This window comes from Nocardioides sp., from assembly GCF_035576065.1.
GTDB lineage: Bacteria > Actinomycetota > Actinomycetes > Propionibacteriales > Nocardioidaceae > Nocardioides.
Genome location: NZ_DATLWX010000040.1, coordinates 53,190 through 110,286, shown reverse-complemented (window position 1 = coordinate 110,286; position 57,097 = coordinate 53,190). Strand labels below are relative to the sequence as shown.

The window sequence follows — 57,097 nt, the reverse complement described above, 5'->3', positions numbered from 1 at the left end:
GTGGCCCAGGTCTCCTCCTGCACGATCACGATCTCGTCGCCGACGAACTTCCTCGCGAACGACGGCAGGGAGTCGGACGACCAGACCTGCTCGATGGTGATCCGGGAGCCGTCGACCGTGACCGATCCCCGGATCACGCGGAGGGCCTCAAGGACGTTCTCGCGGAACGCGGCATCGTTGAGCATCGCCCTGACCTCCTCGACGCTCGCGTCGTAGGTGAGCTCCTTGTGCAGCTGGGTTGCCATGGGCGATCTCCTTGCAGCAGGTCCGGTTGATCAGGTCCAGACATCATGGCCGAGCGTCGCCGAGCGTGGACATGGCGACCCCCGGGCCGTTCACTACTCCCGGGTACCTCCCCCGTGTTGTCCGCGTCACTCCGGGGCCCATAGTGTCGGCTTCGTGGTGAAGCTCGCGAACGACAAGGCCGACCTGCTCGAGCGTGCTGCCGAGGTGGCACGCTCCGCCGGAGACTCCGACGGACCGCCGCCGAAGCGGGTCCGGGAGCTGCTCGAGGCCTACCTGCGACACACCCCTCCCGAGGACCTCCACGGGCGCAGCCCCGAGGACGTGTACGGCGCACTCGCCTCCCACTACGCGAGCGCCGCCTCCCGTCCCCAGGGCACCTCGACGGTTCGGGTGGTGACCCCCATCCCGAGCGACGACGGCTGGTCGGCCCTGGGCCGCTCGGTGGTAGAGGTCGTCACCGATGACATGCCCTTCCTGGTCGACTCCGTGACGATGGAGCTGACCCGCCTCGAGCACAACGTGCACGTCGTCATCCACCCGCGCTTCCAGCTCGCCCGCGACATCACCGGCCAGCTGCAGGAGGTCAACACCCTCGATGACGGTGTCGTCGGGGAGTCCACCCGCGGGGCGATCCACGAGTCGTGGATGCACGTGGAGATCGACCGCGTCGTCGACGAGGACGAGCTGGTCCAGATCGTCGACGGCCTGCAGAGCGTGCTCCGTGACGTCCGCGAGTCCGTCGAGGACTGGAAGAAGATGTCCGAGCGGGCGCTGTCGGTCGTCGGGGAGATCGAGCACAACCCGCCGCCCATCAGCGACAGCGAGGTCAAGCAGAGCTGCGACTTCATCCGGTGGCTGGCCGACGACCACTTCACGTTCCTCGGCTACCGCGAATACCGTCTCGAGGCCGTCGGCGGAGACACGGAGGAATGGGCACTGCGCGCCGTACCCGGCTCCGGCCTCGGCATCCTGCGCGCCGACCAGGACATGTCGACGTCGTTCGCCAAGCTCCCGCCCCTGGTCCAGGACAAGGCTCGGGAGAAGACGCTCCTGGTGCTCGCCAAGGCCAACTCCCGCGCCACCGTCCACCGTCCTGCCTACCTCGACTACGTGGGCGTCAAGACGTTCGACGAGAACGGCGAGGTCGTCGGCGAGCGCCGGTTCCTGGGTCTCTACTCCAGCGCCGCCTACACCGAGTCGGTCAACCGGATCCCGCTGTTGCGTGAGAAGACGAACGACATCATGCGCCGGGTGGGCTTCGACCCCCGCAGCCATGCCGGCAAGGCCCTGATGGACACGCTGGAGAACTACCCGCGCGACGAGCTCTTCCACACCTCGGCCGAGGAGCTGGCCCCCACCGTCGAGGCGGTGATGTTCGCGCGCGAGCGTCGCCAGCCCCGGCTCTTCGCCCGCCGCGACACCTACGGCCGCTACGTCTCGGTGCTGGTCTACCTTCCCCGCGACCGCTACAACACCACGGTCCGAGAGCGGTTCGCGCAGATCCTCAAGGAGCAGCTGAACGGCAAGCACGTCGAGTTCACCGCGCGGGTCAACGAGGCGATGACGGCGCGGGTGCACTTTGTGGTCCATCCCGTGAAGGGCGAGACGATCCCGGAGTTCGACGTCGTCGACCTCGAGCGCCGCATGGTGGAGGCGGCCCGCTCGTGGCGCGACGACTTCGTTGCAGCCGTCACGGCGGAGTACGGCGAGGAGCGCGGCTCGCGCCTCGCCCGCACGTGGTCTGCCGCTTTCCCCGAGGCGTACAAGGAGGACTTCAAGCCCCACACGGGCGCGGCCGACCTCGGTCGGTTGATGGCGATCGAGGGGGACGAGGGCATGGACCTCGACCTCTTCGAGCAGCGTCACGCCGGTCGGGGAGAGGGCCGGCTGAAGGTGTTCCGGGTCGGGTCACCCCTGTCCCTGAGTGGCGTGCTGCCGATGTTGTCGTCGATGGGCGTGGAGGTCGTCGACGAGCGGCCGTACGAGCTCACCGGCATGGACCGCGAGTCCTACATCTACGAGTTCGGCCTGCGCTACGGCCGACCCCTGCCCGAGGCGGCTCGCACCCTCTTCGTCGACGCCCTGCGCGCCGTGTGGGACGGCTACAACGAGATCGACGGCTTCAACGCCCTGGTGCTCGGAGCGGGCCTGACGTGGCGGCAGGCGACGGTCCTGCGCGCCTACGCGAAGTACATGAAGCAGGGGAACTCGCCGTTCGCCCTCGACTACATCGAGGGCGCGCTGCGCAGCAACGTCGACATCACCAGGCTGCTGGTGGACCTCTTCGAGGCGCGCTTCGACCCCGGCAAGGGAGACCTCCCGGCCGACGCCGAGGCGCGCACCGCCCGGATCGAGGTGGTGGAGGACAAGCTCGTCAAGGCCCTCGACGACGTGGTCAGCCTCGACCACGACCGCATCCTGCGGTCCTACCGCACCCACATCCGCAGCACCCTGCGCACCAACTACTTCCAGACGATCGACGGGTCGCTGCACCCCTACATGTCCTTCAAGCTCGAGCCGTCGGCCATCCCCGACCTGCCCGAGCCGCGCCCGAAGTTCGAGATCTTCGTCTACTCGCCACGCGTCGAGGGCGTGCACCTGAGGTTCGGCTCGGTCGCCCGCGGTGGTCTGCGCTGGTCGGATCGCCGAGACGACTTCCGGACCGAGGTCCTCGGTCTGGTCAAGGCGCAGATGGTCAAGAACACCGTGATCGTGCCGGTGGGCGCCAAGGGTGGGTTCTTCTGCAAGCAGCTCCCCGACCCGTCCAACCGCGATGAGTGGCTGGCCGAGGGCATCGCCTGCTACACGACGTTCATCTCAGGGCTCCTCGACATCACCGACAACCTCGACGGTGACAAGACCGTTCCGCCGTCGCGCGTGGTCCGCCACGACGGCGACGACACCTACCTCGTGGTGGCGGCCGACAAGGGCACCGCGACCTTCTCCGACATCGCCAACGGCATCGCCAAGGACTACGGCTTCTGGCTCGGCGACGCGTTCGCCTCGGGCGGCTCCGTGGGCTACGACCACAAGGCGATGGGCATCACCGCCCGGGGGGCCTGGGTCTCGGTGCAGCGCCACTTCCGCGAGCGCGGGATCGACTGCCAGGTCGAGGACTTCACCGCCGTCGGCGTGGGCGACATGTCCGGCGACGTCTTCGGCAACGGCATGCTCTGCTCGGAGCACACCCGTCTGGTGGCGGCCTTCGACCACCGCGACATCTTCATCGACCCCGAGCCCGACGCCGCGACCTCCTTCGCCGAGCGCCGCCGGCTCTTCGAGCTGCCCGGCTCCTCCTGGCAGGACTACGACAAGAGCCTGATCTCCAGGGGCGGTGGCGTCTGGTCGCGCTCGCTCAAGTCCATCCCCGTCAGCCCCGAAGTACGCCGCGCGCTCGGCCTGGACGATGACGTCACCCAGCTCACGCCTGCCGAGCTGATGCGCGCCATCCTCCTGGCGCCGGTGGACCTGCTCTGGAACGGCGGCATCGGCACCTACGTCAAGTCGTCCGAGGAAGCGCATGCGGACGCCGGCGACAAGGCCAACGACGCCATCCGGGTCAACGGCGAGGACCTGCGTGCCCAGTGTGTGGGCGAGGGAGGCAACCTCGGCCTGACCCAGCTCGGCCGGGTCGAATACGCCCGCAGCGGCTGCGGCGGCACGGGTGGACGCATCAACACCGACTTCATCGACAACTCCGCCGGTGTGGACACCTCGGACCACGAGGTCAACATCAAGGTGCTGCTCGACAAGGTGGTGACCCGCGGCGAGATGACCGAGGAGCAGCGCAACACGCTCCTGGCCGAGATGACCGACGAGGTCGCCGACCTGGTGCTGCGCGACAACTACGAGCAGAACCTCGCGCTCGCCAACGCCGCGGCCCACGCGCCGGCCCTCCTGCACGTGCACGAGGACTGGATGAAGGACCTCCAGCGCCGAGGGGTGCTCAACCGCGAGCTCGAGGCACTGCCGACGTCGAGGCAAGTACGCCGACGCCTCGACCGCGGCGAGGGCCTGTCGATGCCTGAGCTGTGCGTGCTGCTGTCGTGGACCAAGATCGTGCTGGCCGATGAGCTGCTGTCGTCCGACCTGCCCGACGATCCCTACCTGCGAGAAGACCTGCTCAGCTACTTCCCCTCGCGGATGCGCGCCGACCACGTGCCGTCGATGGAGGACCACCCGCTGCGGCGCGAGATCATCGTCACCCAGGTGGTCAACGACCTGGTCAACGGCGCCGGCATGACCTTCATCCCGCGGCTGGCAGGGGAGACGGGCGCCACCGTCGCTGACCTGACCCGGGCCAACTTCGTGGCGCGCGAGATCTTCGGGTCCTTGGCGTTGCGCGACGAGATCGCCTCGCACGACAACGCGGTGCCTGCCGAGCGGCAGACGAGGATGCGGATCGAGATGCGCACGCTGGTGGAGCGGGCCTCGCGCTGGCTCGTCAACAATCGGCGGCCCCCGCTCGACTCCGTTGCGACGGTGGCGTTCTTCCAGGAACGTGTCCAGTCCGTGCTGGCGGTCCTCCCGACCCTGATCAGCGGCCAGGAGCTCGAGGACTTCGTGGCGCGCCGCGACCGGCTCACCAATGCGGGCGTCCCCGAGGACCTCGCGTCCCGGGTGGCGGTGCTCTCCCCGGCTTACACCTTGCTGGGCATCGTCGAGACCGCCGACAGCCTCGATCTCGACCCGGTCGAGGTCGCCCGCGTGCATTTCGCCCTGGGCGAGCGCCTGGGGCTGCCCGCACTGGTGGAGCGGATCTTCGCGCTGCCGCGGGACGACCGCTGGTCGACCATGGCCCGTGCCGCGGTGCGCGACGACCTCTATGCCGTGCACCAGCAGCTGACGGCCGCGGTGTTGTCGACGACGCCGCAGGACGAGTCGGCCCCGGCTCGGGTGGCCACGTGGGAGGACGCCGACGCCCAGCTCGTCTCCCGGGCCTCGGCCACGCTCGTGGAGATCTGCCGCGACGACGCCGCCGACCTGGCGCGGCTCTCGGTGGGACTGCGCGTGGTGCGCAGCCTGCTCTCCTAGACTTGGCCGGTGAACCCGCTCTTCCAGACCCCCGCAGCCGCGCTGTCCCGACTCCGTCGGACACTGCGTCCCGGCACACCGAGCCCGCTGCTGGGAGCCACGGTCCTGATCACCGGCGCCTCGTCGGGGATCGGCGAGGCCACCGCGCGTGCCGCAGCGCAGCGCGGCGCGCACGTGCTGCTGGTCGCGCGCCGAGGCGATGAGCTGGCGCGTGTCTCGAGCGAGATCGTCGCCCGCGGGGGTCGCGCCTCGACGTACCCGCTCGACCTGACCGACGGCGAGGCGGTCGACGCCCTCGTCGAGAGGCTGCTCTCGGAGCACAGCGCCGTGGACTACCTCGTCAACAACGCCGGCCGGTCCATCCGACGGTCCCTCGACCTGAGCTATGACCGCTTCCATGACTTCGAGCGGATGATGGCGGTCAACTTCTTCGGACCGGTCCGGCTGACGATGGGACTGCTGCCCGCCATGCGCGAGCAGAAGTTCGGCCACGTCGTCAACATCGTCACCTGGGGCAACCAGATCAAGGCGCCGAAGTTCGCCGCCTACATCGCCGCCAAGAGCGCGCTCGACGTCTTCGGCCGGATCATGGGGCGGGAGGCCTTCTTCGACAACGTCACCTGCACCAACGTGCGGGTCGCGCTGGTGGCCACCGACATGATCGGGCCCACGGACGCCTACGCCGGCCGTCGGGCGGAGAGCCCCGAGCACTGTGCCGAGCGGATCGTCCGCGCCCTGGAGGACCGGCCGATCACCGTCAACGGGTTCATCGGCTCCTTCAGCGAGGTGTTCAACCTGGTGAGTCCGCGGCTCGCCGACTTCGTCTTCGCCGAGATGTCGCGTCGGGTGCCCGACTCCGCCGCGGCCAAGGGCGAGGTTGTTGCCCGCGAGCGGGCAGGGGCCGGGGGCTAGCTCGCCTTCTTGGCGGCTGCCTTCTTCGCCGGCGTCTTCTTGGCCGTCTTCTTCGCCGGCGTCTTCTTGGCCGCGGACTTCTTGGCGGGCTTCTCGCCCTCGTCCTCGGTCTCGTCGGCGTCAGCGGTCGAGGCCGCCTCGCCGCGGGCCGACTTGGCGGCCGCCACGGACTTCTGCAGGGCCGCCAGCAGGTCGACGACCTCTCCGGAGGACTTGGTGGAGGTCGCGGTCTTCTTCACCTCGCCGCCCTCGATCTTGGTCTTGACCAGCGCCTCGACGGCTCCGGCGTAGTCGTCCTCGAACTCGGAGGCGTCGAAGTCGCCGGCGAGCGTCTCGACGAGCATGTGCGCCATCTTGACCTCGGAGTCCTTGACGTCGCCGGCCTCGATCTTGAAGTCGGGCTTGCGGACCTCGTCGGGCCACATCATGGTCTGGAGCACGATCACGTCGCCACTGTCCGTCTCCCGGACCCGCAGGACGGCCACCGACGTCCGCTGCCGCAGCGCGACCGTCACCACGGCCATCCGGTCCGCGTCCTTGAGTGCCTGGCGGAGCAGGGCGTAGGGCTTGGCGCCGGACTTCTCCGGCTCCAGGTAGTAGGACTTCTCGAACATCATCGGGTCGATCTGCTCGCTCGGCACGAACTTCTCCACCGCGATCTCCCGCGACGAGGTCGAGGGCAGGGCGCTGAGGTCGTCATCGCTGAGGATGACCATCTCGCCGTCCTCGGTCTCGTAGCCCTTGGCGATGTCGGAGTAGGGCACCTCCTCGCCGTCGATGGAGCAGACACGTTGGTACTTGATCCGGCCGCCGTCCTTGGCATGCACCTGGCGGAAGGACACGTCGTGGGACTCGGTGGCGGCGTACAGCTTGACCGGCACGCTCACCAGGCCGAAGGACACAGCGCCTTTCCAGATCGCTCGCATGACCAAACCGTAGACCCAAATCCCCACCTGTTGGAGTCTGGGGGCGCGGGTCGCCTCCTGACAGACTGCGACCATGCGTCCGATGCTGGCCTCCAAGGGCACCCATGTCCCCACGGGGCCGGAGTGGTCGCACGAGGTGAAGTGGGACGGCGTGCGGATCCTGGGCGACGTCGTCCCGGGCAACGACGGCCGGGCCAGGCTCTTCACCCGCAACGGCAACGACGCCTCCGTCGCGTGGCCGGACGTCCACCCGAGCCCGCTCGGTGACCGCGACGTCCTGGTCGACGGCGAGATCATCGGCCTCAACGAGGCGGGCCTGCCTGACTTCGGCGTCCTGCAGGAACGCATGCACGTGCGCTCGGCCTCCAGTGCCGCGCGCCTCACCCGACGGATCCCGGCGACCTACATGGTCTTCGACCTGATGCGTCTCGACGGCGAGGACCTCACCGGCCGGCCGCTGAGCGAGCGGCGGGAGGTGCTGGCGGAGCTCGAGCTCGATGGTGCGTGGCAGGTGCCTGCGGCGTACGACGACGGCCTCATGCTCTTCGACGCGACCCTGCAGCAGGGACTCGAGGGGATCGTCAGCAAGCGGCTCGCGTCCCGCTACACCTTCGAGGCCCGGAGCCCGCACTGGGTCAAGCTGGCGCATCGACACCGCTACTCCTTCGTGGTCGCCGGCTGGCGCCCGCAGGAGGGGACGAGTGACCGGCTGGCGTCGGTGCTGGTGGGGGAGCCCACCCCGGACGGACTGATCTATCGCGGCCGCGTGGGCAGCGGGATCGGCGGCGCTGCAAGTCGCCTGCTGTCCGGGCTCGTCAAGCCACTGGAGGTGGCGGAGTCGCCCTTCGCCGACCTGGTGCCGGCTGTTGACGCGAAGGGCACGCACTGGGTCGAGCCACGGGTGGTGGTCGACGTCGACAGCCTCAGCCGCAGCCCGGTCACCCGGCTGCGTCAGCCGTCGTTCCGGGGCGTGCGCACCGACATCGGACCGGAGGACCTGCTGTGAGCCCTGCTGCCAACCCTGCAGGCAACGAGGTGCACGTCGACGTCGAGGGCCGGACCCTGCGGATCACCAGTCTCGACAAGGTGCTCTATCCACGCACCGGCACCACCAAGGGCGAGGTGCTCAACTACTACGCCAGCGTGTCGGGGGTGTTGCTGCCGCACCTGCGCGACCGCGCCGTCACTCGGATCCGTTGGCCCCATGGCGTGGAGGGCAACAGCTTCTTCGAGAAGAACGCCCCGTCCGGGACGCCGTCCTGGGTGCGGACCGCCACGGTCCCGACGACCGGGAGTCGCTCGTGGCGGGGCGGGGGAGAACCCGCCGGCGACACGATCCGCTTCCCCATCTGTGACGACCTCGCCACCTTGACCTGGTTGGTCAACCTGGCGGCGCTCGAGCTGCACGTCCACCAGTGGCAGGTCACCAAGGCGGGCAAGCCCCGCCACCCCGACCGCCTGGTCATCGACCTCGACCCGGGCGAGCCCGCCGGACTGCACGAGTGCTGCCAAGTGGCGCTCAAGGTCCGCGACTCCCTCACGGAGCACGGGCTCACCTGCAGCCCGGTGACCAGTGGGAGCAAGGGCCTGCACCTGTATGCCGCACTGCCCCGCAAGCGCGACAGCGACGGCACCACCGCGCTGGCCAAGGAGATCGCCGAGGACCTCCAGAAGGCCGACCCTGGGGCCATCACCGCCGCCATGACGAAGGCGAAGCGGTCGGGGAAGGTGTTCCTGGACTGGTCGCAGAACTCGGGTTCGAAGACCACGATCTCGCCCTACTCGCTGCGCGGCCGCGAACGCCCGACGGTGGCAACTCCGATCACCTGGGACGAGGTCGAGCAGGGGGCGGAGGATCCCCTGGGGCTCGAGCAGTTCCGCTTCGAAGAGGTCATCGAGCGCATCCAGGACCACGGCGACCTGTTCGACTCCCGAGTGTGAGCGCAGGATCACACCCGCGACAACCTATGCTCGGTCGCATGCCGTCAGTTGTGGTCGTCGAGGACGAAGAAGACATCGCGTTCCCGTTGGTGCGCACGCTCGAACGTGAGGGCTACGAGGTCACGTGGCTGGAGTCCGGCAAGGCGGCGCTCGCGCACCTGTCGACGAAGTCGGCCGACATCATGATCCTCGACCTCGGACTGCCCGACATGGACGGTCTCGATGTGTGTCGCGCAGCGCGCGACGCCGGCTTCGACGGCGGGATCCTGATCGTCACGGCGCGCGCCGGTGAGCTCGACCGGGTGGTCGGCCTCGACTACGGAGCAGACGACTACCTCTCCAAGCCCTTCGGACTGGCTGAGCTCCAGGCGCGCGTGCGCGCGCTGCTGCGGCGCAGCCAGGCCCCCGGCAGCCCCCACGTCCTGGAGGCCGACGAGCCGGGTGGCCTCCGCATCGACACCGACGCGCGACGGGTCACGCTCAACGACGCCGAGGTGGCGCTGACGGTCAAGGAGTTCGACGTCCTGGCGTTGCTGGCTGCCTCCCGCGACAAGGTGGTCTCCCGCGAGCACCTCATGAGCGAGGTGTGGGACGAGAACTGGTTCGGTTCGACCAAGACGCTCGACGTGACCATCGGACGTCTGCGCAGCAAGCTCGAGGAGGCCGGCGCCACCGACCGGGTCGTCGCGATTCGTGGAGTGGGGTTCCGGCTCGAGAGCGGCACCTGACATGAGGGCGAGGCTCACACTCGCCTTCGTGTGCCTCGCCCTGGTCATCGCCTCGGTGGTCGGCTTCACGCGGTCGGCCGCCATCAACGACCTGGTCAGGGCCGCCCAGCTCGACCAGCTCGCCTCGACGGCACGGGTGCTCGCCACCCTCATCGAGGACCTCGAGGACAGCGGGTCGCCGATCACCTCGGACAGGCTCGCTGCCTACGTCCCGGAGGGCGTGGAGCTCACCGTGGAGCGGCCGGACGCGGGGACCGTGACGATCCCCGGCGCCGGTTTCGATCCCGACGTCGGCGAGGACGCCGTCCGGGTCCGGGAGACCGTGGGCTCGACGACGGTCGGCCTGCTTCAGGGCGAGGAGGTCGTGGCCGACCGGGCCCGACAGGAGCAACGAGAGCTGCTCGCGCTGATGCTGCTCATGCTCATCGTCGCTGCCCTCACCGGTTTCGCCGTGGCCACGGGCCTGACGAGGCCCTTCCAGCAGCTGGCCAGGTCGTCGGCCGCCCTGGGCCGGGGGCGTTACGACATCGACCCACCTACGTCGCGTATCCCCGAGGTCGCCTCCCTCGCCGCTTCGCTCAAGGCCGGTGCCACGCAGCTGCAGGACTCGATGCACCGCGACCGCGAGTTCCTCCAGCACACCTCCCACGTCCTGCGCACGCCATTGACCGGGATGCGGCTCGAGCTCGAGGAGCTGAACCTGCGCGATGACCTCGATGAGGAGGTGCGGCGTACGACCGAGCGTTGTCTGCTCGACGTGCAGCGGCTCGACGCCACCGTCGGTGAGCTGCTCGAGTTCGCCCGGGGTCGCCAGGTCGTCGCCGGGGCGGAGGTCAGCCTCGTCACGCTCGGCCACCACATCGCGCAACGGTGGCGCGACCGGTTGCCGGAGGCGCGCGAGATCAAGGCCTTCGTCGACGTCGGACCCGAGATCACCCTCACGCCCGGCCCGGTGGAGCAGCTCCTCGACACCGTGCTCCTCGATGTCTCCGAGCACGCCACCGGGCCGGTGACGCTGCGGTTCTCCGGCTGGGAGAAGCACGTCCGGATCCTGGTGAAAGGTGGCCCCAGTCGCCCCGGTGAAGTCGCCTGGACCGACTCCCGCAAGGCCCGGACGCAGATCGAGATCCTGGGCGGCCGGTGCTCGGACGATCCGACGAAGGACGAGCTGGACATCCTGCTGCCGCGTCGTTGACCCGCGCGAGTGGGATGGCCGAAGCGTTACCGAGGCGTTGGTGGAGCGTAGCCCCTGCGTGGGGTGGATTCCTTTACCTTTGGACGAAGCCCCCAACCGGGAGCCCCTGAGGAGCGGAGTCGGTCTTGACGCTCGAGCTGACCACCCGCTCGAGGCGGCGCGCAGCGCGCAATCGCCGCACGGTCGTCCAGGTCGCGAGCTTCCTGCTGCTGCTGATCGCGCTGAGCTTCGTGGTCCCTGCGGCCGCCGGTCTGGCCTTCCACACCGTCACTGATGACGCCATGAGCGGCACCATCGACAAGGGTTCGGCAGTCGTCGTCGAGTCGGTGCCTGTCGCCGACCTCGAGCTGGGCGACATCATCACCTACGCAACGACCTCCACCGAGGACAGTCCCCTGGTCACGCGACGCATCGCCGGGATCGAGGCCGGCGTCTATCGCACGATGGGCGACGGCACGGGCGCCCTGGACCCGTGGACCGTCACCCTCGACGCCTCGAGCCAGGACGTCGTCGTCGCGCACGTGCCCTACGCCGGCTACGCCGTCGACATCCTGGATGGGCCGGTGCGCTACTGGTTGGCCGCAGCCCTCGGTGTTCTGCTGGGGGCCGCGCTGCTCAGCGGGGCGCGGGCTGCTCGACATGACCACGTGAGGATCGCCAGCACGCCCGCGACCCCCGCGCCGGTCGAGGACGCCCCGACGCTCGCACCACGAGTCCCGTCCCCCCGCACCTCGGGCGAGACCCGCAGCGACTCCACCGTCTGACAACGGCGCTTCTGGCGCGCCGCCGGTCAGGCGGACACGGCGACCGGCTCGGGTACAGCTTCAGGAGTCACAGGCGAGGTGGGGATCGGCTCGCCCGGCAACAGCCGGTCCAGCCACCCTGGCAGCCACCAGTTGGCCCGACCGAGCAGCTTCATCGATGCAGGCACCAGGACCAGCCGCACGATGGTGGCGTCGACGGCGATCGCGGTCGCGAGGCCGAGCCCCATCATCTTCGCCAGCGGATCCTCGCCGAGGACGAAGCTGCCGAAGACCGCCACCATGATCAGCGCCGCCGACGTGATCGTGCGGGCCGTGCCGGCCAGCCCACGCACGACCGCCTCGTCGTTGTCCCCGGTCCGCACGAACTCCTCTCGGATCCGCGAGAGCAGGAAGACCTCGTAGTCCATCGAGAGCCCGAAGAGGATGGCGAACATGAAGAGCGGGATGAACGACAGGATCGGCAGCGACGACTGCACCCCGATCAGCTCGTTGCCCCAGCCCCACTGGAAGACCATCACCATCACGCCGTACGCCGCACCCACGCTGAGCAGGTTCATCAGCGCGGCCTTCAGCGGGACGACGACGGAGCGGAACATCACCAGGAGCAGCAGCACCGACAGCAGCACCACTGCGGCGATGAACCAGGGGAGACGCTCCTGGACCCGGTCGCCCAGGTCGGCGAAGACCGCGACCTGACCGCCGACATGGGCCTTGGCCGGGCTGCCCTCCAGCACGTCGGGGAGGACCTCGGCGCGCAAGCGGGCGATGGTGTCCTGCGTCGCCTCGGCCTGCGGGGACGTGGTGGGCTCCGCGACCAGCACCGCGATGCCCTCCGCTCCGACCCGAGCGGGAGAGACCTCGGCGATCCCCGGGTCCGCGGCGATGGCCTCGACAAGCGGCTCGAGGACGCCCGGGTCGCCGGCGACGTCGACGGCGATGACGAGCGGGCCGTTCGCGCCGGGGCCGAAGCCCTCGGTGACCAGGTCGTAGGCGCGGCGCTCGGTGCGCGCGTCGGGCATCGCGCCCTCATCGGGGAAGCCCAGGCGGAGAGCGGTGACCGGGGCGGCCATCGCGACCAGCAGGACGGTGGCGCCGACGGTGTAGGCCACCGCGTGGCGGCCGACGTGGGCGCCCCACCGGCGCCAGCCGCGGCTGACACCCTCGACCCGGCGCGGCCGGCGGCCGTTGACGCGGGTGCCGGCCAGGCCGAGCAGCGCGGGCAGCAGGGTGACCGAGGCCAGCACCATCATCAGCACGATCCAGGAGATGCCGATCCCGCCGGCGGTGACGAACGGGATCTTCGCCACGGCGAGACCGAGGATCGCCACGACGACGGTCCCGCCCGCGAAGACCACCGAGCGTCCGGCCGTCGCCAGCGACAGGCCGACCGCGTCCTCGACGCTGCGGCCCTCGGCGAGGTGCTCGCGGAAGCGGGTGAGCACGAAGAGGGAGTAGTCGATGCCGACCCCGAGGCCGACCATGGCGCCGATCGTGGTGGCCCAGGCGGGGATGTCGACGGCATAAGCGACGAGCGGGAGTGAGCCGGCCCCGACGAGGAGCCCGAAGAGGGCGGTCCCGATCGGCAGACCCATCGCGACCACGGACCCGAAGGCGAGCAGCAGGATCACGACCGCAGCGAGCAGGCCGAGCCCTTCGGCGAGACCCGGCGGCGGCTCCTCGAAGGCGAAGTGGAGGTCACCGCCCGCCTCGATCTGCAGCGACGTGCTCTCCCGCAGGTCGTCGAGGACCGTCTCGAGTCGTTCGAGGTCGCGCTTCGAGAGGTCCTGCCGCTCGGGGTACTGGACCCGGACCAACGCGACCTCACCGTCACGGGACACGACCCCCGAGTCGATCGCGGCCTGCCGGCCCTGCTGGAGCGCGCCTGCCGGGTCGCCGGTGCCCAACACGTTCGGCAGCGCGCCGATGGCAGCCTGGACCTCGGCGACCTCAGCCTGGGCCTCGGCGGAGTCGATGAAGCTGACGCCCTCGTCGCGGGGGGTGACGACGACGTCCGCGCCGAGCCCCATGTCGGCGTCGCCGGAGCGCTCCAGCAGCTCGCTGGCGGCGTGCGAGTCGAGCCCGGGGGCCTCGAAGGGGTCCTCGAGCTCGCGCCCGAACCCGGCCGCGGAGGCGAGGACCACGATGGCCAGGACCAGCCAGGTGGCGATGACCACCCAGGGGCGGCGGGCGGCGAACCGGCCGAGCCTCATCAGTGCACGGGACATGAGCGGATCTCCTCGAGTGGGGCGGCACCGTCGGCCAGCCAGTGCCTCCACCGTCCCGTGGGCGGGGGTGCGGGGGCATCGGTCACGCGGCTCGTGCCGCGTCGTCCTTGTGACCGAGGGAGCCTCAGACTTTCGGTCGGTACGGCGACGTCCGGCCTTCCCTAGGCTGGGCCGGTGATGTCTTCCCTGCGGTCGCTGCTCGACGAGCCGCGCGTCCCAGCGCCAGCGGGCGACGGTGCCCGGAGGCGGGACTGGGTCCTGATCGCGGTGGTGGTGGTCTCGGCGACGCTGGAGCTGGGGCTGCGCGACGATCTTCGCCTGCCGTGGTTGGCGTGGCTCGTGACAGTCGGTCTGGTGCCGACGGTCCGCTGGCGGCGTACCCACCCGCTCCGCGTGGTCCAGATCGCCTTCGGGGCCGCGATCGTGGTCGACCTGGGCCTCTTGGTCGCGGACCGTTCCACTCTGGAGATGGTGTCGGCCGTCTACCTCCTGCTGCTGCCCTACTCACTGTTTCGGTGGGCGTCCGGCCGGGAGGTGGCGGTGGGCCTACCCGTCATCCTGGGCGCGGCCGGGCTCGGGTTGGTCGTGGACTGGGAGGCCGGGCTGGACGACACCATCGGCGGCATGACCGTCCTCATCACCGCGATGGCGCTCGGCGTCGCCGTACGCTCCCAGAACGGTGCCCGGGAGCGGCGCCTCGAGCAGGCGAAGGCGGACGAGCGGGTGGAGATCGCGCGGGAGCTGCACGACACCGTCGCCCACCACGTCTCGGCGATCGCGATCCAGGCGCAGGCCGGTCGTGCGCTGGCCGCCACTGCCCCGGCTGCCCCGCTGGAGGCGCTGGCGGTCATCGAGCAGGAGGCGTCACGAGCCCTCGCCGAGATGCGCGCCATGGTCCGGGTCCTGCGCAACCCGACGCCGGCTGACTACGCACCCCAGCACGGTGTGAGCGACCTGGAGCGGCTGGCGGCCGCGTCGTCGAGCGGGCCGCCGGTGCGGGTGACGCTGTCCGGCGACGTCGAAGGGCTGCCTGCAGCAGTGGACGCCGCCGTCTACCGGATCGTCCAGGAGTCGGTCACGAATGCCCTGCGGCACGCGACCAACGCCACGGCGGTCGACGTCCGCGTCGACCGGGACCGGTCGCGGGTCCGGGTGACGGTGTGCGACGACGGCGAGCCGACCACGCCACCGGCGGCGGGTCGAGGGTTCGGCATCACCGGCATGGTCGAGCGGGCGGAGCTCCTCGGCGGGGAGTGCCGGGTCGGACCCGGGGCCGAGCGCGGGTGGACGGTCGAGGCCACGCTGCCGCTGGCGGTGACCCGATGACGATCCGCGTCGTGGTCGCCGACGACCAAGACCTTGTGCGCACCGGGCTGCGGCTCATCCTCGGCACCCTCGACGGCATCGAGGTCGTGGGGGAGGCGGGCGACGGCCGCGAGGCCGTGCGGGTGGCCCGCGAGCAGCGCGCCGACGTCTGCCTGATGGACATCCGGATGCCGGTCATGGACGGGGTGGAGGCGACCCGTCTGCTGGCCGGGCCGGGAGTCGCGGACCCGGTGGCGGTCGTGGTGATCACCACCTTCGACCTCGACGAATACGTCCACGGGGCCCTGCAGGCGGGCGCGAGCGGCTTCCTGCTCAAGGACGCCGGTCCGGAGCTCCTCGGCGAGGCGATCCGCGCCGCCACCCGCGGCGACTCGCTGATCTCGCCGAGCATCACGCGCCGGCTGTTGGCGTCGTTCGCCGGCAGCAGCCGGGCCAACCCGCCGGTCCAGCCCATCGACGCCCTGACGGACCGCGAGGAGCAGGTGCTCCTCACCGTCGCCCGCGGCCGCACCAACGCCGAGATCGCCGACGAGCTCCACATCAGCCTCAGCACGGTGAAGACCCACCTCGGCGCCCTGATGGCCAAGCTCGGCGCCCGGAACCGTGTCGAGGTCGCTATGTGGGCCTACGAGACCGGCCGGGTCATCGACTGACCGGCACCTGGTCGAGCGTCTCGTCGTAGTCGGCCTGGGCAGTTCTGATCGCATCGAGGTGGTCGTCGCTCCATCGCAGGATTGCCTCGACGGGCTCACGCAGGGTCTTGCCCAGTGTGGTGATGCGGTATTCGACGGCGATGGGACGATCGCTCACGACGACCCGCTCGACGATCCCGCTGCGCTCGAGCCGACGGAGCGTGGTGGTCAGCGACTTCTGGGTGACCGGCATCAACCGACGTAGCTCGTTGAATCGTCGGGGCTCCTCGCACAGCTCCTCGAGGATCAACATGGACCACTTGTCGAAGACCTGCCCCAGGATCTCTCGGTGGTCCTGGGTCAGGACGAGCCGCTCGGTGGTGTCACTCACGAAACCTAGTCTAGTTGAAGTGCCCTTCCGGCACCAGGTATACATCAGATACCAATCCGAAGGGACAACCCAGCATGACGATCCAGCTCATCTCACCCGACCAGATGCTCCAAGGAGCCCCCTACCACCACGTCGCCATCGCCACGGGGAGCACGCAGGTGCATGTCGCTGGCCAGATCGGTCAGCGGGGCAACGACCCGGTGGCACCCGACGACCTGGCAGCGCAAGTGGCCCAGACGTTGCGCAACACGGCCCTCGGTCTGTCAGCCGCCGGCGCCACGTTCGCCGACGTCGTTCGTCTGACCTTCTACGTGACGCGGTGGACTCCGGACAAGATCGAGGACTTCATGGAGGGCGTCAACTCCGTCGCGGAGGAGATCGGTCTGTCGGTGCCCTTTCCGCCGACCTCTCTCATCGGCGTCGAGGTCCTCTACACGCCGGACGTGCTCGTCGAGCTCGAGGCAACTGCCGTCCTGCCCTGAGTCGCCTGCTGTGTGCGTCGCCGTGCGGCCGCCGTGACTCGGTCACCCAGCTGAGAAGCCTGGCCCGCCGGGTAAAGGTTCTCCACAGATGTTGCTTCGCCAGTAGTCGACAGCGCTCCGCTTCCACTAGCGTTCGGGCCTGTAGAAACCATCTCGGGACCGGGGGACTACTGATGACGCTGACGCGTCCAGACACGCATGCCGACCTCATCGAAGAGCTCGATGCGCGGGTGCGCGAACAGGTGCGCACTGAGGGGGTCGACCCCCAGCGGGACAGCGCGATCGTGCGCCGGATCGCGCAGGAGGTGGTGGGCCGCCACGACGAGCGCAGCCTCACCGGTGCCGTCGCCCCGGTGGTTGATCCCGCCGCAGTGGTCGGGGAGCTGATCGCTCGGGTCTCCGGCTTCGGTCCGCTCCAGGCGTTCCTCGACGACCCCGAGGTCGAGGAGCTCTGGATCAACGATCCCAGCCGGGTCTTCATCGCGAGGCGCGGACGCCACGAGCTGACCAACCTGATGTTGTCCTCCGCGCAGGTGCACGAGCTGGTGGAGCGGATGCTCAAGTCCAGCGGTCGGCGCATTGACATCTCGCAGCCCTTCGTGGACGCGATGCTCCCCGAAGGCCATCGCCTGCACGTGGTGCTGGAGGGCATCAGCCGCGGCTTCTTCGCGGTGAACATTCGCAAGTTCGTCGTACGCGCCAGACGCCTCGACGACCTCGTGGAGCTCGGCAGCTTGAGCGGCCAGGCAGCGGCCTTCCTGGACGCGTCGATCCGGGCCGGACTCAACGTCCTGGTGGCCGGCGGGACCCAAGCCGGCAAGACGACATTCCTCAACTGCCTGTCCGCGTCCATCCCGGGCGGCGACCGGGTGGTGTCCGCGGAGGAGGTCTTCGAGCTCCAGTTCACGCATCCCGACTGGGTGCCGATGCAGACGCGTCAGGCCGGGCTCGAGGGCACGGGGGAGATCCTGCTGCGTGACCTGGTCAAGGAAGCACTGCGTATGCGCCCCAGCAGGATCATCGTCGGGGAAGTGCGTGCTGAGGAGTGCCTCGACCTGTTGCTCGCACTCAACGCGGGTCTGCCCGGCATGTGCTCTGTTGACTGCGCTAACTACGGCGTGTCCTACGCGGGGCAGTCGATCGTTCGTACAGGGTCGGTCGTGTGTTGGACGAAGTGCGTCGCGAGCTCATCGAAGCCCAGGTACCGATCCCGAAGCTGGGTGAGGTCCGCGAGTCCGGCCGGAGACACCCGATGTGGGTCTTCGTCGACGACAGCGGAGCCGAGGTCGAGGCGGTCACCCGCTACTTACGCGACCTTGCCCTGTCTGACTGCCGACCCGGGACTACGAAGGCGTACGCGTATGCGCTCCAATGGTGGTTCCGCCTCTTGTGGCGCCTTGACGTCGAGTGGGATCGGGCGACCCGGACCGACGTCGAGGTCCTTGTTGGATATCTGCGGAGCGCTGAGAATCCCCAGCGGCGGCGCAGCGTGGAATCGAAGACAATCGCTGGCGGCGTCAATCCGATCACCCGGAAAAGACACCTGAGCCACGGCTATTCGAGCTCGTACATCGACGGCATTCTTTCCGCGCTTTCTGGGTTCTACAGTTTTCACGCCGAGAATCGACGGGGCCCAGTCACCAACCCAGTGCCCGCAAATCGAGAACGATCCGACGCCCTTAGGCATCGCAGCCCGATCGAGTCCCGGCGCCAGTTTCGACGAGCGCCACTTCGTCAGCGCAAGACGGCCAAGCAGCCGCGCGCGATGTCAGATGATCGCTACGACGAGTTCCTAGCCGCACAGCGGTGCGATCGCGACCGAGCACTGGTGACCATGTTCGTGTCGAGCGGCGCACGCGCGCAGGAACTGCTAGAGGTAGGACTGGACGACCTCGACTGGGGCGGCATGCGCTTCTGGGTCATATCGAAGGGCACGAGAGCACGGGAGGAGGTCCCGGCCTCACCTGAAGCTATGCGGCTCTTAGCCAAGTACCTGGACGGCGCACCGTCCGTTCCTCCCGGGGAACCCATCTGGCGCACACGCCGAGGACCCAATCGACCGCTCCAATATCCAGCCATGCGCGCGATCATCCAGCGAGCGAACGCTTCGCTCGGGACCAACTGGACTGCTCACGACTTCCGGCACACCCTGTGCACCCGCCTGTCGCGGGATGAGGCGTTTCGGACCGAAGAGATCCAGACAATCATGCGGCACGCCAACATCACCACGACCGGCATCTACCAGCACACCGAGCTCGATGACGTCATCGACCGATTGGTCGTGCATTACGACAAGCCACGCGTAGTTCCAGTCCTGGGCCGCGGGTTCAACCAAGCCGACATGCAGGCGGTGTTCGGTGGTTGACCTGGTCGACGAAGCTCCGTACACGATGCGGAGTCGCCGCTCAGCCACGGGTGGCGTGCGTTCAGACGCCCTGAGGGAGGCACCAGAGTCCCGGTTCGACTTAGAGAACGCCGACGCGCGTCCCGCGACACCGAGCGTCCTTCCACGTCCCTTCGGTGAGCTGAGTCAAGCGACGGTCGACGCGATCGTTGAACGAACCGGACTCGTCGGCTCGCAGTTGAAGAGTCAGCGCGACAAGCGGAAGCGTGGCGCAGCCTGGCTGCTGAGGTTCCTCCTGGGCTATCCCGGCAACACTTGGCAGGAGCGATGGATCGCCAGCGGCTTGGACAGCGGAACCCGATCCATTGCGGTGGTCACGGAGGCCAACTACCGAGGGAACTCGAAGTACAAGGGGTACGAGGTCACAGCTGGCTTGCAGGCGCTGTTCCTGTTGCGGGTGATCCAGCCAAGCTTGGTGTCCTTCCGAGCTAACAAGTTCGGGCACTACGCCGACTACTTCGTGGCGACGCAAGGCGACCCCGATCTGGCTCGCTTCGAGGTTGAACTGAGGAAGAACACCGCGTCCAGCCGATACCAGGACCGTGCGCTCTTCGACGTCGCTGTCGCCATGACGACTCAAGGGATCCGGTTCGCCGACCTCGAGCCACCAGCCTTGTTGCACTACTCGCTCGAATGCCGCAGAAGTGGACTGGTGCTCGGAAGGGGGAACCAAGGGCGAGGTCACTTCGCGGGTCTGCTCGCGTGGGACGTCTGCTACGCCATGGGCCACTTCCCAACGAACACCGCACCGACGCTGCGAGCCAGCCTGTACAACGGACAGAAGTCCGCCGAGCAGCTCGTAGATCGACATGGTCGCATTGGCAACGAGGGCGTGCGGCAACTACTGGTCGACTACCTGATCCGAAGGCAGTTGGACACCGACTACAACACTCGCGAGGGACTGGCCAGCTTCCTGGTCAAGAACTTCTGGCTCAGCATCGAGCAACTGTCACCGGGGCAAGCCGATCTGAATGTCTCCCCCGAGCTGTACGACCAGTGGAAGGAAGTTGCACGATTCAAGGACAACGGCGAACTACGCGTGTCGATGCAGTCGGTGCTACTGCCCGTACGGGCGCTGTACCTCGACATCCAAAGCTGGGCCTTGACCGAACCCGAGAGATGGGCGGAGTGGGCAGCGCCCTGCCCGGTCCCGCAGTCGGACCTGCGCGGCTTCGCCAAGCGCCGGCGAGAGATCAAACAGCGAATGGACGGCCGCACACGCGTGCGGCAGCCACTCCTCCCGCTCCTCGTCGACTACGTCGAGCGAGACCTGACTGACGCCACCAAGCTCCTTCGGGCAACCAAGGCTGCCAGCGGTGGCGAAGATTTCGAGGTCGCCGGCGTTCGGTATCGACGCACGGACAGTCGGGTCGACCAGGTCGCAGCGGCAGCCGGTAGCGAGAACTTTCGTGTGGACAATCTGGATACGGGCGAGGTTGTGAACGCCGCTTCGCGCGAGGAGACGGCCTTCTGGGCGTGGGCCTACGTCGAAGTTCTTCGGCACACCGGCATCCGCGTCGAGGAGCTCGTAGAGATCACTCACACCAGCCTCATCCCATACGACCGTCCCAATGGTGAGGTGATCCCGCTCTTAGTGATCGCACCGTCAAAGACCGACCGTGAGCGAGTGATCCCATGCTCTCCCGAGCTGTTCCATGTGCTCGCGCTCATCATCAGCCGTCAGACTCTGAATGGCCCGATCTCGGTGATACCGCGCTACGACACTCACGAGAAGGTGATGACAGACCCGCTGCCCTTCATCTTCCAGCGGCAGACCGGTGGCATCCGCCGAGTGACGTCACCAGGCACGGTCCTGGATGCACTGAAGGCGGCTTGCCGACGGGCCGAACAGACTGTTCCCGCCTTCCGCGGCACCCACTTCACCCCGCACGACTTCCGGCGCTTGTTCACAACGGAGATCTTGAACGCCGGACTCCCTATTCACATCGGAGCGGCTCTATTGGGGCACCTGAATATCGAGACGACGCGCGGCTACGCCGCAGTTTTTGCGGAGGACGTCGTATCCCACTTCCAGTCATTCTTGAACCGACGACGGAAGCTGCGACCGCAGGAGGAATACCGCCCTACGACTCCAGAAGAATGGCAAGAGTTCGAGGAGCACTTCGACAAACGCAAACTGGAGCTTGGCTCGTGCGGACGCCCGTACGGAACCCCCTGCAACCACGAGCACGCCTGCATCCGGTGCCCGATGCTGCACGTCGACCGCAAGATGCTGCCGAGGCTCGACGAGATCGAACGCGACCTGCTAGAGCGGCTGGATCGAGCCAACGAGTCAGGCTGGGCTGGCGAGATCGACGGCATCGAGATCACCCTGAGCATGCTGCGTACGAAGCGTGAGGAGACGCTCCGTCAACAGAGGGTCACCACCGAGGTGAGTTTGGGTATGCCTTCGCTTCGACCTGACTAGGCACAGGGATGGCATGTGGTTAGTGCAGAAAAGCACTCTGCACGCCAACAGTGCCCGGGAGGCGCTGATGAAGATGTGCACCTTGCCGCTGCTGGCCGGGGAGAACATTTCGGCGCGCTTCGTGGTGCCCACCGTTGCCAGCTCCGTCGACCTGGTGGTGCACCTCGGCATCGATACGCAGGGCGTCCGGCGCGTCAACGAGATCGTCTCCGTCCCCGGTCGGGTGGAGAACGACATCATCGAGATCGAGCCGATCTTCGAGCGCGTCGGCGCAGAGCTGCGACGTGGAGCCGGGACGCCGTCACGGCTCGAACGCTTCGAGCGCCTCGGCATCGACGTGCACCAGATCCTGAGCGCGGGCCACTGATGGGCGCCCTCGTCGGACTGGGCCTGGGGGTGGGCCTGCTGCTCATCTGGTCGGCGTTCTTCGTGCCCCGGACAGCCAGGCCTGCCCGACCCGGCGGCGCCCGTGGGCGGCAACTGTTGGCGCGCGCAGGCCTCGGCGACGTCTCCGTGACCAGCGTGGTGGTGCTGTGCGCCGTGTTCTCCCTGGTCGCCTTCGTGGTGATCCAGGCGGTCTCGCGGACCGTCCCGGTGTCGCTCGCGTTCGCGCTGATGGCCGGCTACGCGCCGATCGCAGTGGTCAAGCAGCGCGCTGCGAGGCGACAACGCGAGTTCGCCGAGGTCTGGCCCGACGCGGTGGACAACCTCGCCAGCGCCGTACGCGCCGGACTGTCGCTGCCCGATGCGCTCGCCGCGCTCGGCACCAACGGACCCGAGGCGTTGCGCGACTCCTTCAACCAGTTCGCTCTCGACTACCAGGTCACCGGGAGGTTCCACGAGTCTCTCGACCGGCTCAAGGAACGCCTGTCCGACCCGGTGGGCGACCGCGTCGTCGAGGGCCTGCGCATCGCCCGCGAGGTCGGTGGTGGAGAGCTCGGCCGTCTGCTGCGCAACCTCTCCGGCTATCTCCGCGACGAAGCCCGCACCCGCTCGGAGATGGAGTCGCGGCAGGCGTGGACCATCAACGGCGCCCGGCTGGCCGTGGCTGCCCCGTGGGCTGTGCTGCTGCTGATGTCGTTCCAGTCCGGTTCGATCACCGCCTACTCCTCGAGCGCCGGGGTGGTGGTGCTCGTCATCGGGGCCGTCCTGTGCCTGTCGGCATACCGGCTGATGATGCGCATCGGCCGGTTGCCCGTCGAGCGCCGGATCCTCGCATGAGTCCGACGTGGTGGGGCGCTCTCCTGGGGGCCTCGTGCGCCGCCGGAGTGCTCCTGGTCGCCGCCCGGGTGGCAGTGATCCGTCGCCCTCAGCTCGCGCTGCGCGTGCTGCCCTACATCCGCGACCTGCCCCAGGTCGGCCGGACCCCGTCGCTCAAGGTCGCGTCCTCGTCGCCGACAGCGGCAGCGGCCGGGATCTTCGGCCCCTTCCTCCGCTCGGCGGCCGATCTGGTCGAGAAGGTTCTCGGTGGGGCCACGTCCGTGCGACGCCGGCTCGAGCGGGCCGCGATCGACAAGACCGTGCACGAGTTCCGGATCGAGCAGGTGGTGTGGGGGATCGCGGGGTTCGCGGCAGTGGCGGCCCTCTGCCTGCTGCGCGCCCTCACCGACGACATCAGCCCGGTGGGGGCCCTGCTCCTGTGCTGTGTCGGGTTCGCGCTCGGGGTGATGGGGCGCGACAACCGCCTCAGCAGCCAGGCCACCAACCGTGAGCGTCAGATCGTCGTGGAGTTCCCGACCGTTGCCGAGCTGCTCGCGCTGGCTGTTGCTGCTGGTGAGAGCCCGGTCGCTGCGCTCGACCGCGTCGTACGCCGCAGTGGCGGCGAGCTCTCCGCCGACCTCGCCCGCGTGCTGGCCCAGATCCGCACCGGCACGCCGGTCGCCGCCGGCTTCTACGGGCTCGCGGCGACGACGGGGCTGCCCCTGGTGGCCAGGTTCGCGACGGGGATCTCGGTCGCGATCGAGCGGGGGACCCCGCTGGCTGACGTGCTGCACGCGCAGGCCGCCGACGTCCGTGAAGCAGGTCGACGCAACCTGATCGAGACCGCTGCTCGCAAAGAGGTCTTCATGATGGCGCCGGTCGTCTTCCTGGTGCTACCTGTGACAGTTCTTTTCGCCTTCTTCCCCGGCGCCATCGGCTTGAGCCTGGTGGTGCCATGAGGCAGCACCCACCGCCCACCACCCACATCTGTGACCGATCGACCAACCGAACGGGGAGTCCCATGAAGCGCCCGGCACCTGACAAGTTCCTGCTGTTCTACCTCGCCCTCTCGGGCCCGCGCCGACGCGACGAGCGTGGCGACGTGCCCGGGTGGGTGATGGTGACGGTGATGACCGTCGGTTTGGCGCTGGTCATCTTCACCTTCGCCGAGGAGCCGCTCAAAGCCCTGTTGACGCGCGCCTTCGACTCCGTGAACTAGCTCCGTGCTGCGGAGGTCCGGCTCACGCGGACGATCCGAACGCGGCAGTGCCGTCGTGGACTTCGTGATGATCCTCGTGGTGCTGCTGCCGATGTTCGCCGCGCTGTTCCAACTCTCGCTGGTGCTCCACGTCCAGAACACGCTGGCGTCTGCTGCCGCCGAGGGTGCTCGACGCGCTGCGGTCACCGGCGCCACCCCCGACGACGGCGTCGCCAAGGCCAGGCAGCAGATCGTCGGCACCGTCAATGCGAAGTTCGCCCAGGACATCACCATCGAGGACACCGTCATCGGTGGAGCCCCGGCCTATCGGGTGGTCATCACTGCGGAGGTTCCTGCGCTGGGGCTGGGCGGGCCCGCGATCGCCCTGGAGGCGAGCGGCAACGCGATCATCGAGCAGTCCCAGTGAGCGAGCGACGGCGACGACTTCGAGGCAGGGACGAGCAGGGGAGCGCTCTCGTCGAGTTCTGCTGGGTCGCGCTCATCCTCTTCATCCCGATCACCTGGATCGTCATCTCGGTCTTCGAGGTCCAGCAGGGTGCCTTCGCCGTCAACGGTGCGGCCCGCGCGGCGGCCCGGGCCTACGCCCTCGCTCCCGATGATGCGACGGGGGCGGCGCGCGCCCAGGCGGTGGTCGACCAGACGCTGGCCGACCAGGGTGGCGACGGGCAGGTCGGCCAGGTGTTGGTCACGTGTGAGCCCTACCCGGACAACTGCCACGCCGGCACGTCGCTGATCACGGTCCACGTCTACTCGGGGGTGGTCCTCCCGTTCCTGCCCGAGGTGCTGGCCGACAACCGGCGCTCGTTCAAGCTCACCGCCCGGCACACGGTGCCGATCGGCCAGTTCGTCGCCGTACCAGACAGTCAAGGCGGTGGCAGGCAGTGAAGCGCCGCGACGAGCGGGGATCCACCATCCCGCTGATCCTCGGACTGGCCACCGTGCTGCTGATGGGCATCGCGCTCGTCATCAACGCCTCCTCGGCCTACCTCCAGCGCCAGAGCCTCGACACCCTCGCCGATGGTGCCGCGTTGCGCGGCGCCGACCTCGGCGCTTCGGGGGTGTACGGCGAAGGGCTGACCCAGGACCGGCTGCTGCAGGAGTCGGGCGCGGTCAGGAAGGTCGTGATCGCCTATCTCGCGTCGGTCGGCGCCGACCGCACCTATCCCGGACTCGAGGTGCAGGCCCGGGTCAACGTCGTGGACCGCTCGGTGACGGTGATCCTGAGCGCCCCGGTCAAGCTGCCCCTGCACCTCCCCGGGACTCCGACCCGGCCGGTGGTCACGGCGACCAGCACGGCTGCGGTGACGCTGGAGGAGTAGCGAGCGGCCCGTAGCCTCTGCGTCCCTCGGGCGTTGAGTGGGTACCGATCGAGGTCGCACGAGAGCCGCGGCCAGCCGACGTTTGACGTCTACCCCCCGGAGAGCTGCCATGAAGTCTGCTGACCCATACCTCGCCATGTCTGACCCGTCCTGGGTGCACCTGGTGAACCAGCCCTTGGGCCCCGCCCGGGCTCGGGCGGAGCTCGACCGCCTCGAGGCGGCCATCCTCGACCCGGCGCGCATCCGGAGCCTCGGCGGAGCGAGCGACCAGGCCGGCGCACGCCTCGAGACCGTCGAGCCACCCGACTGACCGCTCGAGCGGCACGGATCCGCGTGTTGCGGCTGAGTATCGTGATGTCGTGGTCGACGTAGCCGGCTGACGTAGGCGCCTGGATGCTCCGCGAAGGCGCGGTGCTTCTCTGGGCTCCAGCCGGGTCAGGGCTCGAGGACGCCGCCGCTGAACTATGCCGAGTGCGTCCCGGATGAGGAACGCGCAGCAGCGAGCGTGGCATTGGTAGCGGAGATCTCAGCGGAAGAGCCAGGAACGACGTCAGCACCTTCACGCGATGTCTCACGCGGGATACCGTCGTGGATCGGTGTCCGACCAAGGGGTGCCACCGCTCACGGGGGTATGTCCATGAACAACGGTGCTCGCACGATGCGGCGGATTCTCACCGGCGCAGTCGCAGGCTCGACCCTGCTGGTTGTAGGCGGCGTGCCAGCCAGCGCGGACACGCCCGGCTGCGTCACGCGTCATGAATGGCGTCAGGTGTACATCGTGGCCGACGGCACCGGCACAGGACCTGGCTCTGGCGGCACCAAGAGCCGTTTCCACGGGATCTTCGACACCGCCGGAAGCCGGAAGATCTACGAGGAGCCGGCCCCCGATTTCCGCTACCAGGTCCGCCGGTACGAGAAGTGCGCACGTCCTGGCTACTACCGCGTGACCTACCACCAGTACCTGGCTGACGGGGACTGGAGCGCGTGGTCGTCCTACTGGGGATAAGGGGGGTGCGGCGCCCTCGCTCAGGATCGATGATGACCCCATGACGATCGAGATTGCAGGTTAGTGCAGTTGCATCTTCTCGCAACGCTACAAATTGGCGCTCGGATGCAGGGATCTGCAAAACTCCGGCGGCGCGCCACCGCGGCGGGCATCTCGGGCTCGGGGGAATCAGATGCTGTCGCGTCTTCTTGGTGTTTCGTGCGCGCTGACGTTGGCTGTCAGCGGCTTGCTGGTCCCGTCGGGGGTGGTCGCGAGCGCGGCGCCCGTGACCGCGCAAGGCGGGGCGCTGGCAGCTGCTGCGAGCGCGGAGACGACCTTGGTCGAGCCGGCGCCTGCCGCAGTGGATGATGACTCGACGGCGAAGGCATCGCCGCCGCCACCGGTGACGACGGCCCCCGGCATGACGCTGGCTGAGCCGGAGACCGTGCGGTCGAACGGTGCCGTGCTGCGCTGGAGTGCCTACACGGACCCGTCGACGAGTCCTTCCGACGACGTGGTCGAGTACCAGGTCTTCCGCGGTTGCACCACCCTTCCTTTCCCGGGCACCGGCAACGCGTGCTCCTCTCCCGTGACCACGCAGCTGGACACGTCGGCCTCCTCGAAGGCACAGCTGGTGGGATCGGTCGCGAAGGACGTGCTGGCGTGGGCGGACACCTCCGCGGTGTCGTCCTCCACCGAGGACGTCGCGACGTATCGGTACTGGGTCGTGGCCCGTACGGCGGCCGACGTGGCGCAGGGTCGCAACGGGACGGCCGCCTCGGGCGGTGTCCTGGTGACGACTCCCCTCGATGGGCGTACGCGGCAGACGCTCAGCGGTGATCTTCCTGACGCGACGATCTCGTCAGCGTTCAGCGAGACCCCCGAAGGGGCCGGTCCGCTGCGAGTCGGGCCGAAGCAGACGCGTGCCTTGGTCGAGTTCGACACGTCCGCAGTGCCGGCCGGTTCGCGCGTGTTGTCGTCCCGGATCGACGCGACAGTGGTGCCTGGCTCGGTGGTGGGCAAGCCGGGCTCGGTCCAGCTGCACGGGCTCACGAAGGACTTCGCTGAAGCGTCAGCCACCTGGAACATGGCGTCGTCGACGATCCCGTGGTCGACGGCCGGCGGCGACGTGGCGACCAGCGCGGGCAGCGCCTCGGCGAGCAGCTTGTCCCCGACGCTCTCGTGGACGGGCACCGCACTGAACTCGCTGGTGCAGTCGTGGGTGACCGACACCGCGAGCAACCATGGGGTTCGAGCCCGTCTCGCGGATGAGTCAGGAGTCGTCTACTCCGACGGCACGATGTCCACGTCGGGCTCGACGGCCAAGAGCGACCAGCAGTCGACTCAGCAGGCGCCAACTGAGCCGTGCATCGTCGAATGCCAGACCCCGACGCCCGACCCGTCGGCGCCGCCGCCGGCGCTGAAGCTCGTCGCTGCCGACGCTGGCAGCAGTGCGGCTCAGCGGCCGCGGTTGACGATCGAGTACGCCTCCCGCGACGCGTCGGCGATGTTCTCCGCGCCTGAGATGCCCGAGCGGCTGGTGCCCAACACGACGACCACTGTTCCCGTTCGGGTGTTGAACACGAGCACGACCGCGTGGCCCGCGACGATGGAGCTGGGCTACCGCTGGGGTGCGCCCGGTGCCTTCGCGGCTCCGTCGACCACTGCCGCGGAGGGCGTCGTCGCGCTCGGTCGCGCACTGGCCGCGGGTGAGTCGGTGACGGTGCAGCTGCCGATCAAGGCGCCGATCAACTCCGATGCCGGCAACAAGCGGCTGACGCACGACCTTCTGCTGGATCTGCGCAACGCCGGTGCGTGGTGGTCGGCAACGAGTCCGGCCGTGCCCGCGGCGCAGAGCGTCCGCCCGCCCCGGGGGTGTGGCATCACGACGACCGGCTTCCTGTGCGTGGACCGCGTGGTCGAAGACCCGTCCTCGGACGGTCTCGGCCTCGAGAAGTTCGGCAGCTTCACCGGAGAGGCGACAGGACAGGGCAGTCAGGTGCTGGTCAACCTGGCGTCCGGCAACGCAGTGTTCGCCAAGGACTTGCTGGCCAACCCCTCGGTGGGCCCGTCGACGTTCGTCCGGATGACCTACAACTCCAACGATGTCTCCGACGCCGGGGCCGGGTTCGGTTATTCGATCCAGGCCTCGACGCTGACCCGACTCGGTTCGCGGCTGTCGGTGCCCAACGGGAACTCGACCGCCAAGGAGATGTCGTTCATCGACGGCGACGGGACCACGCACTACTACCGCATCGACGAGCTGGCGAGCACCGCAACCCGCACCGTCTACACGCGTCCTGCCGGTGTCCACCTCACCCTGCACCGTGACAAGACGGCCCCCGACGCCACGCAGTGGGTCTTCACCCGCCCGGACGGCACCCGGTTCTTCTACGCCCAGTCCACCGGACTCCCGACCTCGGTCGTCGACATCAACGGCAACACGATGCGCTTCACGCACGACGCCGACGGCCGTCTCATCTCCTTGATCGACGCCAAGGGCCAGGTGACGCTGACCCTGGGATGGGACGCGAAGCGGGGCAGCAAGACCGGGCGTCTCCAGTGGATCCGGGACATCTCGGGTCGTGGAATCGTGTTCAGCTACACCGACACCCTGGAGCTGAAGGGCATCCAGGACGGCGGTGGCTTCAACTCCACCACGGGCCTCTTCGCGGGCAAGGTCCGCTCGTTCGGCTTCGGGTATGCCACCGAGCCGGTCAACAAGCACGCGCGGCTGGTGACGGTCACCGACCCGCGTGCCAACATCTCCACGATCGCCTACTGGGCCGCCAACGACGACCCGTCCCAGAGCGCCCACCACCAGGGCTGGGTCAAGCAGCTCACCGACCGCAACGGCCAGCACACGACGTTCGCCTACAGCGACCCTGACGGCAACGACGGCAACGACGTGGCGGCCGAGGTCACCGACCTCAACGGCACCGCCGGCTCCACCGGTGCCGTGGTGACGTCCTACCGGATGGACGGCTTCGGTCGGACCACGATGATCCGCCACGCCAACGCCAACGCGGGCGTCGGTGGTGCAGACACGTCCACCGTGACCCGGCTGGCCTGGGACGCCGACAACAACGTGCACCGTCTCACCGCCCCCAACGGCGCGGTGTCGACATGGGAGTACGACCCCATCACCGGCTACCCCAAGGTGGTCCGCAGCCCCGAGGCCGTCAAGAACGGCACCGACGGCACGGTGCTGACCTATGCCCAGCTGTCGGGCGCGGGCACGCCGACGGTGCTGACCAAGGTCACCAGCCCGATGGGGCGCGCCAGCACGTTCGGTCACGACGCACGCGGCAACCTGATCAGCGTCACCGACCCGCTCGGGCGCGCGTCGGCGTACACCCTGAACGCCGACGGGACCCTCGCGGCCGATCTTGATGCCCGACAGAACAAGACCACCCTCCTCGACTACCACCCCTCCGGCCAGCCGAAGCGCGTCGTGGACGCGCTCGGAAACGCCAGCACCTTCGTCTACGACTCCCGCGGAAACCTGATGCAGGCAACGGACCCGTTGCTGCGGAGGACGACGGTGGAGTACGACGACTTCGGGCGCTCGACCAAGGTGACCTCCCCGGACCAAGCGGTGGGACAGACCCGCACCCAAGCCACGTCCTACGACGACAACGACAACGTGGAGCGCTCCATCGCGCCGACCGGTGCGACCACGATCAACACGCACAGCCGGATGGACGAGGTGCTCACGACAGCACTGCCCGCCAACTCCGCGGCCACCAGCAGCCGCACCCTGGCCTACGCCTACGACGCGTTTGGTCGCCTGATCAGTGAGACGGCGCCCAAGGGGACCGCAACCGCCGATCCGGACGACTTCGTCACTCGCTATGTCCATGACCGGATCGGACAGGTGCTGCGCACCGAGCAGCCGTTCAAGGACGGCATCGACGGCGCGGGGACCGCCAAGCTTGCGGTCACCAGCTACACCTACGACCTGGCCGGCAACGTCACCAAGGTGGTCGACCCCAACAAGGTCGCCTCGTCCGAGGACGACTACAGCGCCACCATGACCTACGACCTCGACGGACAGCTTCTCTCCTCCACGGACGCGGCCGGCTACACCACCAAGTCGGGCTACGACCGGGACGGCAACGTCACCACGCAGACCGACGCCATCGGCAACGTCAAGACACTCGTCTACGACGCGGCTGGGCAGGTCGTGCGGGCTGAGGTTCCGCGCGCCGACCAGGTGCTGGTCACCTCGTTCGGGTATGACGCTGCCGGCAACCGCGAACGCGTGACCCGCCCGTCGGGGCGCGTCGAACGGACGATCTACGACGCCCTCAACCGGGCGGTGGAGAACGTCGGCGCCAGCGACAGCAGCGTCGCCTACGGGAAGCCGGCACGCACCTACATCCGCTACGACGCGGCCGGTCAGGTGTCCAAGCAGTCCGACCCGACCTTCTTGGAGGACCCGAACGCTCCCGGAGTCAACTGGACTGCCATGGCCTACTGGCCCTCGGGTGACATCAAGACCACCACCGACCCGTGGGGGATCCAGGCCGGCTTCGACTACAACAAGCTCGGGCAGCAGACGCGTCGCACGCTGAGCGTCGCCGCCGCGGCGGACCCGCACCGTGACAGCGCGACACGCGAGATGACGTGGGCGTTCTGGCCCGACGGGTCCCTGCGTGAGCGCACTGATGCGGGAGCCCACCCTGCCCAGGTCGCCGACAACACCGGTGCGTTCGTCGCCGCAAAGACCACGTGGGTCGAGTCGACCGCAGTCGGGCAACAGGGCGACAACGTCCAAACGCACGCGGCGGGCGGGGCCGACGCCGCGGTATGGCGGATCAGCCCCGACGTCGCCGGCACCTACGACCTGCGCGTCACGTGCCCCAAGGTCACCGGCGCCGCCACCAATGCAACCTTCACCATCAAGGTCAAGAAGGGTGACGCCACCACGACCACCACGAAGGTGGTGGACCAGACTGCCTGCCAGAGCGGCACCGTCGCACCGCTGCTGGGCAGCTTCACCTTCGCCGGCGGCGAGGACATCAAGGTGTCCCTGGCCCCGTCGGCAACGGGGGTTGCGGTCGCCGACGCGATCAAGCTCCGCAAGACCGACTCGTCGGCCGAGCGCCGGGTGTTCAGCTACGCCTACGACGCCAACGGGCAGGTCGAGACGGTCACCGACGGCGCCAAGAGCTTCACCACGAAGTACGACGGACTCGGTCGGGCCCTCAAGGCCACGGAGACCGGCGGCGCCACCGGGACCCGGACCACCACCTGGGCCTACGACCTGTCCTCCAACATGCTGTCGTCCTACGCGTTCCGCGGGGCCGGCGACGGGTCGGAGAACGGCAACAACGAGTCCTCGCGCTTCACCCGCTACACCTGGGACATCCGCGACATGGTGGCCTCGGTCGCCGCCGGGGCTACTCCTGACGCGTCGTTGAAGACCACGACCTTTGGCTACGACCCGCGGGGCATGCGGGTGGCGATGACTAAGCCCAACGGCAACGTCACGAGCTACGCCTACTACTCCGACGGTCTGCCGCGCTCGATCACCGAGCGCGACAAGAACGCCAAGCTCGTCGCGTCGCACGACCTCGAGTTCACCCTCGACGGCGACCGCAGCAAGGACGTCTCGAAGGTCGAGAACCCCGACACGGACGGCTACCTCAACCAGGTCGCCACCTTCGCCTACACCCCGTCGCGCCAGCTGGCGTCGGTCAACAAGACCGTCCCCGACGCGGCATCGGGAAAGCCGGGCAAGGGCGAGTCCTACTGCTACGACGCGGCAGGCAACATCACCGAGCAGAAGGTCGGGCGCGACCTCACCCGGATGACCTACGACCGCAACCGGCTGTTGAAGACGCAGACGAAGAAGACGGACGTTGCTGACCTGACCTGTCCCACCGGGTCCGAACAGCTCGAGACTGCGAGGAGCACCCTCACCCACCAGTACGACGCCTTCGGTCGTGCCACCACCCTCAGCTATCAGGGCGGCACCGGCACCCGAGCCAACGGCACCGTGGTCAAGCGCTACGGCTACGACGGATTCGACCGGGTCGTACGTGAGCAGTCGTTCCTCTCCGACGGAGACACCAACGACACCACCATCACCCGGACGTACGACGCCTTCGATCGCACCACCCACCGCACCGCCACGGTCCGGAACAACCCGGCCGTCTCGACCCGGTACGTCTACCTGGGGAAGGGTGACCAGGTCGCCTTCGAGGAACAACGCGACACGGGCGGTGCGTGGCAGCTGGCCAAGGCCTACACCTACGGGCCCGGTGGCGAACAGCTCGCCATGCGCGACATCGGTGTCAACGTCCCCGGTCCGGACGCCACCGAGTCGACCGACCCCGACAAGCAGCTCGACGCCGGGGAGAGCCGGGAGCTGTTCTTCGGGACCAACCCGCACGGCGACATCGAGACCCTGACTGACAACACGGGCGAGGTCGTCTCGTCCTACCGCTACACCGCCTACGGGTCAGCCGACCAGTCCGGCAGCCTGGGCATCGACGCCCCGGACACCGAGACGCCCGAGGACGCGCAGGCCGGTGACGAGCCCGAGGACGCTCCACACGCCAACGTCGTGAACCCCTACCGGTTCAACGGCAAGAGGTACGACGGCGCGTCCGGGTCCTACGACATGGGGTTCCGCGACTACGACCCGGGGCTCAACCGCTACACCAGCCGGGACATGTACAACGGCGCCCTCTCCGACGTCGCGCTCGGCATGGACCCGTGGAACACCAACCGCTACGCCTTCGCGGGCGGCAACCCCGTCACCGGGGTCGAGCTCGACGGCCACCAGATCGCCCCTCTTGATGGTGGAGGCGGGTCGAACTCCACAGGCGTCTCCGTGCCCGAGGACGAGCCCGAGCCCGAGCCTGAGCCGGAAGCGGAAGAAAGCAACGATGACTTCTTCGACAACGCGTCCTTCTGCTTGGGACCCTGCACAAGTGGGCCGCTGCCACTGAAGGAAAATGGCGAGCTTGATATCGAAACCGTCAAGCAAACCTCGATCTTCAGCGCAGTTGTAACGCTAAGCGCTGCAGCCGTGGTTGGGTGCGTGGTGGCGTCCGCCGGCTGCGTTGCCGGAGGTGCCGCCTTGGCCGACGGGGCAGCCATGAGCAGCGGGGCTTTGTCTTCGGGCACGGTAATCGGTAGTAGCGCCGTCGTAGGATCGCGAATCGTTGGAAGTACCCTGGACGACGCGGTGAGGGGTGTGGCTCCGGTTCTTTCCAAACCCTCGGCACGAGTGCTCGGAGCCAACATGGAAGCTGCGGGAGTGCCCCGGCCCTCTGGCTCAGCCGCACACCACATCGTGGCTGGGAGTTCTGCGAAGGCGTCAGAAGCGCGATCTGTGCTGCAGCGGTTCGGTATCGACATCAATGATGCCAACAACGGAGTCTTCCTACCAGGCTCCAGTGCCTCGCCTAACCCAACTGGGGCGGCGGTGCATTCCAAGACTCACACCAATGCCTATTATTCGGGGGTCAATTCCTTGCTCAGCCAAGCTACGACTCGAACGGATGCGCTCGACGCGCTCGGATATGTGAGTTCCAAATTGTCGTCAGGAGGGTTCCCGTGACAGGCAGCCCTCGCATCTTCCGGACTTCTGTCCCAGAGGGGTTCGAATGGGCATTGCCAATGCACGCCAGTGACTTCGAAGCCATCAGGACGTTGGCAGACAGGTCACTCGGGTCGGCGTGGAAGCCGATTCGCATGTCTCTTCTCCGATCGGATGATCGTGGTCAGCCACAGAGGCGCGCTCAAATGCCGTGGCTTGGATCTGAAGTTCTCGTCCTTCGCGATGAGGCAGTCGACACCGTAGGGGCGCTCCTTCTGCCGCATGGCGAGGTCCTGCCGTTGGACTGCGACGACGCGCGACTCTCTCTGTTCTCGGCGCCGACTATTGCAGGAGCCCTGGATAGGGATCGCTCAGACATGGCTGAGTTCAGTTCCGGGCGCATCATGTCGTTGCGCCGACCCGCCTTCATCGCGGATGCACTTAATGACAAGCAAGCATTCAAGTTGGCTGAGATGCCGCGTGGGGACCTTTATCTTGCTGATGACTTGGTTAAGGCAATATTGGACACCGGCATGTCATCCGGTACCGACTTCACGCCCTGTTGACTCCGACGGAATGTAAGCAATATGCCGTTCCATGAGTGAGGTTGATCTGAGTCGTGCGGCGGCGTTGCGGAAGATTGAAGCCGACGGCATCGAATCCGTCCTGCTACCCGCTGGGTTCGAGCGAACCTCGAATCGCTCGTGGTGTCGGCGGACGCCTGAACTCCAGCATGTGATCGCCCTGCTTTCGCGCCGGGGTAGATTCGACGTGCAATGGGGCGTTGTGAGTCCGGAAGCGGTGCCCGTTCTGTGGGGAACGGACTTCCGTGACGGCGACGTTGGCGCCGCTCTCATGAGCGGCACGCCAGGGACTATTCACCATCCGCCAGAGTGCCAATCGTTTCGTTTGGATGCGGCTACCTCGGCGGACGATGCTGAGCAAGTTGCGTCCGGTGTCGCTGCCGACCTCGGTCGAGTGGAGGCAAGGCTTCGAGCGTTCTCCTCGCGAAAGGAAGTTCGTAGCTACCTTCTTCTGAACCGAGATCCGACGGATCGCCGGGACTTCGTCATTCCCGCGAACTTGCCACTGAAGTTGTTTTCGGCGGCAACCTTGGCTGTCATCGACTCCGACCCCGCGGCTGCCGAACTCATCTCCGAGGCTGAGGACGCGATGGCGCCGTTCAAGGACGACCTCTCTGTTGCTCGGCTGCAACGCCTACGCGCAGCGGGAAGTAGTCAGTCGTAACCGGGCTGCAGCACGAGAGCGATCAGAGGCTTCGCCTGTGATGGCCGCGCGCTTGCCGCAGAGTTGATGAGCACAGAGGGTTGACGCGTCGAGTGCGCCCGCCATGCGGTGGCGGCCTCGGATGCGAGTGGCCTGGTGGCACGTACAGGTTCCGACCACACGGATGGCATGGTGCGCCGCCATGGCCTCAGCACCGATGATGACCCCATGACGATCGAAATTGCTGCCGGCATGTTCCCCGAGCGCGACGAGCTAGCAGGGCTGTACGACGCCGTCGGCTGGTCGGCGTACACAAAGGATCTCGACGCGCTGGAGCGAGCGCTCCAGGGATCCGCGCGAGTGGTGACAGCTCGCCGCGACGGGCGCCTCGTCGGCCTGACGCGCATCGTCGGTGACGGCGTCACGATCGCCTATCTCCAGGACATCCTGGTGCACCCGGACGAGCAGCGGAGCGGGGTGGGGAGGCAGCTCGTGACGGAGGCGCTCGCCCCCTACGCGGACGTACGGCAGAAGGTGCTGCTCACTGACGACGAGCCCGGCCAGCGTGCGTTCTACGAGTCGCTCGGCTTCGCCGAGACCCGCGACTTCGAGGACGGATCGCTGCGCGCCTTCGTGAAGTTCGACTGACGCAGGGCGGCCCCGTCAGCCCATCGAGCGTGCCATTCGCTCGACGGCAGCAGCAACCTGCGGTCCGAACATGACCGGTTCGTTGTGGTCGGCGTGCAGCACCACCCGCTCGACCAGTGCCGGAGCCTCGTCCGCGACCCGAGCGCTGAGCTCGGTCGGGACCACGGAGTCCCGGTCGCCGTAGATGACCGTCACGGGCACGTCGCTGCCGGCGAGGTGATCCAGCACGGGGAACTGGTCGCGCAGCAGCGCCCGGACCGGCAGCCAGGGGTAGTGGTGGGCGCCGACGTCGGCGAGCTCGGTGAAGGGGGAGCGGAGCACGACCCCGGCCGGCGGGTGCCGGGCCTGGAGCGCCGCCACGACGCCCGACCCGAGGGACTCCCCGAAGTAGATCGTCTGGTGCGGGGGATAGCCCTGCTCCGCCAACGCATCGACGGCCGCGTCCGCGTCTGCCGCGAGGCCCTCCTCGCTCGGGGTGCCCGGGTTGCCGCCGTAGCCGCGGTAATCCATCAGCAGCACGGCCATCCCACGGCTGCTCAGCTCCTCGGCGAACCTGGCCCGACCGGCGCGGTTGCCGCCGTTGCCCGGCGCGACCAGCACCGCCATCGCGGTGTCCTCGGTCCCGGCCGCCGGGATGAACCAGGCGTTCAGCTCGAGGCCGTCGGCGGTGCGGAGCGTGACGTCCCGCGCACCCTCGATGGCGTACGCCGCCGGAGGCACGGGCCGCGCATCAGGGAAGTAGATCAGCTGGCGCTGGAGCGCCCACAGCATCCCCACCGGCACCACCCCGATCACCAGCACGACCAGCAGGCTCCGTACGAGCCTCCGTCGCGTGGGGATGATCATCCCTCATGGTGCTGGACGACGAGCGGCGGGCGCACACGTGACGCGGACCGGTCTGCGCAGTCCGAGTGGGTTTGAACTAGCGATAAGTCAATGGGAAGAGGCACTATGGAGTGCATACCGACGCCAACATGTCCCGCTGACGACTGATTCCGAAGATTGACTGAGGATGCCCCATGACCGACACGCACGTGGACGACGTCGTCGACGGGGACCGGCACACGCCGTGGCCAGCGGACTCCTTGGACGACTCGGTCCTGATGCCGCTGTGGCTGGACAACCCGGCGCGTCCGGTGGCCAGGCAGGAGGCGTCGGGTGCCCTGGACACCGACCTGCTGGTCGTCGGCGGCGGCTTCACCGGGCTCTGGACCGCACTTCGTGCCGTGGAGCGACACCCCGGCAGGTCGGTGACGCTCATCGAGGCCGACCGGATCGCCGAGCACGCCACGGGCCGCAACGGTGGTTTCTGCGAGGCCAGTCTGACCCACGGTGAGAACAACGGGCGCTCCCGCTGGCCGGGGGAGTACGACCGGCTCCACGCCCTGGGGGTGGAGAACCTCGACGGGATAGAGGAGACGATCGAGCGGCACGGGATCGACTGCGGCTTCGTGCGGGGTGGCACGCTGCTGGTCGCGACCCGTCCGCACGAGGTGGCCGGGCTCGAGCCTGAACAGGAGGGCTTCCTCGACGCGGCTTCGGTGCGCACTGTCGTGGACTCCCCGACCTACCTCGCCGGACGCCTCCACCCCGATGGCTGTGCGCTCGTCGACCCCGCCCGTCTCGCGTGGGGACTGGCACAGACGGCGGAGCGGCTCGGCGTGCGGATCTTCGAGGGCACCCGGCTGGACGCACTGAGGCGTCGGGACGACGGCCTCGAGGCCACGACGGGCGCTGCGGTCATCCGGGCCAGGCGGGTCGTCGTGGCCACCAACGTCTTCCACGACCAGTTCCGTCGCGCCAAGTGGTCCATCGTGCCGGTCTACGACTACGTCCTGGCCACCGAACCGCTCACCGAAGCGCAGCTGAGGAGCATCGGCTGGGACCCGTCCATCGGCATCGCCGACTCCGGCAACCAGTTCCACTACTACCGCGTGACGCCTGACCGCCGGATCCTCTGGGGCGGCTATGACGCGATCTACCACTTCGGTCGTTCCATGGCCGACGAGCACGACGACCGGCGCGCGACGTTCGAGACGCTGGCGCGCAACTTCGCCGAGACCTTCCCGCAGCTGCAGGGCATCCGATTCACCCACCGCTGGTCGGGGGTCATCGACACCTCCACCCGCTTCTGCGCCATGTTCGGTACGGCGCACCGCGGGCGGGCGGCGTACGCCACCGGCTTCACCGGCCTCGGGGTCGGTGCCTCCAGGTTCGCCGCCGACGTCATGCTCGACCTCGTCGACGGCGAGTCCACCGAACGCACCCGGTTGAAGATGGTCCGGTCCAAGCCGCTGCCGTTCCCGCCCGAGCCGTTGGCCTGGCTCGGTATCCAGGTCACCCGCTGGGCGATGGCTCGCGAGGACGCGACCGGCAGGCGCAACCTGTGGCTCCGGATCCTCGATCGCCTCGGTCTCGGCTTCGACTCCTGAGAGCGTGGGACAAATGCACGGATAGCGGACAACCAAACCTGCATCGCGCGCATCTCCCCTGCAGACGGCCCACCAGGGCCCACCAGACAGGGGAAACAGAATGAACCGCTTCACCACCGCCGGACTTGGCCTCGCGCTCGTTGCCACCCCGCTCGTTGCCACGGCGGGCACCGCCACGGCCAACGACGCCACGGTCCAGCGCGCCGCTGCTCCGGCATACTCGGTCTCTGCTGCGATCAACCGGACGACGGCCATCGCCAAGGAGGACGTGGTCAAGATCCGCGGCCAGGTGAGCCCCAAGGCCGCCGGCGACAAGGTCGTCCTCCAGCAGCGCATGGAGAACAAGAAGACGTGGTCCGTCTCGGGGACGGCGAAGATCAAGGCCAACGGCAGGTTCCTGCTCAAGGACGAACCCAGCACCGCGGGCACCCGCTTCTACCGCGTGCTGAAGCCGGCCGCGGGCACGGTCAAGAAGGGTGTCAGCTCGGAGCTCAAGCTCGTCGTCTACGCCTGGGAGAAGCTGACCCATCGCACCAGTGGTCCCGAGAGCAACATGTCGTTCACGACCGCCACCATCGGCACCGAGCCCTTCAGCTCCAGCCTCGTCACCGAGGCGGCGGGCGCAAACTCCTCCATCGAGTACACCCTGGGCAAGAAGTGCCTCAAGCTGCGGGCGACCTACGCGCTGACCGACTCGAGCGCCACTGGTGGCACCGGCTCGGTGGCGCTGGCGAAGGACGGCAAGAACGTCTTCTCCTACGCCCTCGTGCTCGGCCAGGTCGTCGAGAACAACGAGGTCGACATCAGCGACGCCTTCCGCATCAGCTACTCCACCACCTCCACCAAGGCTCCCGACTCGTACGTCGCGATCGGTTCGCCCGAGGTGCTCTGCACCAAGTAGTCCCAGCCGCGCTCCCCACTTCCCAGTCAGGGAGCGCACCATCGGGCCGCACCAGCCCGAGCGAGCCGCCCGGAGTCACTCACGTGACACCGGGCGGCCCGTCATTTGCAGGTCTGTCGGCGGCTTTGTCTTTCGACACCCCACCGCCCGGCCCGTAGTGTTGCCGCTTGTGGCAGGCACCGATTACGACCAAGAGATCAAGCAGCTCCAGGCGACCATGCACACCATCGGCCAGGTCCTCGACCTGGACAAGATGCGTGAGGAGATCGCCGACCTCGGCGACCAGGTCGCCTCGCCGGACCTCTGGGACGACCAGGACAACGCCACCCGCGTCACCGGCCGCCTCTCGCTGATCCAGGGTGAGCTCGACCGCTTCCTCGCGCTCGAGACCCGCATCGAGGACCTCGGCCTGATGGTCGAGATGGCGCAGGATGAGGGCGATGCCGACACGCTCGCCGACTCCGAGCGTGAGCTGGGCCGCGTCAAGAAGGCCGTCGAGTCGCTCGAGATCCGGACCCTCCTGTCCGGGGAGTACGACGTCCGCGAAGCCCTCATCACCATCCGCTCCGGCGCGGGCGGGGTCGACGCGGCTGACTTCGCCGAGATGCTGATGCGGATGTACGTCCGCTGGGCCGAGCAGCACAACTACCCCGTCGAGGTCTTCGACACGTCGTACGCCGAAGAGGCCGGACTCAAGTCCGCGACCTTCGCCATCCACGCGCCCTACGCCTACGGCACGCTGTCGGTCGAGGCCGGCACCCACCGCCTGGTGAGGATCAGCCCCTTCGACAACCAGGGCCGCCGGCAGACGTCCTTCGCGGCTGTCGAGGTGGTGCCGGTGCTCGAGCAGACCGACGAGATCGAGATCCCCGACGAGGAGATCCGCACCGACGTCTACCGCTCCGGCGGCCCGGGCGGTCAGTCGGTCAACACCACCGACTCCGCGGTGCGTCTGACCCACATCCCCACCGGCACCGTCGTCTCCTGCCAGAACGAGAAGAGCCAGCTGCAGAACAAGGCCTCAGCCATGGTCGTGCTCAAGGCCAAGCTGCTCGCGCGCAAGAAGGCAGAGGAGAAGGCCCACCTCGACGGGATGCGCGGTGACGTGCAGGCGTCGTGGGGCGACCAGATGCGCAACTACGTGCTCAACCCCTACCAGATCGTCAAGGACCTGCGCACCGGCTACGAGAGCGGCAACCCCAGCGCGGTCTTCGACGGCGACCTGGACCCCTTCATCGAGGCCGGCATCCGCTGGCGCGTCGGTGCCGACAAGGACGAGGCGTAGCACTCGACGCCGGACGTCATGAGAATTGCTCGCTCGAACACGCAGTCCCCATGACGTACGGCGGCTGAGGCCTGACGCCCACTCGTGGGGCGCCTACGGACGAGGTCTCTCGACCAAAGTTGAGGTCAGCACGTCGAACACGGCGGCACTGACATCGTCGGGAGGGTCGATGGCCTCTCGTGCGCGCAGCACTCCGAACGCTTCAGCGTCCTGGACGATCCACGCCGTGCCGAGGTGCGACGTGGCGATCCACGTGGAAGGTCCGCTGCTCTCGACCTGCCACTGGGTCACGTTGCACTCGGCGAGCTGTGAGAGGAACTCGGCCCGAGCGGTGGTTGCTTCGTCGTCGGTCCGCCAGACATTGAACTCGATGTCCACGGCACCGCCGGCACCGACCGCGTAGTCGATCCACCCTTCGAGGAAGGGGTTCGGGGCACCACGCAACGGCGGCTCGGCACAGAGCCCGAAGGACGGGCTGTCCGACCCGCCCCAAACTCGCGACCAGGCACCGAAGGCAGTCCTGGCGTCCTCGAGGAGGCGCTTCTTCTCTGCCTCCTCGGCACGGAGTGCCGGCTTGCTGTACGCCCGGAGTGACCCCCCCGGCGACACCGAGCTGTCACGCAACGACGCCACCAACGAGTCGGCGATCATCGCGACCTCTCCGGAGGTGGCGGGAGTCTTGCTGACCGCGAGGGAGATGCCGACCCGTTGCTTCAGTCCGATCAGTCCTGGCCCGTCGACCGCGGTCTGCGCGACCCAGAGGTCGGTGGCGATCCCGCCCTCCGTGCTGGCGAAGTGCTGGACGTCTGCGTCGGCGTCGCGCGGAACACGGGTCGGCGCCCCGCAGCCGGTCAACGAGGAAGTGGCCGCGACCAGCTGGTCGGCCCTCTCAGCAGAGTCCTCGTCGTCGTGGAAGTCGAAGAACCGGCTCACCAACCGGTCGTCGCCGCGGCCCAGCTCGCTGATGATGTCGAGGCCCCGGTCCTCGGGGCCTGGCTCCAGGAAAGACCTCAGGCACGTGCTGGTGTGCGGGAACAGCGTGTCCCCGGTGATGAGTGGTTCCCAACCCTCGGGGGCGAACTCGGCCGGGGCGGGCAGCGGCCGCACCCGTCCCACGTCCTCGTTCTTGTCGTTCTCGGCGACCCGCGAGGAGTCGTCTTCACCCACCATCGTCGGCACGACGAAACCAGCCACGACGACGAGTGCTGCTGCGGCGGCAGTGGCGAGCGCCGTACGGCGACGGCGCCGGGCCTGCTTGATGGCGTTGATGGCGGTCGGGGGAGAAGCGCGGTGCATCACGTCGTCCGCAAGCACGTCGAACGCGCGGTCGATGTCGAAGATGTCAGGCATGAGTGGGTGCTCCGTTCTCGGCGTGGGTGTCAGTCGGCACGGGTGCGCTGGACTCCGCGAGCAGGTCGGCCAGGGCGGCTCGACCCCGCGAGAGGCGGGCCTTGATGGTGCCCTCCGGGCAGCCCTCGATCCGGGCCACCTCGGCGACGGGAAGCTCCCCGAGGTGGTGCAGGACGAGCGCCCGGCGCTGCGCCTCGGGCAGGGTGCGCAGTGCCTGGACCAGGACGACCGACGTCTCGCTCGGTGGCGTCGCGTGCTCGGGCGGTCGGGACCGCGCCAGGTGGTTCATCGCGGTCTTCGTACGCCGCCAGCGACTGACCGCCAGTCGGCTGGTCACCTGACGGACCCAGGCCCCCGGGTCGTCGTACGACTTCAGCGACGACCACCGCGGCCAGGCCCGGCTGTACGCCTCCTGTGCGAGGTCCTCCGCGGCGGCAAGGTCGCCGGTCATCGCGAAGGCAACCGCCACCGTGCGGCGCCAGGTCGCGTCGTAGAACGCGGTGAAGTCGCGCTCTGCTGCTGGATCCATCGGGTCCCCCGCATCGGGCGACGGCCTGGTCGGCTGCCACTGGAGGGAACACGTCCGCGGGCCCCTGCCGGTTGCATTCTCCACCGACAATCCTGTGAGGGGCCGAGTTGGGTCAGGTCCCGCGAAGCGCCTCGAGCACCGCGACGCACCACTCGCTGACGAGCTGGGTGTCCACGGAGGCCCCACCGGTCAATCCGCTGATCTCGCAGCTCACCCACGCGTCGCCGACCAACCCGTGGATCGAGGTCCGGGTCGAGCTGTCCTCGCACCGCTGGATCGCGCTCGGCTCACCCAGGTCAGGCACGGGCTGAACGGGTTCGCACCTCTCGTCCACCACCTCGACGGCCAGATCGACTGCCCGCTCGGTGGTGACCGGGGGAGCGAAGACCCAGGCGCGCGCTCTCACGTCGCCGCTGGTCCAGGCGCAGCCGAACTCGTTGCTGATGGCTTTGCTCCCCGGCAACGGGCCGCCCGGTCGCCAGCTCTGCTCCCCCTCCGGTTCACCCGAGAGCGCTGCCGAGATCGCGTCGCCGGACACCCGGTCGCAGAAGGCTGCTCGCACGATGGAGATGAGTGAGGTGTCGTAGCGACTCAGCGAGGTCGGCGCGAAGGTCGGGTCTCCCTGCCCCAGCGTGGGTGGAACAGTCGGTGGGTTGGTCGAGCAGGCAGCGGTCACGGCGAGCAGCATGCCTGCGAGCGCAGTCGGCGGTCCGGGGCGGCGCCGGCGCTTCGGCGTACGCAATGAGACGAGCACGACGTCACCTTAGGTGTCTTGCTCCACCCCCGGCCGCGTGAGCTCGGGATCTGCTGGGTCCAGCGCGTAGCCTCGGTCGCGTGATTCGCTTCGAGAAGGTGACCAAGACCTACCCCGGCCATGCCCACGCGGCGCTCGACCAGGTGAGCGTCGACGTCGACAAGGGCGAGTTCATCTTCCTCGTCGGCTCATCTGGATCCGGCAAGTCGACCTTCCTGCGGCTGGTGCTGCGTGAATACCGCGCCACCTCGGGTCGGGTCTACGTCGCCGGCAAGGAGATCAACCGGCTGGCGAGCTGGAAGGTGCCGCGCCTGCGTCGCGAGATCGGCACCGTCTTCCAGGACTTCCGGCTGCTGGGCAACAAGACGGTCACCGAGAACGTCGCCTTCGCCCTCCAGGTCATCGGCAAGTCCCGCAGCGAGATCGACAAGCTGGTGCCGGAGACGCTCGAGATGGTCGGGCTCACCGGCAAGGGCGAGCGGCTCCCCGACGAGCTCTCCGGTGGTGAGCAGCAGCGCGTCGCGATCGCGCGGGCGTTCGTCAACCGGCCCAAGATCCTGATCGCCGACGAGCCCACCGGCAACCTGGACCCCACCACGTCGGTGGGGATCATGAAGCTCCTCGACCGCATCAACCGCACCGGCACGACCGTCGTGATGGCCACCCACGACGCCGGCATCGTCGACCAGATGCGCAAGCGCGTCATCGAGCTCGAGCACGGCCGCGTGGTGCGCGACCAGGCCCAGGGCGTCTACGGCTTCTCCAACTGAACTCTTCCGGCTGACTTCTTCCCCCAGCACTGACAGGACTGACACCTCTCCATGCAGCTTCGCTACGTCTTCTCCGAGCTCGGCCAGGGCCTCCGACGCAACCTGTCGATGCACCTCGCGGTGATCTTGACCCTCTTCGTGTCGCTGACCCTCGTCGGTCTCGGCGTGCTCTTCCACCTGCAGGCGGAGAAGGCCGCCGCGCACTGGGGCAGCCAGCTCCAGATCCAGGTGGCGTTGTGCAACGCCGAGGACAGCAATCCCGCATGCGCCAGTGAGGTCACCGACGCCCAGCGGGACGCGATCACCGCCGTCATCGACGAGAACCCCGAGGCGGCCGGCTGGGACCTCGAGACCAAGGACGAGGCCTTCGAGAAGGTCAAGGAGCTCTACGGCGCCGAGAAGTTCGAGGGGAAGAACGCCGTCCTGACCGCCGAGGACATGCCGGAGTCGCTCTGGGTCGAGCTCAAGGACCCCGAGGAGTTCCAGGGCATCGTCAGCGCGGTCCGCGGACTCGACGGCGTCGCCGGGGTCCGCGACATGCGCCGCTACATCGAGCCGATCATCGGCTCCATCAACATGCTGCTGGTGGTCTCGGTCGCCACCGCCGCCTTCCTGGTCGTCGCCGCCCTGCTGCTCGTGGCCAACACGATCCGCCTCGCGGCCTTCGCGCGGCGCAAGGAGATCGGGATCATGCGACTGGTCGGCGCGTCGACGCTCTACATCGCACTGCCGTTCCTGCTCGAGGCCCTCGTCACGGCACTCCTCGGCGTACTCCTCGCAACCGGGGCGCTGGCGGCGTTCATGTATTTCGGCATCGAGCAGCGCGGTCAGGACCGTCTGCAGTTCATCCCGTGGATCGGGATGGAGCAATATGTCGTCGCCGTGGCGATCGTCGCGGTCCTCGGACCGCTGCTCACCGTGCTCCCGACACTCGTGCTGACACGCAAATACCTCAAAGTGTGAGCCGGGCGGGATACCTTCGAGGCGTTCCCTTCCCCGAACGCAAAGTAAGGCCTCCCGGTGCGATCCTTCCCCCGTACCGTCCGCCGCCGCATGGCCGCAGCAGCCGCTGCGGCTGCCCTGGCGCTGGGCGCCCTCGCCGTCCCCACTTCTCTCGATCCAGCCTTTGCCGACGACCTCAAGGACAAGCAGAAGCGCGTCGAGAAGGAGATCCACCGCGCGCACGACGACGTCCAGGAGTCCAGCAAGGAGCTCCGCCGGGCCGGCGCCCGCCTCGACGCCGCCAAGACACAGCTCGCTGACGCGCGTACGGCGCTCGCGACCGCCCAAGGCAGGCTCGCCGTCGCCCAGGAGCGCGACGCCCTGATGCAGGCCGAGCTCGCGCAGGCCGAGGCGGCGCTCGCCCTGGCGCAGAGCGAGCTCGAGCAGGGACAGGACGTCGTCGACGCGCAGCGCGAGATCGTCGGCGACACCATCACCCGCCTCTACATGGAGGGTGACCCCGACCTGATGGCCTTCGCCTCCCTGATCGATGCGGAGTCCGCCCAGGACCTCTCGCGACGCGCGGAGATCAACGCCGTCATGGTGGACACCCAGACCCGCGACTACGACAAGCTCCAGGCCTCCGAGGTGCTGCTCGCCGTCAACGAGGACCACGTCGAGGACGCCCGTGACGACGTCGCGCTCAAGCGCGAAGCGGCCGCCGAGAACCTCCTCACGATGGAGGCGCTCGAGTCCGAGGCCGCCGCCGCCAAGACCGACGTGGTGACCCTGGTGGGGGAGCGGGCGTCCGCCGAGGACGACGCGGCCCGGGCCCGGGCCCGGGACCTTCGCAAGCTCAAGGAGGCCGAGCGCCAGAAGGAACGGATCGAGGAGATGCTGCGCAAGCGCGCCGCCGCGGCACTGCGCCGGGCGAAGGCCAAGGCCGCCGCTCTGGCCGCCGCCAACGCAGCGGCCGGCTCCCAAGCCGCCATGAACGCCCGGGTCGGCCCGACGGCCGGAGTCCTCCAGATGCCCGTCGGTGGGGGCCTGACGTCGCCCTTCGGCTACCGGACGCACCCCATCTACGGCTACTGGGGGCTCCACGACGGCGCCGACTTCGGTGGTGGCTGTGCCCAGCCGATCGTCGCGGCCGAGTCCGGCGTCGTCATCTCCTCCTACTTCAGTGATGTCTACGGCAACCGGCTGATCATCGACCACGGCGCCCTGGCCGGCGCCGGTGTCGCGACGATCTACAACCACGCGTCGCGCTACACCGTCGGCGACGGCACCCGGGTCCAGCGCGGCGAGATCATCGGCTACGTCGGCGACACCGGCTGGTCCACCGCCTGCCACCTCCACTTCACCGTGATGGCCAACGGCAATGCCGTCAACCCCGCCGACTACTTCTGAGGTCTCGCGGCTCGCCATCTAGCTCGGGGAGTCCTCGTCGGGCGGTGAGTGAGCCACATTTTCCGGCTCAGCAAGGTGGCTGTGGGACCGCTGGGCCGGGTGGCCGACGCCGACACGCGGGCGAGCGGTGCGTGAGCCACACTCAGGTGCTGAGGAATGTGGCTGTGAGACCGCTCGATGGTCGAGCGACGCAGGCGGTCAAACCCGGTTGAGGCGTCTGAGAAGATGACCGGATGGCCGCCAAGGAGAAGGATCAGCGCAATCGCCTGATCGCCCAGAACAAGAAGGCCCGCCACGACTTCCACATCGAGGACACCTACGAGGCCGGCCTGGTGCTCCAGGGGACCGAGGTGAAGTCGCTGCGCGAGGGTCGCGCAAGCCTCGTGGACGGCTTCGTCGACATCGACAACGGCGAGGTCTGGCTGCACGGCGTCCACATCTCCGAATACGCGCAGGGCACGTGGACCAACCACGCCGCTCGCCGCAAGCGCAAGCTGCTCCTCAACCGGGTGGAGATCAACAAGATCGAGCGGAAGATCGGCGACAAGGGCTACACCATCGTCCCGCTCAGCCTCTACTTCAAGGACGGCCGCGCCAAGATCGAGATCGCCCTGGCCCGCGGCAAGAAGGAGTACGACAAGCGTCACTCCCTCGCCGAGCGCCAGGCCAACCGCGAGAAGGAACAGGCCGTCCAGCGGCGCCTCAAGGGCATCACCGACTGATGGAGGTGGTGCGGCGCCACGACCCGGCAGCGGTCGAGCGGATCCTGCACGGCCTCCCCGAATGGTTCGGCGTCGAGTCGGCGATTGCGGCGTACGTCGCAGACGCCTCTCGCCTCGTGTCCTACCTCGCCGTCGACGACCGTGAGGTCGTCGGTGTGGTCCTACTGGCCGAGCACTTCCTCCGATCACGCGAGGTCCACCTGATCGCCGTGTCGGCGGCACGTCGTGGCACCGGAGTGGGGGGAGCGCTGCTCGACGAGGTGGAAGGTGACCTGCGCCGCGAGGGAGTCGAGATGCTCGAGGTCCACACGGTCGGCCCGTCCTACGACGATGTCCACTACGAGCAGACGCGTGCCTTCTACGCCGGGCGCCGCTTCGTCGCGATCCACGAGTTCGACAAGATCGACTGGGACGGGCCGACGCTGGTGCTCGTGAAGGCGCTGTGACGACGATGAGCGAGGCGGCCGGCGTCCGCGACTGGTGGGGCCGTCTCGGCCTGCCCGGGCTGGTCGACATCCACACCCACTTCCTGCCGCCGCGGGTGATGGCCAAGGTGCGCGCCCAGTTCGACGCGGCAGGTCCGCTGATCGGCCGCCCCTGGCCGTTGACCTATCGCGACACCGACGACGTGCTCGTCGAGACGCTGAGGTCGTTCGGGATCGAGCGGTTCACTGCGCTGGCCTACGCCCACAAGCCCGGCATGGCCGACTGGCTCAACCAGTGGGCGGCGGACTTCGCCGACCGGGTCCCGGAGGCACTGGTGTGCGGCACCTTCTTCCCGGAGGAGTCGTCAGCGGCGTACGTCGAAGCGCGACTCCACAGCGTCGAGGTGTTCAAGATCCATGTGCAGGTTGGCAACTTCTCGCCCCTCGACCCGCTGCTCGACGAGACGTGGGGGCTGGTCGCCGAGGCCGGGACCCCGGTGGTGATCCACGCCGGCAGCGGGCCGGTGCCTGCGGCGTACACCGGACCAGGACCGGTCGCGCTGCTCCTGTCCCGCCATCCGCGCCTGCGGCTGGTCATCGCCCATCTCGGCGCACCGGAGTATGCCGAGTTCCTCGCGATCGCCGAGACCCACGAGCGGGTGCACCTCGACACGACGATGGCCTTCACCGACTTCTTCTCCGACATGGGCGGCGTGTTCCCGGCTGACCTGCTGCCGAGACTGCGTGACCTGGGACTCGGCGGCAAGGTGCTGCTCGGCTCGGACTTCCCGAACATTCCCTATCCCTACCTCCACCAGCTCGAGTCGCTCGAGCGGCTCGACCTGGGCGACGACTGGCTCCGGGCGGTGTGCCACGACAACGCGAGCGCCCTGCTGGGCGACCGAGAAGGTTTTGAACGCGTTCAAAAGTAGCGTAGGGTCAGCGACATGAAGATCGTGATCCCCGGGGGAACCGGACAGGTGGGTGGGATCCTGCGGCGAGCGCTCAGTCAGCAGGGTCATGAGGTCGTGGTGCTCAGTCGGCGCCCGACCGCGCTCGAGCCGGGCATCAGGCACGTGCGGTGGGACGGCCGGACCGTCGGCGACTGGGCCGCCGAGATCGATGGCGCCGACGCGGTGATCAACCTCGCCGGCCGCACGGTGAACTGCCGCTACACCGACGAGCACCGCGCCGAGATGATGGACTCACGGGTCGACTCGACGCAAGCTGTCGGGCAGGCGATCGAACGCGCCGAGCGCCCGCCGCGGGTCTGGCTACAGACGAGCACGGCCACCATCTACGAGCACACGTACGGCCCCGCCCACGGCGAGGACGGTCGGATCGGCGGTGGGGAGGAGGCCGCGCCGGCCTCCTGGGCCTTCAGCGTGGAGATCGCCCAGAGGTGGGAAGCGGCCCAGCAGCAGGCGGACACCCCCAGGACACGGAGGGTCGCGCTGCGCTCGGCGTTGGTGATGAGCCCTGACCGTGGCGGGGTGTTCGACATCCTGCTGCGGATGGCCCGGCTCGGGGTCGGGGGACCGGTGGCCGGGGGCAGGCAATACGTCTCCTGGATTCACGAGCACGACTTCGTGCGCGCCGTCGAGCTGTTGCTGACGCGCGACGACATCGAGGGACCGGTCAACCTGGCGTCGCCATTCCCGGTGCCCCAGCGCGAGCTGATGAAGGTCCTCCGGAACGGGAGGATCGGCCTGCCGGCGACCAGGCTGATGGCGGAGATGGGGGCCTTCGTGCTGCGCTCGGAGACCGAGCTCCTCCTCAAGAGCCGGCGCGTGGTGCCGGCGCGCCTGCTCGAGGAGGGGTTCGTCTTCGACCACCCCACCTGGCCCGATGCGGCGGCTGATCTCGTGCGTCGCCACCGGACCCGGACGGGAATGCATGCGGCGGTTGTCGGTGTTGACCCCTAGACTGACCAACACAACTCAAGAGGGGCTGATCGGTTTCGACTTGGGACGTTAGTTCCAGGGGAAGCGGGTCGAGAAGCCAGCGTCATCTCGTTAACGATCGCTGGAAAACCATAGTTGCCAACTCAAACCGCAACGACTTCGCTCTCGCTGCCTGAGCAGTGATCGAAGGGTCTGACCGGGCACCCGTCCTCGTCCCGGACCCAGGCCTCATTTAGAGGACTTGCTGATCACTTCCGTCAGGAGGGGTGATCGGGACTTTTTCCTGACTGAGTCTGTCGGCGACGTGTCTGTGCGAGTGCCGGGACTGAGAAAACGACATCACTGACTGCACCCGGAGAAGACCTGGTTCGACGCTCGAGGACGCGGGTTCGATTCCCGCCAGCTCCACGCGCAGAACAATCGGTCCCGGTGGGTCACTCCACCGAGAGCCAGCCCTCTTGAACACGACAGCCGCTCCGACCCACGTCGGGGCGGCTGTCGCTCTCTCTGCGTGCGAGGATTCGCTCGCCATTTCACATCACCACGGGGGTCACATGAGGCCGAAGTTCGTCATCGCTGCGGTGGGGGTGGTGGCTCTCCTTCTTGTGATCGCAGCGGTATGGCGGCACGAGGCCTCGACAGACGACCGTGGGGCAGGCGCGGTTCCGGCACTGCCAGAGGTGGTGAACGCACCGGGCATCTGGTCCGACGATGAGGGCACCGACGGGCCGCTGGCGGCCGTGGGCGCGTCGACTCGAATGAAGGCCACGGGCGTGACGGGCGAGCTGGAGGGCGTGGACATGTTCGGCGTCTCGGCGATCGACGGGCACGCCACCTGGCTGCCTGGCATCGAAGAGGTGGCTGACGTCGCCTTGTCGCCCGACGGTCGGTGGATCGGCTGGAGGCAGTACGGCGCCGCTCGAGGTCAACGGCTCGTCGGCTGGGCTGTCATGGACACCTCAACAGGGGAGGTCCGAGAGCTGCGAGACCTCGGTGCTCCGCGTGTCGGCGATTCCATGCAGGACCTGGCGTTCTCCGGCGACTCGGGTCACCTGCTGACGACCTACAACGTGCCCGCTCCCGGACAGCGACACGATCACCAGTTCGTCGCGTGGGACGTGACGGACGGAACACCCACGGAGATCGAGGCGCCTGCCAAGCACTCGCTGCCCAACCTGGGTTCGGCGCCGACGGGGGTCGTGTGGTCCCGGGGGAACACTGTTTATCGGTGGGAAGTCGGTACCGCGACCGCGCCCACCTCTGAGGTCCTTCCACACGAGGTGGTCATTGCCTCGTGGGGGCCTGATGACAAGGCGTTCGCCTACATCGCAGCACCGAGCCCGGTCGCGCAGAAGGACTCAATCTCCGCGTCGGTGCGCTTGTACGCCGGCACGACGCTGGCCGGGGCTCGAGAGGTGCCCCTGGACCTGCCCAACGGGGTCGACCCGTCCGAGATTCGGGGCTGGACCGACGACCATCACGTCGTCATCGGCGACTACAGGACGATGGTCTACATCGTTGACGTGGTCACGGGGGACGTGGTCGCTCACGACACGCGCGGCTACGGCAAGACGTTCAACGACCCCGTGCTTGCTTCCGGCCTGTGGCAGCAACCCCTTGCAGCGCCCGTACCGCCGCAGGGCACCTCGGACCCACGGACGCCGTGGCGATGGGCTGCTGCCGCCATGCTCCTGGCCTGGGCCGGTGCGCTCCTGGTCAGACGCCGGCGCGACCGGACCAGGACCCAATCTCCGGTTGTGCCTGGGACGGGCCCCATGGCACCGCCTCCCGACCTGCGTCCGCTGGCCACGGCTGCGTTCGGCCTGGTCGTCGTGCTGGTCGACTTCCGGATCGAGAGTTTCGATCTCATCCCCGACCCGCTCGGCTGGGCGATCGCCGCTCAGGCGCTGTGCTCACTGCGCCCGGCGCATCGGGGGTTCTACCTCGCCGGCGTCGCCGCGTGGTGCGCCGTTGTTCCCTCGGTCCCCGAGTGGTTCGGTGTGGAGAGCATCCTGATCACGAGCGCGCTCACGCTCGCCTTGGTCATCGCGCAGTACCAGACGTGCACCGCCATCCTGGCGGTGAGCCCACCCGGCGCCACGTCGGCCGACACGATCCGTTGGTTGGTCGTGAGCCTCGCCATCGCCCTGGTCCTGGCGTTCATCGTCAATTGGACGGATCCCGACTCTGGACTGATCCTTGCCGGTATCGGTCTTGCCGACTTCGCAGTGCTGGTGTGGTTCCTGGTGATGCTGTACGGACTTGGCCGGCAGCAACCGTCGCCGGTCTACCGGCCCGCCGTGTCGAGCTGACGCTTTCGTGGTGGCGCTGGGACTGCTCGACTCGGCGCGCATGACCTCAGCGTCGGCACGGGAAGCGGTGGCCCCTCTGAGTGTCCAGGATCTTGGCGGGATCAGAGTCGCTCAGGCAGGCTTCACGGCCAGGACGGGACAATTCGCATCCAGGATGACTCGTTGAGCCACGCTGCCCAACAGCATCTTGCCCACCGCACTGCGATGACGGACGCCGACCACGATCAAGGTGGCGTGCTCCTCCTGCGCGACATCCAGCACGGCGTCAGCGATGTCGGGCACGACGTCGCGGCGCATCTTCGCATCCATGCCTTCGGCCTTCAGTCGGTCCATGACCTGCTGGACCTCGTCTTCGTGGGCGTAGTGGCTGTCGACCAGGCTGTCGCCGCGGGTCACGTTGACCACGACCAGCGAGGCCTTCCGCAGCTGGGCCTCGGCCAGCCCGTGGTCCAGTGCGGCCCGGCCGTGGATGTCCGGGCTGTAGGCGATGACGACGCTCATGTGTGGACCTCGTCCTTCTCGGTGACCGTTGGGTGGGTGGCTTGACGCTGGCCGCGCAGTTGGACAGCGACCAGGCTGGCGACGATGAGCACCATGACGAGGTAGCAGATGATCGCCGCGGGCTCGCCCCACAGCGTCGAGTAGTCGCCTCGAGAGATGTCGAGCGCCTCGGAGAGCTGCTCCTCCAGACGGGGGCCGAGGATGACGCCGATGATCAGGGGCAGCACCGGAATCGCGAAGCGGCGCATGGCGAAGCCGAGCGCTCCCAACACCAGGAGCAGTCCCAGGTCGAAGGGGGAAGCGCTGGCGGAGTACGCCCCCAACGTGGCGAAGAACAGGATCCCGGCGTAGAGATAGGGCCGGGGGATCTGCAGGAGCTTGGCCCACACGGGGGCGAGGGGCAGGTTCAGCACCAGCAGCAGGGTGTTGGCCACGAAGAGGCTCGCCAGCAGCGCCCACACCAGCTCCTCGTTCTGGGTCATGAACTGAGGTCCGGGTTGCAGGCCGTAGCTCTCGAAGGCGACCAGGATGACCGCCGCAGTCGCAGTGGTCGGAAGGCCCAGCGCGAGCATCGGCAGGAGCGTGCCGGCGGCGGAGGCGTTGTTGGCTGCTTCGGGACCGGCGACGCCCTCGATCGCACCCTTGCCGAACTCCTCGGGGTGCTTGGAGAGCCGTCGCTCGGTGACGTAGCTGAGGAAGGTCGGCACCTCGGCTCCGCCGGCGGGCAGTGCGCCGAACGGGAAGCCGAGGGCCGTGCCGCGGAGCCAGGGCTTCCAGGATCGGCTCCAGTCGGAGCGACTCATCCACGGCCGGCCGACAGGGATGATCTCCAGCGGACTACGACGTAGGTGTGCCGCGACCCACAGTGCCTCGCCCAGGGCGAAGATGGCCACCGCGACCACGACGATCTCGATGCCGTCGGAAAGCTCGGCGAAGCCGAAGGTCATGCGGGGTTGTCCGCTCGACATCCCGACCAGGCCGATGGCCAGGCCGAGGAAGAGCGCGATGAAGCCGCGCAGCTTGGAGGAGCCGAGGACGACGGTGACCGACACCAGGGCGAGCAGCATGATGGCGAAGTACGACGGGGCACCCAGCTTGACCACGAGAGGGCCGACCATGGGGGCCAGCAGGATCAGGAGGACGGTGCCGATCGTGCCGGCCACGAAGGAGCCGATGGCCGCTGTGGCCAGCGCCTGCGCGGCCCGGCCGGTCTTGGCCATCTTGTTGCCTTCCAGGGCGGTGATGACCGAGGAGGACTCGCCGGGGGTGTTGAGCAGGATCGAGGTCGTCGAGCCGCCGTACATACCGCCGTAGTAGATGCCGGCGAACATGATCAGCGCGCTTTCGGCAGGGACGCTGTAGGTGACGGGCAGAAGCAGGGCCACGGTCATCGCCGGGCCGATTCCCGGGAGCACGCCGACGGCGGTTCCGAGCAGCACGCCGAGGACGGCGAAGAGGATGTTGGTCGGGGTCAGGGCGGCGGCGAAGCCGTCGAGGAGAAGGTCCATGTCACAGGACTCCATTCAGGATGCCGGCCGGCAGTGGGACGCCCAGGCCGAGGTAGAAGGCGTAGAAGGTGCCGAAGGAGAGCGCGACGCCGATGGCGATGTCGCGCACCCAGTGGCGGCTCCCGAGCACCCACGCGGCGCCGGTGAAGAGAATGGCGCCGGTGACGGGCCAGCCGAGGGGCTCGATGAGGAACACGTTGACGGACAGCACGGCAACGAGCAGCACCAGCGTGCGCACGTCGCTGCCGCCAGCGAGGTCGACGTCCTCGCCATCCTCGGCGTCAGGGGTGTCACCGCGGGCGGTGGCAACTGCGAGCAACACTGACAGGACCAGCAGGGCCGCACCGACGACATAGGCGAAGGTGGACGGCGGAAGGAAGTCCTTCGACGCGCTGCTGCGCATCTGGGTGCCGTTGTACGCGATGGAGGCGCCGGCCACGGCGAGGAACGCCGCCATGCCGTATTGCGCGGAGTCGACGACGGGTCGCGCGGGAGGCGTCGTGTCAGGCATCTGCTGGGTCAGTTCGGGCATGGCGGGGACCTCCTCGGTCGGCCGGGTGAGTTCGGGCGGCCCGCAGCGGGCCGCCCGAACTCACCATCAGCAATTCGGTGCTAGGCCAGACCAAGGTCGGTGAGCGTGGTGCGGACCCGGTCGTTCTGCTCGGTGAGGAACGTGTCGAACTCGTCGCCAGTTGCGAAGTTGTCGCTCCAGCCGTTCTCCTCCAGCACGTCCTTCCAGGCCTGGGTGTCGTGCATCTCCTCGAAGGCGGCGATGTAGGCATCCACAGTGGCGTCGTCGACTCCGGGAGGGGCCAGCACACCGCGCCAGTTGGTGAACACCAGATCGATGCCCTCCTCGGTGAGGGTGGGGGCGTCGGTGGTGTCGAGCCGCTCGGCGCCCGAGACGGCCAGGACCCGGAGCGAGCCGTCCTCGATCTGGCCCGCGAACTCACCGAGGCCGGACATGCCGACGTCGATCTTGGAGCCCAGCAGTGCGGTGGTCAGGGGCCCGCCGCCGTCGTACTCCACATAGGCGACGTCCTTGGGGGTGATACCGACCGCGTCGGCGAGCTGCATCGGAAAGAGATGGTCGGGGCCGCCAGGAGCCGAGCCGCCGCCGATGATGACGCTGTCGGGGTCGGCCTTCCAGGCCTCGACGAAGTCGTTGACCGTGGTGAAGGGGGAGTCGGCGGGGACGATGATGGCCTCCTGCTCCTCGATCAGGCGGGCGATCGGTATGGCCTTGTCGACGGTCGCGTCGGACTGGTTGGTGTAGACGGCGCCGATGACGCCGAGGCCCATGGTCATCAACAGGTCGTCCGAGCCCTCCTCGTTGAGGAGGCGCTGCATGGCGACGGTGCCACTGGCTCCCTCGACGTTGCTGACCTCGAAGCGGTCGGCCAGGCCCTCGTCCTCCATGACCTTGACGGCCGCGCGGCCGGTGAGGTCGTACCCACCGCCGGCGGCGTTCGGGATCATCATGCGGAGACGCTGGTCGGACAGGTCGCCGCCTGCTTCACCACCGTCAGAGGTGACACCGCATGCGGTGAGTGCCACCAGCGAGACGACGCTCACGGTGGCTAGGGCGGCGCGCAGGCCACGTCGGGTGGTCCGCGTGCGGCGGGGTTTCAGGGTGATGGTCATCCTGGGGCACCTCCTCGGTGAGTTCCGTGGGATCATGTCCCGCGGGTGTGGCGCCGGTCACGCTTGCGGAAGCAATGGAGGTTGTGGTCATTGTGGTCTCCGTCACCTACCGGTCGGCGCCGCGACCCGAGCCTGGCGGGGCAGGTGCTCGTGCTTCAGCTGGCGGTGGTCCTCGGGGTGCTGGCCCTGGTCGCCGTCATCTCCCTCCGGCAGTCGGGCGTGACCTTCGAGCAGCAGGCCGGGGCGCAGGTGCGCTCGGTGGCCGAATACGTCGCCAACTCCTCGCAGGTCCGCACCAAGCTGGAGGAGGTCGCCGACCAGTCAACGGGAGTGGCCGCGCGCGACACCGTCACTCAGCTCGCGCCGGCCATTGAGTCTGCCCTGAGCCTCTCCAGCGCCAGCGAGATCGACATCACCGCACCGGACGGCGAGGTGTTGGTCAGCTCTGACCCGCAGCGAGTGGGCACTCAGGCCGACCTCGATGGCAGCGGCGTCCAAGGAGGTCGCGGCTGGTCCGGACTGCGCGAGGTCGACGGCCGAACGGTCGTGGCCGCGTACGCCCCCGTCCTCTCCGACGAGGACAGCAGCGAGGGGGACTTGGTCGGGTTGGTGCTGGTCGAGCAGAACTACCCCACGGTGTGGCAGCGGCTGACCGACAGCGCGGCTGACCTCGCTGTCTTCCTCGGCGTGGGCACCCTGCTAGGAGTGCTCGGCACGTACGTCGTCTCGCGCGTGGTCAGGCGGCGGACCCGTGGCCTCGGCGTCTCTGAGATCTCGCGGCTTGCCGATCACCGTGAGGCGCTGCTGCACAGCATCCGAGAGGGCGTGCTCGCCGTCGGCACCGACGGGCGTATCACGATGGTCAACGATGCCGCACTACGGCTGCTCGGCCTCGAGCCCGACGCCCTCGGGAAGCCGGCGGCAGGGTTGGGGCTGGCCCATGAGGTGGTCTCGCTGCTCGACGGCTCCGCCGCGGTGGACGAGGACGCCGTGGCCGTGGTCGCAGACCGCGTGCTCGTCTTCAACCGGCGCGCAGCCTCGAGCCGAGGCCGAGGGATCGGCACCGTGACCACCATGCGCGACCGCACCGAGCTGGTCTCGCTCCAGAGCCAGCTCTCCTCCAACCTCTCCATCACTGACACGCTGCGTGCCCAGACCCACGAGTTCAGCAACCACCTCCACATCATCTCGGGCCTTGTCCAGCTCGAGGAGTATTCCGAGCTGCGCTCGCTGGTAGGCAACCTTGCCCGCCGCCGGGCCGAGACATCGGACTTCGTGACTGCACGGGTCAAAGACCTGGCGGTGGCGGCACTGGTGCTGGCCAAGTCGAGCGTGGCCGATGAGCACGGCGTGCGCCTGGAGCTGAGCGAGGACTCGGTGCTGCCTGTGCTGGCGCCGGGCGATGCCGCCGACCTGACGACCGTGCTGGGCAACCTGATCGACAACGCCGTGGACGCCTGCCGCGGAATGGAAGGCGCCGAGGTGATCGTCTCGCTCCAGGCAGGCCACTCCCATCTCCATGTCGAGGTTGCCGACAACGGTCCAGGCGTCCCCGAGGAGCTCCGCGAGGCGATCTTCGTCCGGGGCTTCTCCACCAAGCCCGACGTGCTGGGCGGCCGCGGTATAGGACTGCCGCTGGTGCAGCTCATCTGCGCGCAGCGAGGTGGGAGCATCGAGGTTCACCAAGGGAAGGGCGCGGTGTTCTCCGTGCGGCTGCCCTACTCCTCCAGGAGGCCCCTGTGATCAGCGTGCTCGTCGTGGACGACGACTTCATGGTGGCCAGCATCCATCAGCGGTTCGTCGCGCAGACCGACGGCTTCGAGGTCGTCGGCAGCGCCCGCACCGGGGCAGAGGCGCTGGCACTTGTCGATCAGCTGCACCCCGACCTGGTTCTGCTTGACGTGCACCTTCCCGACATCAG

52 protein-coding genes and 1 other RNA gene (2 of these 53 only partly in view) are annotated in these 57,097 nt (G+C 68.3%); 40 read left to right on the top strand and 13 right to left on the bottom strand.

The window, feature by feature from the left end; translation table 11 throughout:
- Positions 1–245, bottom strand: partial view of a DUF2505 domain-containing protein gene (locus tag VNJ48_RS17580; RefSeq protein ID WP_325604460.1) — the 5' portion only. It extends 229 nt beyond the left edge of the window; the window shows 245 of its 474 coding nt (coding positions 1–245); it begins with the start codon at positions 243–245; the stop codon falls past the left edge of the window.
- Positions 246–399: 154 nt separating this feature from the next.
- Here VNJ48_RS17580 and VNJ48_RS17575 point away from each other — a divergent pair, with 154 nt between their 5' ends.
- Both VNJ48_RS17575 and VNJ48_RS17570 read left to right on the top strand, forming a co-directional pair.
- Positions 400–5,280 carry an NAD-glutamate dehydrogenase gene (locus VNJ48_RS17575; protein ID WP_325604458.1) on the top strand — a complete coding sequence of 1,627 codons (4,881 nt, stop codon included), beginning with the start codon at positions 400–402 and terminating at the stop codon, positions 5,278–5,280.
- A gap of 9 nt (positions 5,281–5,289) precedes the next feature.
- Complete coding sequence (locus VNJ48_RS17570) at positions 5,290–6,192, top strand: SDR family NAD(P)-dependent oxidoreductase (RefSeq protein WP_325604456.1); 903 nt, start codon at positions 5,290–5,292, stop codon at positions 6,190–6,192.
- On the opposite strand, the gene VNJ48_RS17565 is transcribed toward VNJ48_RS17570, so the two are convergent.
- Positions 6,189–7,118 carry a Ku protein gene (locus VNJ48_RS17565; RefSeq protein ID WP_325604454.1) on the bottom strand — a complete coding sequence of 310 codons (930 nt, stop codon included), beginning with the start codon at positions 7,116–7,118 and terminating at the stop codon, positions 6,189–6,191. The genes VNJ48_RS17570 and VNJ48_RS17565 overlap by 4 nt on opposite strands.
- Positions 7,119–7,191: 73 nt before the next feature.
- On the opposite strand from VNJ48_RS17565, the gene VNJ48_RS17560 reads away from it, so the two are divergent.
- From VNJ48_RS17560 to VNJ48_RS17540, 5 genes are all read left to right on the top strand, one after another.
- Positions 7,192–8,124: a DNA ligase gene (locus VNJ48_RS17560; RefSeq protein WP_325604452.1), complete on the top strand. Its 933-nt coding sequence runs from the start codon at positions 7,192–7,194 to the stop codon at positions 8,122–8,124.
- The gene (gene ligD / locus VNJ48_RS17555) at positions 8,121–9,059 is read left to right on the top strand and encodes a non-homologous end-joining DNA ligase (protein WP_325604450.1); all 939 of its coding nucleotides are present in this window, start codon (positions 8,121–8,123) and stop codon (positions 9,057–9,059) included. The genes VNJ48_RS17560 and ligD overlap by 4 nt, the downstream gene beginning before the upstream one ends.
- A gap of 38 nt (positions 9,060–9,097) precedes the next feature.
- Positions 9,098–9,787, top strand: a complete 690-nt coding sequence (locus VNJ48_RS17550; RefSeq protein ID WP_325604448.1) for a response regulator transcription factor — start codon at positions 9,098–9,100, stop codon at positions 9,785–9,787.
- 1 nt (position 9,788) lies between these two features.
- Positions 9,789–10,982, top strand: a complete 1,194-nt coding sequence (locus tag VNJ48_RS17545; protein ID WP_325604446.1) for a histidine kinase dimerization/phospho-acceptor domain-containing protein — start codon at positions 9,789–9,791, stop codon at positions 10,980–10,982.
- A gap of 125 nt (positions 10,983–11,107) precedes the next feature.
- The gene (locus tag VNJ48_RS17540; RefSeq protein ID WP_325604444.1) at positions 11,108–11,746 is read left to right on the top strand and encodes a hypothetical protein; all 639 of its coding nucleotides are present in this window, start codon (positions 11,108–11,110) and stop codon (positions 11,744–11,746) included.
- A gap of 26 nt (positions 11,747–11,772) precedes the next feature.
- Here the strand turns inward: VNJ48_RS17540 and VNJ48_RS17535 are convergent, their stop codons facing one another.
- Positions 11,773–13,971: an MMPL family transporter gene (locus VNJ48_RS17535; RefSeq protein ID WP_325604442.1), complete on the bottom strand. Its 2,199-nt coding sequence runs from the start codon at positions 13,969–13,971 to the stop codon at positions 11,773–11,775.
- 177 nt (positions 13,972–14,148) lie between these two features.
- Here VNJ48_RS17535 and VNJ48_RS17530 point away from each other — a divergent pair, with 177 nt between their 5' ends.
- Together VNJ48_RS17530 and VNJ48_RS17525 are read left to right on the top strand one after the other, a co-directional pair.
- A complete protein-coding gene (locus tag VNJ48_RS17530; RefSeq protein WP_325604479.1) occupies positions 14,149–15,297 on the top strand; it encodes a sensor histidine kinase in 1,149 nt (382 codons plus the stop codon).
- A complete protein-coding gene (locus tag VNJ48_RS17525; protein ID WP_325604441.1) occupies positions 15,294–15,950 on the top strand; it encodes a response regulator transcription factor in 657 nt (218 codons plus the stop codon). The genes VNJ48_RS17530 and VNJ48_RS17525 overlap by 4 nt, the downstream gene beginning before the upstream one ends.
- Here the strand turns inward: VNJ48_RS17525 and VNJ48_RS17520 are convergent.
- A complete protein-coding gene (locus VNJ48_RS17520) occupies positions 15,940–16,320 on the bottom strand; it encodes a helix-turn-helix domain-containing protein (protein WP_325604439.1) in 381 nt (126 codons plus the stop codon). The two genes, VNJ48_RS17525 and VNJ48_RS17520, sit on opposite strands and share 11 nt — an antisense overlap.
- Before the next feature lie 74 nt (positions 16,321–16,394).
- Here VNJ48_RS17520 and VNJ48_RS17515 point away from each other — a divergent pair, with 74 nt between their 5' ends.
- The 13 genes from VNJ48_RS17515 (at position 16,395) to VNJ48_RS17455 (ending at position 26,378) form a co-directional block, all read left to right on the top strand.
- Positions 16,395–16,802: a RidA family protein gene (locus VNJ48_RS17515; protein ID WP_325604437.1), complete on the top strand. Its 408-nt coding sequence runs from the start codon at positions 16,395–16,397 to the stop codon at positions 16,800–16,802.
- A gap of 173 nt (positions 16,803–16,975) precedes the next feature.
- Complete coding sequence (locus VNJ48_RS17510; RefSeq protein ID WP_325604436.1) at positions 16,976–18,349, top strand: CpaF family protein; 1,374 nt, start codon at positions 16,976–16,978, stop codon at positions 18,347–18,349.
- 218 nt (positions 18,350–18,567) lie between these two features.
- Positions 18,568–19,167 carry a site-specific integrase gene (locus VNJ48_RS17505; RefSeq protein WP_325604477.1) on the top strand — a complete coding sequence of 200 codons (600 nt, stop codon included), beginning with the start codon at positions 18,568–18,570 and terminating at the stop codon, positions 19,165–19,167.
- A complete protein-coding gene (locus VNJ48_RS17500; RefSeq protein WP_325604434.1) occupies positions 19,160–21,634 on the top strand; it encodes a tyrosine-type recombinase/integrase in 2,475 nt (824 codons plus the stop codon). Before VNJ48_RS17505 ends, VNJ48_RS17500 begins: the two co-directional genes overlap by 8 nt.
- A gap of 22 nt (positions 21,635–21,656) precedes the next feature.
- Positions 21,657–22,001, top strand: a complete 345-nt coding sequence (locus VNJ48_RS17495; protein WP_325604432.1) for a hypothetical protein — start codon at positions 21,657–21,659, stop codon at positions 21,999–22,001.
- The gene (locus VNJ48_RS17490; protein WP_325604430.1) at positions 22,001–22,855 is read left to right on the top strand and encodes a type II secretion system F family protein; all 855 of its coding nucleotides are present in this window, start codon (positions 22,001–22,003) and stop codon (positions 22,853–22,855) included. Before VNJ48_RS17495 ends, VNJ48_RS17490 begins: the two co-directional genes overlap by 1 nt.
- Positions 22,852–23,793: a type II secretion system F family protein gene (locus tag VNJ48_RS17485; protein WP_325604428.1), complete on the top strand. Its 942-nt coding sequence runs from the start codon at positions 22,852–22,854 to the stop codon at positions 23,791–23,793. The genes VNJ48_RS17490 and VNJ48_RS17485 overlap by 4 nt, the downstream gene beginning before the upstream one ends.
- Positions 23,794–23,855: 62 nt before the next feature.
- A complete protein-coding gene (locus tag VNJ48_RS17480; RefSeq protein ID WP_325604426.1) occupies positions 23,856–24,053 on the top strand; it encodes a hypothetical protein in 198 nt (65 codons plus the stop codon).
- Positions 24,054–24,108: 55 nt separating this feature from the next.
- A complete protein-coding gene (locus tag VNJ48_RS17475; protein WP_325604424.1) occupies positions 24,109–24,459 on the top strand; it encodes a TadE/TadG family type IV pilus assembly protein in 351 nt (116 codons plus the stop codon).
- Positions 24,456–24,938, top strand: coding sequence for a hypothetical protein (locus tag VNJ48_RS17470; protein WP_325604420.1), 483 nt, complete (start codon positions 24,456–24,458; stop codon positions 24,936–24,938). The genes VNJ48_RS17475 and VNJ48_RS17470 overlap by 4 nt, the downstream gene beginning before the upstream one ends.
- On the top strand, positions 24,935–25,372 hold the full coding sequence (locus VNJ48_RS17465; protein ID WP_325604418.1) for a Tad domain-containing protein: 438 nt from the start codon (positions 24,935–24,937) through the stop codon (positions 25,370–25,372). The genes VNJ48_RS17470 and VNJ48_RS17465 overlap by 4 nt, the downstream gene beginning before the upstream one ends.
- A 109-nt stretch (positions 25,373–25,481) precedes the next feature.
- The gene (locus VNJ48_RS17460) at positions 25,482–25,682 is read left to right on the top strand and encodes a hypothetical protein (protein ID WP_325604417.1); all 201 of its coding nucleotides are present in this window, start codon (positions 25,482–25,484) and stop codon (positions 25,680–25,682) included.
- A 327-nt stretch (positions 25,683–26,009) separates the two neighbouring features.
- Complete coding sequence (locus VNJ48_RS17455) at positions 26,010–26,378, top strand: hypothetical protein (protein ID WP_325604415.1); 369 nt, start codon at positions 26,010–26,012, stop codon at positions 26,376–26,378.
- Positions 26,379–26,546: 168 nt separating this feature from the next.
- On the opposite strand, the gene VNJ48_RS17450 is transcribed toward VNJ48_RS17455, so the two are convergent.
- Positions 26,547–26,780, bottom strand: coding sequence for a hypothetical protein (locus VNJ48_RS17450; RefSeq protein WP_325604413.1), 234 nt, complete (start codon positions 26,778–26,780; stop codon positions 26,547–26,549).
- Between VNJ48_RS17450 and VNJ48_RS17445 the strand changes: the two genes are divergently transcribed.
- The 4 genes from VNJ48_RS17445 to VNJ48_RS17430 all read left to right on the top strand — a co-directional run bounded on the left by VNJ48_RS17445 (position 26,779) and on the right by VNJ48_RS17430 (position 35,787).
- On the top strand, positions 26,779–33,933 hold the full coding sequence (locus VNJ48_RS17445) for an AHH domain-containing protein (protein ID WP_325604411.1): 7,155 nt from the start codon (positions 26,779–26,781) through the stop codon (positions 33,931–33,933). The two genes, VNJ48_RS17450 and VNJ48_RS17445, sit on opposite strands and share 2 nt — an antisense overlap.
- Before the next feature lie 356 nt (positions 33,934–34,289).
- Positions 34,290–34,478: a hypothetical protein gene (locus VNJ48_RS17440; RefSeq protein WP_325604409.1), complete on the top strand. Its 189-nt coding sequence runs from the start codon at positions 34,290–34,292 to the stop codon at positions 34,476–34,478.
- 31 nt (positions 34,479–34,509) lie between these two features.
- Complete coding sequence (locus tag VNJ48_RS17435; protein ID WP_325604407.1) at positions 34,510–35,160, top strand: hypothetical protein; 651 nt, start codon at positions 34,510–34,512, stop codon at positions 35,158–35,160.
- A gap of 207 nt (positions 35,161–35,367) precedes the next feature.
- Positions 35,368–35,787, top strand: coding sequence for a GNAT family N-acetyltransferase (locus VNJ48_RS17430; RefSeq protein WP_325604405.1), 420 nt, complete (start codon positions 35,368–35,370; stop codon positions 35,785–35,787).
- 15 nt (positions 35,788–35,802) lie between these two features.
- On the opposite strand, the gene VNJ48_RS17425 is transcribed toward VNJ48_RS17430, so the two are convergent.
- Complete coding sequence (locus VNJ48_RS17425; protein ID WP_325604403.1) at positions 35,803–36,633, bottom strand: alpha/beta hydrolase; 831 nt, start codon at positions 36,631–36,633, stop codon at positions 35,803–35,805.
- A 173-nt stretch (positions 36,634–36,806) separates the two neighbouring features.
- Here VNJ48_RS17425 and VNJ48_RS17420 point away from each other — a divergent pair, with 173 nt between their 5' ends.
- From VNJ48_RS17420 to prfB, 3 genes are all read left to right on the top strand, one after another.
- Complete coding sequence (locus tag VNJ48_RS17420; RefSeq protein WP_325604401.1) at positions 36,807–38,219, top strand: FAD-dependent oxidoreductase; 1,413 nt, start codon at positions 36,807–36,809, stop codon at positions 38,217–38,219.
- Between the two features lie 100 nt (positions 38,220–38,319).
- The gene (locus VNJ48_RS17415) at positions 38,320–39,120 is read left to right on the top strand and encodes a hypothetical protein (protein ID WP_325604399.1); all 801 of its coding nucleotides are present in this window, start codon (positions 38,320–38,322) and stop codon (positions 39,118–39,120) included.
- A 169-nt stretch (positions 39,121–39,289) separates the two neighbouring features.
- Positions 39,290–40,405 carry a peptide chain release factor 2 gene (gene prfB, locus VNJ48_RS17410; RefSeq protein WP_325604397.1) on the top strand — a complete coding sequence of 372 codons (1,116 nt, stop codon included), beginning with the start codon at positions 39,290–39,292 and terminating at the stop codon, positions 40,403–40,405.
- A gap of 93 nt (positions 40,406–40,498) precedes the next feature.
- Here the strand turns inward: prfB and VNJ48_RS17405 are convergent, their stop codons facing one another.
- The 3 genes from VNJ48_RS17405 to VNJ48_RS17395 all read right to left on the bottom strand — a co-directional run bounded on the left by VNJ48_RS17405 (position 40,499) and on the right by VNJ48_RS17395 (position 43,038).
- On the bottom strand, positions 40,499–41,755 hold the full coding sequence (locus tag VNJ48_RS17405; RefSeq protein WP_325604394.1) for a hypothetical protein: 1,257 nt from the start codon (positions 41,753–41,755) through the stop codon (positions 40,499–40,501).
- On the bottom strand, positions 41,748–42,284 hold the full coding sequence (locus VNJ48_RS17400; RefSeq protein WP_325604392.1) for a SigE family RNA polymerase sigma factor: 537 nt from the start codon (positions 42,282–42,284) through the stop codon (positions 41,748–41,750). The genes VNJ48_RS17405 and VNJ48_RS17400 overlap by 8 nt, the downstream gene beginning before the upstream one ends.
- A 112-nt stretch (positions 42,285–42,396) precedes the next feature.
- The gene (locus tag VNJ48_RS17395; RefSeq protein WP_325604390.1) at positions 42,397–43,038 is read right to left on the bottom strand and encodes a hypothetical protein; all 642 of its coding nucleotides are present in this window, start codon (positions 43,036–43,038) and stop codon (positions 42,397–42,399) included.
- A gap of 80 nt (positions 43,039–43,118) precedes the next feature.
- Here VNJ48_RS17395 and ftsE point away from each other — a divergent pair, with 80 nt between their 5' ends.
- From ftsE to VNJ48_RS17350, 9 genes are all read left to right on the top strand, one after another.
- Positions 43,119–43,808 (top strand): cell division ATP-binding protein FtsE, encoded by a 690-nt coding sequence (gene ftsE, locus VNJ48_RS17390; RefSeq protein WP_297741478.1) that lies wholly within the window; start codon positions 43,119–43,121, stop codon positions 43,806–43,808.
- A gap of 51 nt (positions 43,809–43,859) precedes the next feature.
- Complete coding sequence (ftsX, locus tag VNJ48_RS17385; RefSeq protein ID WP_325604385.1) at positions 43,860–44,771, top strand: permease-like cell division protein FtsX; 912 nt, start codon at positions 43,860–43,862, stop codon at positions 44,769–44,771.
- 90 nt (positions 44,772–44,861) lie between these two features.
- Entirely contained in the window at positions 44,862–46,160 is a 1,299-nt protein-coding gene (locus VNJ48_RS17380; RefSeq protein ID WP_325604382.1) for a peptidoglycan DD-metalloendopeptidase family protein, read from the top strand.
- A gap of 233 nt (positions 46,161–46,393) precedes the next feature.
- Positions 46,394–46,882, top strand: a complete 489-nt coding sequence (gene smpB, locus VNJ48_RS17375; RefSeq protein WP_325604380.1) for an SsrA-binding protein SmpB — start codon at positions 46,394–46,396, stop codon at positions 46,880–46,882.
- Complete coding sequence (locus tag VNJ48_RS17370; protein ID WP_325604378.1) at positions 46,882–47,328, top strand: GNAT family N-acetyltransferase; 447 nt, start codon at positions 46,882–46,884, stop codon at positions 47,326–47,328. Before smpB ends, VNJ48_RS17370 begins: the two co-directional genes overlap by 1 nt.
- 5 nt (positions 47,329–47,333) lie before the next feature.
- Positions 47,334–48,239 carry an amidohydrolase family protein gene (locus VNJ48_RS17365; protein WP_325604475.1) on the top strand — a complete coding sequence of 302 codons (906 nt, stop codon included), beginning with the start codon at positions 47,334–47,336 and terminating at the stop codon, positions 48,237–48,239.
- 15 nt (positions 48,240–48,254) lie between these two features.
- On the top strand, positions 48,255–49,232 hold the full coding sequence (locus VNJ48_RS17360) for a TIGR01777 family oxidoreductase (RefSeq protein WP_325604376.1): 978 nt from the start codon (positions 48,255–48,257) through the stop codon (positions 49,230–49,232).
- Positions 49,233–49,253: 21 nt separating this feature from the next.
- Positions 49,254–49,622: a transfer-messenger RNA gene (gene ssrA / locus VNJ48_RS17355) on the top strand.
- Positions 49,623–49,765: 143 nt separating this feature from the next.
- A complete protein-coding gene (locus VNJ48_RS17350; RefSeq protein WP_325604374.1) occupies positions 49,766–51,523 on the top strand; it encodes a hypothetical protein in 1,758 nt (585 codons plus the stop codon).
- Positions 51,524–51,634: 111 nt separating this feature from the next.
- Here the strand turns inward: VNJ48_RS17350 and VNJ48_RS17345 are convergent, their stop codons facing one another.
- The 4 genes from VNJ48_RS17345 to VNJ48_RS17330 form a co-directional block, all read right to left on the bottom strand.
- Positions 51,635–52,024, bottom strand: a complete 390-nt coding sequence (locus VNJ48_RS17345; RefSeq protein ID WP_325604372.1) for a universal stress protein — start codon at positions 52,022–52,024, stop codon at positions 51,635–51,637.
- Positions 52,021–53,532: a tripartite tricarboxylate transporter permease gene (locus tag VNJ48_RS17340; protein ID WP_325604370.1), complete on the bottom strand. Its 1,512-nt coding sequence runs from the start codon at positions 53,530–53,532 to the stop codon at positions 52,021–52,023. Before VNJ48_RS17340 ends, VNJ48_RS17345 begins: the two co-directional genes overlap by 4 nt.
- 1 nt (position 53,533) lies before the next feature.
- Complete coding sequence (locus VNJ48_RS17335; RefSeq protein ID WP_325604368.1) at positions 53,534–54,064, bottom strand: tripartite tricarboxylate transporter TctB family protein; 531 nt, start codon at positions 54,062–54,064, stop codon at positions 53,534–53,536.
- 80 nt (positions 54,065–54,144) lie between these two features.
- On the bottom strand, positions 54,145–55,176 hold the full coding sequence (locus VNJ48_RS17330) for a Bug family tripartite tricarboxylate transporter substrate binding protein (protein WP_325604365.1): 1,032 nt from the start codon (positions 55,174–55,176) through the stop codon (positions 54,145–54,147).
- A 150-nt stretch (positions 55,177–55,326) separates the two neighbouring features.
- Here VNJ48_RS17330 and VNJ48_RS17325 point away from each other — a divergent pair, with 150 nt between their 5' ends.
- Together VNJ48_RS17325 and VNJ48_RS17320 are read left to right on the top strand one after the other, a co-directional pair.
- The gene (locus tag VNJ48_RS17325; protein WP_325604363.1) at positions 55,327–56,919 is read left to right on the top strand and encodes a sensor histidine kinase; all 1,593 of its coding nucleotides are present in this window, start codon (positions 55,327–55,329) and stop codon (positions 56,917–56,919) included.
- A protein-coding gene (locus VNJ48_RS17320; RefSeq protein ID WP_325604361.1) for a response regulator crosses the window boundary here: on the top strand, positions 56,916–57,097 show its start. 493 nt of this gene lie beyond the right edge of the window; only the first 182 of its 675 coding nucleotides appear in the window; the start codon lies at positions 56,916–56,918; the stop codon falls past the right edge of the window. Before VNJ48_RS17325 ends, VNJ48_RS17320 begins: the two co-directional genes overlap by 4 nt.

Excerpts from the sequence above, each read along its gene's own strand:
- VNJ48_RS17565 (WP_325604454.1), bottom strand. The coding sequence starts at position 7,118 with ATGCGAGCGATCTGGAAAGGCGCTGTGTCCTTCGGCCTGGTGAGCGTG.
- VNJ48_RS17560 (WP_325604452.1), top strand. The coding sequence starts at position 7,192 with ATGCGTCCGATGCTGGCCTCCAAGGGCACCCATGTCCCCACGGGGCCG.
- VNJ48_RS17550 (WP_325604448.1), top strand. The coding sequence starts at position 9,098 with ATGCCGTCAGTTGTGGTCGTCGAGGACGAAGAAGACATCGCGTTCCCG.
- VNJ48_RS17545 (WP_325604446.1), top strand. The coding sequence starts at position 9,789 with ATGAGGGCGAGGCTCACACTCGCCTTCGTGTGCCTCGCCCTGGTCATC.
- VNJ48_RS17535 (WP_325604442.1), bottom strand. The coding sequence starts at position 13,971 with ATGTCCCGTGCACTGATGAGGCTCGGCCGGTTCGCCGCCCGCCGCCCC.
- VNJ48_RS17530 (WP_325604479.1), top strand. The coding sequence starts at position 14,149 with ATGTCTTCCCTGCGGTCGCTGCTCGACGAGCCGCGCGTCCCAGCGCCA.
- VNJ48_RS17525 (WP_325604441.1), top strand. The coding sequence starts at position 15,294 with ATGACGATCCGCGTCGTGGTCGCCGACGACCAAGACCTTGTGCGCACC.
- VNJ48_RS17515 (WP_325604437.1), top strand. The coding sequence starts at position 16,395 with ATGACGATCCAGCTCATCTCACCCGACCAGATGCTCCAAGGAGCCCCC.
- VNJ48_RS17510 (WP_325604436.1), top strand. The coding sequence starts at position 16,976 with ATGACGCTGACGCGTCCAGACACGCATGCCGACCTCATCGAAGAGCTC.
- VNJ48_RS17505 (WP_325604477.1), top strand. The coding sequence starts at position 18,568 with ATGTCAGATGATCGCTACGACGAGTTCCTAGCCGCACAGCGGTGCGAT.
- VNJ48_RS17490 (WP_325604430.1), top strand. The coding sequence starts at position 22,001 with ATGGGCGCCCTCGTCGGACTGGGCCTGGGGGTGGGCCTGCTGCTCATC.
- VNJ48_RS17485 (WP_325604428.1), top strand. The coding sequence starts at position 22,852 with ATGAGTCCGACGTGGTGGGGCGCTCTCCTGGGGGCCTCGTGCGCCGCC.
- VNJ48_RS17480 (WP_325604426.1), top strand. The coding sequence starts at position 23,856 with ATGAAGCGCCCGGCACCTGACAAGTTCCTGCTGTTCTACCTCGCCCTC.
- VNJ48_RS17460 (WP_325604417.1), top strand. The coding sequence starts at position 25,482 with ATGAAGTCTGCTGACCCATACCTCGCCATGTCTGACCCGTCCTGGGTG.
- VNJ48_RS17455 (WP_325604415.1), top strand. The coding sequence starts at position 26,010 with ATGAACAACGGTGCTCGCACGATGCGGCGGATTCTCACCGGCGCAGTC.
- VNJ48_RS17445 (WP_325604411.1), top strand. The coding sequence starts at position 26,779 with ATGACGCTGGCTGAGCCGGAGACCGTGCGGTCGAACGGTGCCGTGCTG.
- VNJ48_RS17450 (WP_325604413.1), bottom strand. The coding sequence starts at position 26,780 with ATGCCGGGGGCCGTCGTCACCGGTGGCGGCGGCGATGCCTTCGCCGTC.
- VNJ48_RS17440 (WP_325604409.1), top strand. The coding sequence starts at position 34,290 with ATGGCTGAGTTCAGTTCCGGGCGCATCATGTCGTTGCGCCGACCCGCC.
- VNJ48_RS17435 (WP_325604407.1), top strand. The coding sequence starts at position 34,510 with ATGAGTGAGGTTGATCTGAGTCGTGCGGCGGCGTTGCGGAAGATTGAA.
- VNJ48_RS17430 (WP_325604405.1), top strand. The coding sequence starts at position 35,368 with ATGACGATCGAAATTGCTGCCGGCATGTTCCCCGAGCGCGACGAGCTA.
- VNJ48_RS17425 (WP_325604403.1), bottom strand. The coding sequence starts at position 36,633 with ATGATCATCCCCACGCGACGGAGGCTCGTACGGAGCCTGCTGGTCGTG.
- VNJ48_RS17420 (WP_325604401.1), top strand. The coding sequence starts at position 36,807 with ATGACCGACACGCACGTGGACGACGTCGTCGACGGGGACCGGCACACG.
- VNJ48_RS17415 (WP_325604399.1), top strand. The coding sequence starts at position 38,320 with ATGAACCGCTTCACCACCGCCGGACTTGGCCTCGCGCTCGTTGCCACC.
- VNJ48_RS17405 (WP_325604394.1), bottom strand. The coding sequence starts at position 41,755 with ATGCCTGACATCTTCGACATCGACCGCGCGTTCGACGTGCTTGCGGAC.
- VNJ48_RS17400 (WP_325604392.1), bottom strand. The coding sequence starts at position 42,284 with ATGGATCCAGCAGCAGAGCGCGACTTCACCGCGTTCTACGACGCGACC.
- ftsX (WP_325604385.1), top strand. The coding sequence starts at position 43,860 with ATGCAGCTTCGCTACGTCTTCTCCGAGCTCGGCCAGGGCCTCCGACGC.
- VNJ48_RS17380 (WP_325604382.1), top strand. The coding sequence starts at position 44,862 with ATGGCCGCAGCAGCCGCTGCGGCTGCCCTGGCGCTGGGCGCCCTCGCC.
- smpB (WP_325604380.1), top strand. The coding sequence starts at position 46,394 with ATGGCCGCCAAGGAGAAGGATCAGCGCAATCGCCTGATCGCCCAGAAC.
- VNJ48_RS17370 (WP_325604378.1), top strand. The coding sequence starts at position 46,882 with ATGGAGGTGGTGCGGCGCCACGACCCGGCAGCGGTCGAGCGGATCCTG.
- VNJ48_RS17365 (WP_325604475.1), top strand. The coding sequence starts at position 47,334 with ATGAGCGAGGCGGCCGGCGTCCGCGACTGGTGGGGCCGTCTCGGCCTG.
- VNJ48_RS17360 (WP_325604376.1), top strand. The coding sequence starts at position 48,255 with ATGAAGATCGTGATCCCCGGGGGAACCGGACAGGTGGGTGGGATCCTG.
- VNJ48_RS17350 (WP_325604374.1), top strand. The coding sequence starts at position 49,766 with ATGAGGCCGAAGTTCGTCATCGCTGCGGTGGGGGTGGTGGCTCTCCTT.
- VNJ48_RS17345 (WP_325604372.1), bottom strand. The coding sequence starts at position 52,024 with ATGAGCGTCGTCATCGCCTACAGCCCGGACATCCACGGCCGGGCCGCA.
- VNJ48_RS17340 (WP_325604370.1), bottom strand. The coding sequence starts at position 53,532 with ATGGACCTTCTCCTCGACGGCTTCGCCGCCGCCCTGACCCCGACCAAC.
- VNJ48_RS17335 (WP_325604368.1), bottom strand. The coding sequence starts at position 54,064 with ATGCCCGAACTGACCCAGCAGATGCCTGACACGACGCCTCCCGCGCGA.
- VNJ48_RS17330 (WP_325604365.1), bottom strand. The coding sequence starts at position 55,176 with ATGACCATCACCCTGAAACCCCGCCGCACGCGGACCACCCGACGTGGC.